Origin of the sequence: Pseudoalteromonas sp. MM17-2 (assembly GCF_022347945.1) — a bacterium.
Classification (GTDB): domain Bacteria; phylum Pseudomonadota; class Gammaproteobacteria; order Enterobacterales; family Alteromonadaceae; genus Pseudoalteromonas; species Pseudoalteromonas ruthenica.
The window spans coordinates 1-57,671 of sequence record NZ_JAKRFV010000023.1; the positions used below are offsets into that span (position 1 = coordinate 1).

Genomic DNA, 57,671 nt, shown 5'->3' on the forward strand with positions numbered 1-57,671 from the left:
AGAGACGCCCACACCTGGCTCTAAAATACAAAACGCCCGATGAAGTACATCAGGCGTTTTAATCAAAATAAGTGTCAACTTATTTCAGGACTAGTCAATCGCCCATAAATTTCATCGCCTGCAACAAGTTACTGTAATCATCGCGCCATACAAAGGGTGTGGTTGTACTTGGCCAAGGAGATTGACTAGAACGCAGCGATGCCAAACGTTCACTGCTGCGGCTAAGCACGACCCAGCGTACATCGTGACCATGGCGCTGTTGCGATTTGCTTTCGTTGTAAACAATGGCTAATTCAAAATGCTCAGCCAAGCCACGCATCAAAGGTGTTAAATCTAAATGGGTATTGGAAATATGCACCGCCAGCAAGCCGTTATCTTTGAGATGACTAAGATACAGGTCGGTGGCCTCTTGTGTTAGCAAATGCATGGGGATGGCATCGCCGCTAAAGGCATCCAGCACCAGTGCATCAAAGCGCTGCGCGGGTTGCTGCGATAAGGTCACGCGACCATCACCTAAGTGATAATGCTGCTGCGCAGCTGAAGCGTTTAAGTAACTAAATTGGCTTTTAGCCGTTGCCATTACATTGGGGTTAAGCTCGTAGAAATGGTAGTGATCGCCTGGCTTGCCATAAGCAGCCAACGTCCCCGCTCCCAAGCCGATAAAACCGACTTTGGCGTTTGCCGAGAGCTGTGAGAGCATTTGCCCGACCAAGGTTTGCTGTCGGTAGTAACTCTGTGGCTCGCCTTGTCCTGGACCGCTCAACACTTCCACACCGTGGGTGGTGGTGCCATCAATCAGGCGTCGTTCAACGCGGTTGTCGATATTAACTTCAGTCACGGTTAACAAGCCGTAAAAGTTGCGCAAACGGGTAATATCATTACTTTTAAACTGACTGTCTAGCCACAGAAATAACAGCGCCGAGATGGCCACGCCAATAACAGCACTGCCAGCTAACCATGGCGATCTTTGGTGCTGCTTATCAAGTAGCACGGCGACAGCAAACAGCATCAAGGCCATGGCAATGGCTAATGGGTATTCGTAATACAAGGTGAATATGAGGGGCGCAACAAAGGTGATGGCCGCCGTGCCCAAGGCCCCGCCTAGGGCCATTAACAAGTAAAACTGGGTGAGATAATCGGTATTAGGTTTGGCTTTAACCAGCTCACCATGGCACACCATGCAAGCGGCAAACAGCACTAAGGAATACAGGACTACTTGGCTGACAATATCGAACTGGCTGCCAATGAAGAACAAAAAGCAGGCGATAAGCGCGCACACCGAAAGGGTCGCCAACCAAAATACCCGATGGTAAAGCTTGGTTGAGTGGAAACATAAAACAAAGGTAAGCAAATACAACGCCAGCGGTAAAAGCCATAAAAACGGCACCGGGGCGACATTTTGCGTAATGGCGTTGGTGCTGGCAGTGAGTATCATCACCCCACAGCCGCTCAGGGCTAACCATAGTAACCATTTGTGATGAAGCCCGCCACGAAACGCACTTTGCTCGGTAGTACCTAAACGCTTCGCCTGATTGTAAAAGCGTGCCATATAACCGTAAAAAACGACGCCAAATGCCACAAATAACCCACTCCAGAGCCACGATTGATGGCCTAAAGCGAACCAAGGCTCAATAGCAAAGGGGTAAGAAAGTAGGGCTAAAAACGAGCCAATATTAGAGTAGCTATAGAGTTTATAGGCATGCTCGTTATTGACCTTTGCCTGCCAGCTTTGCATCAATGGGGCCGTTGCAGCGAGGGCAAAGTAGGGTAAGCCTACAGCAATACTCAGTTGCAATAACACCTGCCAAGCTGGGTGAGCACCTGGGGCGGCTAAGGCTTGGGTGCCAATCGGTAATGCTAGAGCTCCTACGAGCAGCAGCAAGCCGTGGACAATAAACTGATTCTTTAACTTAAAGCGGCTTGAGAGTAGGTGCGCATAGCCGTAACTGGCCAATAAAAAGGCTTGAAAAAACAACAGGCAAGCGGTCCATACTTGAGTGCCGCCGCCAAAGCTTGGTAACAGCATTTTGGCCATGATCGGCTGGACTTGAAACAGTAAAAAAGCACTGAGAAATACAAGAATAATTGCAAGCATAGGGGGTGAATGAGTACGTGAGCGAAAAAACGCCCGCTAATGTACCATGTTTAACCATAATGGGGAAAAGGAGCTGCACAATCGCTCATGTTGCTCTTGCTTTGGCCTATACTCAAGCAGGATGTCTCAATCACAACAGGGAAACGCTATGAAATGTATACTGTTACTCGCTGCATTGATGTTTACTCACAGCGGTTTAGGTGCACAAGCTAAGTTATTGGAGAGTTTATCCAAAGCACGCATTATTGAGCTCAATCATGTGTGGGATCATAACTCCCCGCTTTTGAGTTTTAATCCCCCTTATGCCTTGGCGCTGATGGATAATCATCAAGATACCCAAGGGATGATCCCCGAGCTCTCTTTTGCCGCCGACATTATGTATTTTAGCGGCCAGCATGGCGCGCCCAACCTTGATGCCATTGGCCATATTGGCCACAATGGCCAGGCCTATGGTGGCATCAGCACCGATGATATCGATGGCGCTCGGGGCCTTAAGGAACTTGGCATTGAGCAATATCCTCGCGAGCGCTTACTTAATCGTGCCGCGTTACTTGATGTGGCGCGTTTTAAAGGCGTGTCACACTTACCTGGCGGATACGAAATTACCGTAAAGGATTTGCAGGATACAGCCAAAGCACAACAGGTTCGCATTAAGGCTGGTATGTCGGTGTTGATCCGCACCGGTTTTGGCCAGTTTTTTAATACTGACAATGCAACTTATCTCGGGCCTCGCCCAGGCCCAGGGCAGAGTGCGGCACAGTGGCTAGCACAGCAACACGTATTCTTAGCAGGCGCTGATCAACTGAGTTTCGAGGTGGTGCCTGAGAGTGGAACGCGGTTTCCCGCACACCGCATTTTACTCGCACAACATGGTATTTATATTGTTGAAAACCTTAACTTAGAAGCGCTCAGCGAGGCGCTTGCAAAGGGCAAAAGCAATGAGTTTATGTTGGTGCTAAACCCGCCTCGTGTTCGTGGAGCTACGGGAATGGCGGTGAACGCTTTTGCTATTTTGCCTTAGGTAAACATATTTGTGCTAATGCCCCACCTTGAGAGTGGTTTGTAAGTGTTAACTCACCGCCTTGAGCCCTAATTATCTCTCTGCTCAATACTAATCCAATGCCAGTGCCTTGGGTTTTGGTGGAGTAAAATGGCACAAATAGGTTATCGGGATTATCTATGCCAGGGCCATTATCATACAGCTTGAGTTGCCACTGGTTGTGCTTACTAATCGCTAAGCGTATGCCTTCGGTGCCGCTAAGGGTATTGGCCTGCTCGGCATTACGCACCAAATTAAGCAACGCTTGCTCCAGTTGCTCTGGGTCGATTAATAAACGGCCGGTGTGGCTTTGGCAGTCAATGTCTATGTGCGGCAGCAGCACCTGTAAGCGGCTAACCAGCTCGGTGATTGGTATCGCTTGCAGTTGCGGTTGTGGCAGCTGCGATAGCTTTGAATAACTGGCAACAAAGTTGAGTAGATGTTGCGCGCGTTTTTCTATCACCTCAAGCATTTGCGCTTGCAATGAGTGCGCCTGTTGCTGCTCGCGCAGCGACTGGGTTAACGAATAAATTGGCGTCAGCGAGTTACGCACTTCATGATTCAGTACCTTGACCAACTTTTGCCAGGCCTCTTTTTCGGTGCTTCTTAGGGGCTGTTCAATCGACACATAAACCAAAAGTTGATAATGACGAGCGCCTCGCTTTAGGCTATGACAGTCAATTTTGTAGCGTGTTTGATGCTGCCCTTGATGCAACTGCCATTGATTCTGATAACGATACAAGCCAAGTTCTTTGGTCGCTACTCCTAGCAGTGAGTCTTGATGATAGTGGGCTAATGCCGCTGGGTTAGCATGATACACCTGAGCATGGCCATCAAGCACCACCACCGGCGAGTGCAGCTCGTTTACCAAGTCAAACACAAAGCTTTCGTGGTGCGCGTATTCTGCACGCTTATTACTAATGCGGGTGGCAATGCGGCGCAAATCCTCTTTCAAAGCATAAATGCGCCCATGTCGATACCGGGCAAAATGCCACACCGTAAATTCCTCATTTGCGAGGCTATCTAGCTGCACCGCGACGCTATCAAAAGTGTCGAACACGGTTTGATACAAACTACAGAGTGCCCAAATACAGGGGCCTAAAACCAGCAATAGCAGTGTTACTTGGCTCAGTATATCCAATTGCAGGTAAACACCGACGGCCAATAACAGTGCTAATAGGGTGCCTATCGGGATGGCTGCAAGGATGATAAAGCGTCGCTCTAAAGAGCTTGAGCGCGCCATTATTGGTTGCCCAGCTGATATTTATCTAAGCGTCGGTACATGGCGGATTTGCTCAACCCTAAAAACTCACCGGCGGCGACCACATTACCGTCAAAATGAGCGATGGCATTGCTGATCATGCGTTTTTCGGCTTCCTCTAAGTTCATTAGCGGTAGGCTCGAATCAATATCTTGGTGAGGTTGCAAGGCGATATGCTCAGCGCTGAGGCTATCAGTGTCGCTCATGATCACACTGCGCTCCAACACATGTGAGAGCTCGCGCATGTTTCCTGGCCACTGATAGGCGCTAAGTTTGTCTAGGGCACAGCGGTTTAAGGTTTTTACAGACAGCTGGTAACGCTGGCAGTGGATGCGAATAAAATGCTCGGCAAGGCTGGCGAGCTCGTCACTGCGTTGGCGCAGCGGCGGCAAAGTAAGGACCAAGGTATTGAGTCGGTACAGTAGGTCTTGGCGAAAATCACCGCCAGCAATGGCCGCTTGTAAATCCGCATTAGTGGCAGAGATCACCCGCGCATCGCTGTGCAAGGTGGTGGAGCTGCCGAGCACTTCGTATTCGCCACTTTCTAATACTCGTAATAACTTCGCTTGCAGCGCCAGGGGTAGGGTGCCTATTTCATCTAAAAACAAAGTGCCCGATTGCGCTAGGGTAAAGCGCCCGGTACGCGCTTCTTTGGCATCGGTGAACGCGCCTTTACTGTGGCCGAATAACTCACTTTCGAAGAGGTTCTCCGGGATAGCGGCCATATTGACGCTGACAAAGGGCGCATCAGCTTTATCGCTATGCTGGTGGATGAGCTTGGCCAGCATACTTTTACCGGTACCATTCTCACCGGTAATGAGTACATTGGCGTTGGTTGCAGCAATACGCTTGGCGTTTTCAATCAAGGTTTGCGTCTTTTTGGAAAAGGCTAGAAAGCAGTCATCGGCATCGCTACTGTCATGAGGCAAATGCTTGCGCACAGCATTGACTAAGCGGCGGTTTTGCCAAGGCTTTTCAACAAAATCACAGGCTCCTAATTGCATTGCTTTGACGGCTAATTCGACATTGGCATAGGCGGTGATCACCACCACTGCGATGCGTCGGGAAGATTGCCGTAAGCTATCGAGAAAGGCCAAGCCTTCTTTGCCAGAGGTGGTGTCTTTGGTGAAATTCATATCCAGTAAGACTAAATCAACCTGATGGCGGTTAAGCTGGCTGAGTGCGGCGGTGGGAGAGTCAGCTTCTATGCAGTGGTGATTATCACTTTCAAGCGCAATGCGGGCGCTTAGGCGCACATCGCTCTGATCGTCAATTATAAGTATACGTGCCATGTACAGGGTATTCCTAATAACTAAGGGGCGCAGGGCCCCTGATTCTTTATTGTTGTTTTAATGCCGCCATGGGCTTGTCGTGTATTAGTTGTCGCATGGGCCAAATGACCGAAGCCAGTGCGAAAACGATAATTGCAGCGCTGACGAAAAGCAACCACAGCGGATTGAGAGACAGCCACAGCATCACCGACTGTTGAAATAGGATGTAACCGCCCAAGGATACTCCTAGGGCCAATAAAAATGCAGCAACCAACGGCATAATAGTATCCTTAATAAGTTGACGGTATAACAACTTACGCTTGGCTCCCAGGGCCATGCGCATACCCAGTTCATAACGACGTAATCTGAGGTTGTAACTGAGCACCCCATAAATACCAATACCGGCGAGCAACAGGGTAAATATGCCCAGTGCGGTGCACAGCATTAAGGTCACTTTGTCTAAATGGGTGATGGCTGCGTATTGCTCCTCTAAAGACTTAAAAGTCCATATGCCGGCACGGTTACTGACCTGCTGCATGGCTTGAAATACTGTTTCTCTTTGCAGCTGCTGGCCGGGCTGCATCTCTATCATGATCGCAAAGCCATAAGGCTGAGCAGGCCACCATAAATGCCGTCCTAGGTCCTCATCATAGAACTTGGGGTGGTTAAAGTTTTCGGTGATGCCAACCACTTCTACTGGGTTGTCAGGGTCGAAGCTGTAAAACTTTTCGCCAATCAGTGAGCCTTCCGGCTTAAGCAAATCATTCACCGCTTTGGTGACCAAGAACTCATGCTTTTCGCCGCGAATAGCCGCCTCACTAAAATTACGGCCCTCAATAATTTTCAGCCCGGTAAATTCGAAGTAATCTTGGCCAACCCAAGTTTGCGGGATGAAAATAGAGCCTTTGCCGGACATATCGGTAATGGTGCTGGCGCGTTTGCCTCTATCAACTGGGCTTTGCCCGTGTGCAACCGCTTTGACTCCGGGAATTTGCTCTGCGGCGTGAAGGAATTTTTGTAAATCATCGTAGCGTTTACTGAGCTCATCCCGATTTTTTTCGATAAACACCATCACCTGGTAAATGTTATCAACTCGACTGCCCAGTGGCCGCTGCAATGTTTCTACACTCTTGTGTAGCACCATGGTCGCCGTTATCACTAAACTGGTGGCGAGGAACAGCTGAATAGCAATCATCCATTTTACGGTGCGCATGCTGACTTGGCTGACCGCGCCTTTGCCAGAAGACTGTACCTGTGAGCGTAACTGCTTAAAGTTAATCAAGCGACTGGTGATCCATGCAAAGAGTAGGGCTAATAGGATGCAGAGAATCAGTGCGCTGGAAACCACGGTAATATCAATGCCGACGGTGTGAACCAGTGGCAAATGCCCGCTGCTCACCCACTTAAAGAGCTTCACGCCCCAGGCGGCGATAAATAAGGCGATGGCCACAGCGAAGGCCATAAGCACGAAGGTTTCACTTAAAATACTGGCAAAGAGGGTTTTACGTTTAGCCCCTAACACCGCTTGCAATGCCAGTGTTTTATGTTTGGCCACGGCGCGGGCGATAAATAAATTGCTGACATTTAACAGCGCAATAAGCACTAAACCTGTGACCCCGGCAAGGAGCATAATCGCCAAATCGTCGTTGTCGCCCAATTCGGCTTGGCGAAAGGGAGTAACAATGGGTTTGAGGTCATCCAGTTCATCAAATTCCTCTTTCCACTGCGCTTTAATTTCCTGAATACTTTGGTAAAGCTCGGCTTCAGTTGACGCTTTGGTGGCCCCGGGCTTAAGCACGCCCACTAGTTTCATGCCCCGAAATAGGTTCCACCAAGCGCTTGGGTTGTCTTCGTTAAAGTAGCGCGCATCGGCGCTAAATTTGAACCACAGCTGATTGTCACCCCGGTTGAACATATAGGGATCTTGGTAGTTTTTGGCAACCACACCGACAATGCGATAGTGCTTATCTAGCTTCACCAAGGTTTGGCCAATCACGTTTTCATCGCCGCCGTAATAACGTTGCCAAAAGTCATAAGAGATCAGCACTTCATCCAGCGGCTCCTGCACACGCTGTTGTCGGCTCATATGCTGTCCTAATGCTAAAGGCACACGAAATAGCTCAAAGTAGCCGTCACTGGCATAGGTGATGGCGATACGTGGCTCCCCGGGCAGGTTACTGATGACATCTTCACCGGAATTCACTAAGGCCTGGCGGCTAAAAGAGGTTTGTGTTTCATACCAATGCAGCACCGATTGAAAACTTTGAAACCCCGGGCTGTTGTAATCCGGGTAGATATTGTCTTGCTCAACAATGACTAAACGTGATTCTTGTTCAACATTGAGGGGCGCCACAAAATAGCTACTGAATAGGCTCATCACCACGAAAAAACACGCCAGAGTGATGGCTAAGGTTGCGACCACCGCAGCAACAAAACCGGGCGTTTGGCGCAGCGACAGCAGAGCCATATGTAAATGCATGCGTAAGCGGGTCATCATACGGCCTCCAGCTCGGTATTGGCCTCATTGCGTAGGCCTGCATCACGGTGCATCATTTCGCCATCGAGTAATTTAATTTGCTTTTTGGCGTAACCGGCATAGCGGGGGTCGTGGGTGACCATGCATATGGTGGTGCCTTGTTGGTTTAGCTCGCTCAACAAAGCCATTACCGCATCGCCATTTTTAGAATCGAGGTTGCCGGTTGGCTCATCGACCAGCAAGATACTGGGTGTGCCCGCCAGCGCCCGAGCGATGGCGACACGCTGCTGCTGACCACCACTGAGTTGGTTTGGGCGATGCCCAGCGCGGTGGCTGATCTCCACTTGGGCGAGCGCTTGCTCCACACGTTGGCGTATTTCACCTTTACTTAAGGCCGGCTCGCGGTACTGCAAGGGTAAAGCTACATTGGCAAAGACACTCAGCTCATCGATAAGGTTAAACGATTGAAAAATAAAACCTATATGCAAGTTTCTAAGTTCGGCTTGGGTATCCATATCGAGGCTTTGGGTATCCACGCCCTCAATGTAATAGCGGCCAGCGCTAATATCATCGAGCAGCCCCATTAGGCTCAACAGGGTGGATTTGCCACAGCCAGAAGGGCCGCTGATGGCAACATAATCGCCTTTATAGATTTTAAGGTCGATATTGCGTAGCGCATGGGTTTCGACATCGTCGCTGGTGTATACCTTCGACACTTGTTGTAATTCAATGATTGGCTTGGTTTGCATAATGACATCCTGTTAATGGGAAACGGTTGTTAGTTTTTGTAAGTGTATGTATTCGCCCATATCCGAAATCACAACTTGAGTGCCTGCGGGCAACGCGCTGCGTAGCTCTATGCTGTCTCCTGCGAGTTTACCAAACTCCAGCTCGGCTTGGACTAATTGATTTGCGGCGGGGTCAACGATAAATAACGGACGCGTTTGCTCGGCATCGACATAACTAGGGCGGCGCAAGTGCCGAGCATGTTCTAAGGTATCGGTGATGATCTCGCCTTCGATGGTCAACGCCGGACGGGCGTTGCTAGGTAAATCCGCTGCCAGCTCCAGTTCGATGGCAACGCGACCGTCACGGACAATAGGGTCGATGCGGCTGACCTGTGCAGCTACTGTATCTGTAAAGGTATCGATGATCGCTTGCTGGCCGACCACGATCTGACTGGCATCGCGCTCGTTGACCAGCAAATCGGCTAGCAATTCATGTTCACTGCCAACCACGGCCAACGGTGCGCCCACTTGGACCGATTGACCTTGTTCCACCTGCAGTTGTTGCAGCATGCCATTGATGCCGGCACGCACCTGTAATTTGTCGACATCGGCTTGGGCACTGGCAAAGGCTAAACTAAATTCCTCAACCAATTCACTTTCAACATCTAAGCGCTTTTGATGTAAAGCCTGCATCTGCTGCATTTGTTGTTCGCTCAACGCTACCCGCTCACTCAGCTGCGCAACGCGTAGCTGCGAGCGCTTATGATCAAGCATCGAGACGATGCCCTCGGCTATAAGCAGGCCCTCAGCTTGAGCGCGCAACTTGGCTCCGGCGAGCTCGCTTTTTAGCAAGGTGAGGTTACCTTGGGCAGTGAGTTGCTCGCTTTGCTGGGCAAGCTTTAATGCCTCAAAGTTGGCTCGTTGTCGTGCTAAAGCAAGACGAGCGCGATTTAATTGCTGCTCCAAGCTTGGGTTGCTAAGGCGTAAAATAATATCGTCTTTGGTGACGCGTGCGCCGGGGCGTAATACCACCTGCTCAACTTGGGCTTGATGGTTGGCGGTTAAAAACCGTGTGTATTTAGAGCGCAGTTCGCCATACCCCGACACCTGCATATTGAGAGGGCCTTGCTGCACGGTGGCAAGCGTCAGGGCATTGAGGTCAATGCTTTGGCTGCGCCATGAAAAGCCGATACTCGCCATTACGATGATCAGAACAGCCAAGGCTGCCCCATAGATAAAAGGCCGGCGCGAGGAGGTTTTGTTTTTCGCTAAGCTGTGCTTGATGTCCATAGATGACAACAGGTTAATGAATACGATACCTAGCCTTTAGCGAAAGCCATGCCAGTTTTTAACACTTTGAAATGTATAGGTATTTTATGTGTATGGCACTGGTTTTTCCCACCTGTGGGAGAGCGCAATAGTAAAAGTGGGAATAGAGTGACTCATCAAAGGGAGCGAATGAGCGGCTTTAGCCCCGTGCAGCCGCTGCATCGTATAATACTGGTTATTCAATTAGCTGTGTCGATACATTAGGTTAAAACCAAGGGCACCATGCTCATAATGGTCAGAACGCACAAGGTGGCGTAAAAGGTGCGTGTACGCTTTTCAGTCGTCAGTAGGGCCGCAGCCTTTTTACCGAGCCACACCCAACAAAGATTAGCGAACAGCCCGACGATGATAAATATGGTGATAATACACGCCACTGACAGCCAATAATGAGTGCTTTGGCTAAAGCTTGCAATGACGGTCATACTGGCGGTCCAGGATTTGATATTTACACATTGGAATACCGCCGCCTGGGTTACAGAAAATGGACTGCTATTGCTAGGTGTGTTGCCTATCTTTTGGTGACGCAGCATTGCCAAAGCCAGCCAGAGCATATACCCCAGCCCTAGATATTTTAGTGTGGCAGCCAGTATGGGGCTTGTTGTTAGAATGGAACTGAAACCGCTGGCGCATACTAACAGCATGACACTCAGACCCAAACGAATGCCTAATAAATGTGACAAGGTTTTACGTATCCCAAACTGGGCTCCAGAGCCGGCGAGCAACAGGTTATTGGGCCCTGGCGTGATTGCAACAAAAAGCGTAAATAGGGCTAAAGAAAACATAACGGTTAAGGTCATAGCGGCTCCTGTATGGGTGAACGAGCCTATGCTAAGCAATTTTGCAGGCAAAGGGAGAGTATTGATGCGTCACCATGACATTTAAACTATTCACTTTACCGCAGCCCTCACATATTCTTGTTAGTTAATAAAAGTGTCTGGGTAACATTGGAGGCAGGGTGCTCCCGCAAATGCATGGGCGCAAAGGCCCAAAATATAAAGCGTTGGCTGAAGCCTACGTGGATATGATTGATAACGGTGAAATCAAAGCGGGAACTAAGCTTCCCTCACAGCGTATCCTTTCTTACCAATTAGGGGTTACCGTAGGCACAGTCACGCGCGCTTATCAGGAGCTGTCTTTATTAGGCAAAACGTTGTCAGTAGTGGGCAGCGGCACTTATGTTAAGGAAGCTCTCAGTGCTGACAGCTATTACCATCCCCTTGATTCTCAGCAGGGCATCGATCTGTCGTTGTGTCGACCACTGATCGTCAGCCAACAGCAGCACCTACATAACGCTTTGCAGCAGATGCTGGGACAACCACAAGCACAATCAGCCATCTTGGATTATTTCAGTGCCGATGGTTTGTGCGGCCACAGTGATACCTTGCGACAGTGGCTTAATCAGCGTTGGCATAGCAAGTTAACGCCAGAGCGGGTGCAATGGACATATGGGGGCCAGCATGGTTTAAGCGTTATCCTCCAAGCTTTGACTCGCAGTGGCGATACGGTGCTCACTGAGGGGTTATGCTATGGGGAGTTTATTCATAGTTGTGCGCAACTAGAGCGCCGTATTCAGCCCGTGGCGATAGACGAGCAGGGCTTGGTAGCAGAGGATTTATTACTGCAATGTCAGCGTCATCGGCCACGATTGCTATACCTTACTCCTAATGTTCAAAACCCAACGGCGGTGCAGCTTAGTGCGCAACGTCGTCTGGAAATAATTGATATTTGCCGGCGCTTTGATGTATTGATCATCGAAGATGGCGTGATGTACTGCCCACCAGAACAGCGGCAGCTGCCGCTCGCTAGCATAGCGCCTGATATTACTGTTTATGTTGGCAGCTTCTCTAAATACTTTGCCGGTGGTGTTCGTGTCGGCTATTTAGTGTTGCCAGCTAATTTACGGGTGCCGCTATTAAAGGCACTTCGCTCCACGTGTATGCATGTCAGTCCGATACTTATCGACCTTATTTGCCGCTGGTTATGTAGCGGTGCCATGGCGGAAGTTGATAACCACATTGCTATGGAACTGCGGGCTCGCTACCGGATTCTAGCGCAACATCTAGAGCGCCCTGCAGATCACGTTGTCCAGGGCTTCAATTATTGGTTAACACTACCGCCACAGCATCAAGCCGAGCAGGTTACTAAACAATTATATGAGCTCGGAGTGAGGGTACGCTCGGGACAACAGTTTTGCGTTGGCGGTTATGGCCAGGCTAACGCCATTCGACTTTCGCTGACCGGGCCAAAAACCCGCGATGAGTTGCGTGCAGGGTTAGAAATCGTGCGCTCCTGTGTGCGTTAGTCGCACAATGAGAGTTCGGTAGATATGACGCGCGAAATCCGTACGCTTTAAGGTGGGAGTATGCTGAGAGCGATAAACTGTAAACCCCCTTTCCATTACCCAAGCGCGAAGCAGAGTTATCTATAGATTTTCAACATAGAAATGAAGAGGCTTTTTGGGCGATTTCAGCGCTGAGCGCTCTTGGTGCCTTATAAATTGAAAGCCTTAGCGGCAGTTGTGCTGTTTTAAAGAAGAAAAAGGAGCCAATGCTCCTTTTTTGTGTAATACCTAGTTTAATAACAGCTCATGCAATACTTTGAGCTCATTGGCATTTAATAAAGAGAGCCACAGCTCACTATTGAAGCTCAAGTTATACCATTTCTGGTTCCAACCGCCATGGCACCCGTAAGGAATCAGCTTGATGTTGGTGCGATCAAAGTCCAAGCACTTACTGGTTGAGGCGTTTTTAATAACCCAAGGGTTGGTTGCATTAAATAGCCACTGTTGGGCGGTATTGCTGGTTGAGCATGATGTTAGATTGACACCACTACCCACCTGCTCGGCGCATAGCCAAGGCGTGGCGACTGGATGTAGGCGACCTAAATCATCAAAGACCCATTGCGTGCGTTGGCCTTGATTATCGTCAGTGCGGGCAACTAACTGCACATTGCTTCCTGCGTTACCATCGTGACTAAAAAAGTAGTTATTACCATGTATCTCACTGCCTGATAATGTCAGATCACGGCTATCGCTCAACCCTTCGGCTAACAAGTGCGCTAGCACGCGTTGCTTGAAGGTCGGTGTGTCTAACCCTTGAGCTTGGGCATGGACAATGAGCGCGCGCAGGCCTTGCACCGCTGCTTCCAAGTTATGAATACGTGTTAACTTGGCACGGCTAGACTCACTCAAATTAGGTAATAGCTCCGTTAGTTCATAGCTTGCCACTTTATTGGCAACACTGGCAGGTAAGAAGCTTGAATCCTCGCTTAGCGCCTGTAGCTCGGCCTCGATTTCTTCGAACTCGCGATCTTTCAATTGCTTAAAGCCGTGTTCTTGACCAACCTGGGCAACGACTGGTAACTCAGGAATAAGCCCGTTGAACTGAGTGCGAGTGAGTTCTATATCAGTGCCATCTCTGCGGCAAGTGAGCACCGCTTGGGTGGGCTTAAATTGCGCCTCTATATTAAAGTGCAACTGGTTGATGGAATTACTCGCATGGCGTGTTGCTGATACTTTGATCTGCCGCTGCTCACCGGCCGCATTACTGACACTCACCCAGCATTGATCGTCGCTCGCACTCAAATCGGGCGCTGGTAAATCGTATATATTACCGTAATTGCCATGAAACACTGGGTAGATGAGAGCGTTATTGCCATCAGGGTCGTATCCCCCAAGAATCGTCGCCACCGGGACTCCTACCTGTACAGGCGCTGGATGTGAGGAAATGTGCTGTGTGTAAGTGCCGCTGTCACTATCCCATTTTTTGTAGCCAGACTCGTAGTTAGCATCCGGTACAGGGAAGCCAGCGACATTATTTTGAATAATACGAGCCGTAAATCCGGTGTAATAGGTATACACAGAGAAAGGCGAATTCTCCCACCCGCCAGACATGGCGTCTTTATGAAAGCCAAAGGTATTATCGCTGTTAATAGTCGTGATATTGGCACGCATACGTTTGCGATGAGCTATCCATCCCCAGCCACTGTCACTGTGGTGCACAGCCCAGCGTCCATCGGTGGTCAGTCCTTGCCCAGGGTAGTGGCCTAGGCCATAAGCGTGGCCCCATTCGTGGCTGGCCTCATTGCCCCATGAGGAAACAAGAGTACCAATTCCGTTACCGCCACTTAAGCCGTGTTTGATACGTCCGTTAGTGTATTGTCCCCATGCGTGATGGTTGGTGATTTGCTTGAACACATGGCTGTAGCGTTGGTTCATACTGTTGCTGGTATAGCCATAATCGGCCATATTTATGCCCACACTGACTTGAGATTTTGCAACATCGCCACGCATATCACCGGAGTAAATGCCGCCCTCAACAGCACTCGACACATCACGCTCTTTGTCGTAAATGGTGCCATCGCGAATGATCACTTTATCCAGTTCTTGGCCGTCGTAGCTAGCGAGTACGAGACTGGAGATAGGCAGCGTTTGAAAATAGTCGGTGGCAGCAGAAACAGGATCGCGCAGTGTCCAATGACCATTGCTTTCATCGTAGTATGTCAGCATTCCCAAGCGAATACTTTTAAATACCATATGCGAAGCATCAGCGATATCAATACTGTCCGCGCTCAGAGTACCTGAAGCTTGCCCGGAGGAGAACTCAATAGAGAGTCCATTTCTAACATGCTGCCAAGGTAAAATGGCCCACCAAGCATTAGTGGAATAGGCGACACCGTCACCGCCTTGAAAGTCAGCGCGAGGCAAGGTGTTGGGATGATTCAAATTAAGGTCTAAAACGGCTTGACCATCCAAGGCTATTTTGGCGCTGACACCGTCAATGTTTTCGCCATCATGCGGTAAAAAAAGTATCAAAGCTTCACGCTGAGCAACCACACTCGGCATGTACCGAGACAGTGTTTCATCACTGCTGTTGCGCTGATAATTATTGTTAGGTGCGACTGCATGTGACTGCACAAATTGAATTTCTGCTGCCAGCTCACCACTTAGATCATTCCTAAGCTGGCGAGGCTGGTAACTGTAATCGCGAGCATAGAAATCGATAACATCGCGGCTTAGATAGGTATTGTGGTCTTCAATTGCTATCTCGCCGCTAAACAGCCATTGCTGCTCGTCAGAAGCCACTTTTACTTCGATGTTAAACACCCCAGGGTGGGTTGGTTTGCCCGTCACCGTATGATGTTGTGGGTCATAGCTTAGCCAAGAGGGGATGTTTAGGACTTCATAGCTGTAGTCGCCACTGGGTAGTGCATAGTTTACCTGTGCGTAATACGCCGCTGTCGTAATGCCCGAAGGTAAGTTTAAGGGTTTGTTGATTGTCTCGGCTTTCGCTTTTACCTGCAGCTCACCGCGATACAGATAAACTTTGTCATCACCGGTGACGCGAATCGCGACAGGACTACTCCCTGCACTCAATGGCACGCCAGATAATACCTGCGTTTGCGCATTAAAATTAAGCCATCCCGGAGCGTGCTCAAGCTCATAGCTGTACTGCGCTGATGGCAGTTGAAAATCAACAGTATGACTGTAAGCTTGCCCTTCATCAGCCATGGGTAGAGCAAGCGGTTTGGTAAGCTCTGTGGTTGTTCCAGAGACGTCTACTTCACCGTATAGACGCCATGCCTGTAGGCCATTGCTGGCGAAGATAACCACATCTTGACTGCTACTATTGCTAACAACCCCGGACAGACGCAACGAGGCGGGATCGAACGATGCCCAAGAAGGCAATGTTTTTGCTGTATAAGTGTAGTCACCGTCAGGCAAAGAAGCTGAAATGGTATGCTCATAATTTTCTCCCACCGAGGCAGAGGGCAGAGTCAGTGCCACCGACTGAGCTTCAGTCACTTGAATCACGCCCTTGAAGAAGAAAGTCTGCTCATTTTGATACGCATTAAGGGCAAACTCATAAACGCCCGCAGAGGTCGGCGTGCCGGACAAGCGCAGCTCTGAGGTGTTAAATTGCAACCATTGCGGCTTGCTCGTGACCTGGTAGTCATAGTTTCCAGCAGGTAACGCAAGATCTAAGTGGTGTGAGTAAGGTTCATTTTTGATGCCGTTAGCAAGGGTAATGATGGTGGCTGCGTTATCGCCATGAGGTTGAATCGGGATAACCCCAGAGAGACGCCAAACATGGGCGTGGTCGGTGGCATCGATAACAACGTTATACAGGCCTTTATTGCGCGGAACGCCTTTGAGAATGCGTGTTTGCTCAGAAAAAGATAGCCAATTGGGTAGCGTCTCGGCACTAAATGTATAGTCGCTTTGGGGTAAATCAAAGGTCAGCTGTTGCTCATAAGTCGCGCCGATTAAACCACTGGCAAACGCCATTGGCTTAGCGATTAGAGTGCGCACTGGCAAGGTCGATTCAAATCGCCACGTAGCCTGAGTGCCCTCTGCGACAATCACGAATTGAGCTAGTTCGTTGCTAGAAGCCGTGCCACTGAGTGTAAGTGTTTGCGAATCGAAACTTAACCAGTCAGGCAATTGCTCTGCACTATAAGTGTATTGCCCCTCGGGTAAATCTAAAGTGAGCTGATAGGAATACGGCTCATTAGTCATGGCTCCTGCTAAATTCAAAGTCTCAGTGTTAATAGGCTGAGCAGCTTGCACTTGCAGATAACCACTGAAACGCCAACGGTTGTCATCGGCACTTACATTTATTACTACCTGTTCTTTACCAGCGGCTTGTGGCGTGCCCGAGAGCACCATAGTGGCCTCGTTAAACGTGGCCCAGCTGGGCAGGGATTCCACTTCATATTGATACGCAGCGTCAGGTAATTGGAAGGCGATTTTTTGCGTATATTGAAGCCCGACTTGGGCGTCATTGAGGCGCAATGATTTTTCTATTACTGCCGTATTATTACCACCTTGCTCGGTATTCTCCTCTGGCGGAGGGGTTGGTTCTGCGCTGGCCTCACTATCGCCACCGCCACAGCCCGCAAGTGTTATTAAAGCAAGGACAAAGAATGTTGTTTTAATTGTTATGTTCACAACTTAATCCAATTCAAAGTTCCAAAAAAAGGAAATGTATTGAATAGAGTTATGAATCTATAGTCAAAAGGTTTTACCTTTTTTGCAATAAACCAATACTAAAGTATATGCTTAATAAGCATTTATTTTACAACTGCTTACTACTTTTTGGTTGAAAAAAGGGCAGTGCTGATTCGTTAACAAGTGGTGAGTTGCTGAGCGTTTTATAGTGAAGTGAGTGTGTATAGGTAACAAAGTGTTTACTTTGTCATTAAAGAAAGGCGCTGAATAAAGTAAGTGTCAAAGGCGGGCTGGGTTGCCCGCACTGGGCGTTATTTTAATTTAAAAACACCCACAGCCACGCAGATAGCACCGCCGACCATGCCAATCCATGCCTCTATTGGGGTGTCGCCACTAAAAGTACGGGTTAGCTGAGCCTCTACTGCATCATAGACGTTATAACCCCAGGCAACTAAGGCAACACCGACCACGATTAAAATAATGCCAAGAATTTTGCCATTCATAAATGAACTCCATTGTTATTGATTATTGTTCATTGAAGCGAACAAGCATTCGCTTACTTGATATTCAGTGTATGCAATGCAGATGAATGTGCAATGTATTTAATGTTTTAAATGAACCGTGCTATCTTTTTGTATATTAACACTTTTCAATTCTTGCACCGCTCATGCCTGAGATGGTGTCGTTTTTACGATAAGGGACCATTATTTTCAGCATTAATCTAGACGCTTTGCAGGCTTTCACCCGAGGCTATTTAGCGATATTTTTCACTTGCGTGGCTGTGTTTTACACATTGCGCATCGTGCTTTCAAAGCGCAAACATGGCGAAGAGTTGATTTTTCCTGGGCAAGCCTATTGTGGCGACTGGTGGAATCACATGGCCTTTCGGGTGTTTCGCATCACTATTTGGTTAGTGTGCCTGATCCGCTGGCCTTGGCCGCAAGCGGATAGTTATCTTGGAATTTTGCAACCGCTATATCAAAACAGTGTTGTTGTTATCATCGGCACCGTATTGATGACCGGCGGTTTTGTGAGTGCGGCGCTGATTAACCTAAACCTTAATCGTCACTGGCGCAGTGGTATTGACCGCCAAGGGCCGCAGCTGCTGCAAACCCAAGGGGTTTATAGCATTTCCCGTAACCCTATGTTTGTTGGGGTTGGCATAGCGCAGCTAGGCTTTTTTATGGCTTTGCCTTCGGCGTTTTCACTGTTGTGTCTTATTGTCGGTTGGCTCACTTTGTATCGACAAACCCAGGCTGAAGAGGCGCATTTATGTTCAGTATTCGGTGAGCGTTACCGAACTTATCAACGCCAAGTACGGCGCTGGATATAAAAAGAAAGCGGCGCAAGGCCGCTTTCTTTTTATAAGCGCTGATTAAGGGCAACTGATGGTTGCACCTTTATCGGTTTTTTTCTGCAGCCGAATATCGGCAACGCTGACTATCAACTTGCCTTGCGTCGTAAGCTCAAACGGCACTACGGTGTGGGCAAGTTTAAACCCTTGTTTAGTAAAGCATTGGCTATCAATACTGAGCGCCCGCCACGTATTAGCGGGCAGGGTACGCAGTTGCTCAGTGATATCGACTTCGCTGTGGCATGCGCCCGGTGTGTCGCCTTCGCTCTCACAATTCATGATCACCTTCACCGCAGCACTAGGTGCTTGTTCAACCATGACCTGCATGCTCAATACCGCCTCGCTGCCTAGCTTGGCTTGTAAGTCTTCGCGGAAATAGCTTTCGCTGGCTAGGCGCATGCCCGCGCGAGCGCTGCCATCAAAGCTTAGCTTGCGGGCATCTTCTTGCACTTGTTTATCAATAGTGCGATAGCTCAGTGCGCCCAAGGTGTGAGTATTGGCACTCACAGGGAGCACTTGTTCGCCAGAATAAAGCGCCATCTGCCACGGTTTTTGCACGGTACCAGTAAATAGGGCAACATCGTGTTGTTGTGCGCCCTCGGTGCTAACTTGCTCATTAAGCTCATCGCTTAAGACGTTGTCATCGCCATAGCTGAGGCCAAAACCATAAGGTAGCAAGGGCTGATAATCGCTATCACCGCGATTAACAATCTGTGTGGGGGCTTTTGGCCAGGAGTAGCTCAACCGACCGCTAAAATCGTATTGCACCTGGTCTTGAGCATCGCGAAACAGCACATCGGCCACCGCTTGGCCTTCTGAGCCCGGTAGCCAAGCAGCTACGAAAGCATCAGAGGCATTGAGCTCGGGGTTGACCCACATAGGTCGGCCACTGATAAACACTGAAACGACGGCAATGCCTTGTTGTTTGAGGCGTTTAAGCAGCGCTAGATCGCGCTTATCGCCGCTCTGGTACTCCAGTGTTGCACGGTCGCCATGACCCTCGGCATAGGGGTCTTCGCCAAATACCACAATAGCCACATCAGGCTTTTGTTGGTAGCTACCATCAACGCTGAGTACGGCCTGCCCACCACCTTGTGTAATTTGGGCTTGGATTCCATCCCAAATAGACGAGCCGCCTGGAAAGTCTTTATTCTCGTTGTTTGTGCCCTGCCAAGTGATGGTCCACCCTCCAGACTGCTTACCGATATTGTCGGCAGCGTCGCCAGCAACGAGCACCCGCTGTTGCCTTTTGAGCGGCAGCAACTGGCCTTTGTTCTTTAGTAACACCAGCGATTCCCGTACCGCCTGACGCGCTACTTCGCGGTGCGCCTGCTGACCAATCAAATCGGTGTTATTGGCGAACTGGCGTTGAGCTGGGCTAGGCTTGGAAAATAATCCGGCCCGCAGCTTCACCCGAAGGATGCGACGCACCGCATCATCGATACGGCTGGTGGCAATTTCACCGCTTTTTACCTGCGCTAAGGTGTTGTTGTACAATGCTTTCCAATCACCTGGCACCATAAAGATATCCAGTCCGGCATTGATCGACTGAGCACAGCTGTCGTTACTACAGCCCTTTACTTGGCCGTGACCATTCCAGTCTCCGACAACAAAGCCATCAAAGCCCATCTTTTCTTTTAGTACTTCAGTAAGCAGATATTTGCTGCCATGAATCTTTTCGCCATGCCAACTATTAAAAGAGGCCATCACTGATTGCGCCCCGGCGTTTAAACCGCCAACATAGCCGCCAGCATGAATGTTAAAGAGCTGCTCTTCAGAGCTGATGTTATCACCCTGGTCGTCGCCATTAACGGTGCCGCCATCGCCAACAAAGTGCTTTACTGTGCTGATCACTTGGCCTTCACCCAAAAAGCCCTCGCCCGGTTTGCCTTGTAAGCCAGTGACAATCGCATGGGCGTAGTCACGAATTATTTCTGGGTCTTCCGAGTAACCTTCATAAGTGCGGCCCCAGCGATCATCTCGCACTGCCGCTACCGTTGGCGCAAAGACCCAATCGATACCCGTTGCCAGCACCTCTTTGGCGGTGATACGGGCAATCTTTTCTATGAGTTCAGGGTTATTAGCGGCGCCAAGACCAATGTTATGCGGGAACAAGGTCGCACCAATCACATTATTGTGACCATGCACCGCATCGGTGCCCCACATCGTCGGTATGGTGCTGCCATCAAGCGAGTCATCTACAGAGGCTTGATACATTTTTTCAGCGAGCGCAACCCAATCACTGACCTTGGCGTGCTTGTCGTTATTAGGGAAGGCACCGCCACCATTGAGGTAAGAGCCAAACCCGTAGCGACGCATGTCTTCAACGCTGATGTCACGGATCTCTGGTTGGATCATCTGCGCGATTTTTTGCTCCAGCGTCATACCCGCCAAAATCTTTTCAACTTGCGCTTCCACATCGTGATGTTCAGCCACGGTGCTTTCGCTTTTTGGCCAAATTGCGTCGTTATTGGTTGGTGTAGCGACTGAGCCACTGGTGTGTGGTTGCTCAGAGCAAGCACCAAGTACCAATGCCGCCACGCTGACGGCTAGATATTTTATTTTACCTGTCATTGTTATTTTCCTGATTCGATAACGGCGGGAGTCGCGCCCTTGAGACCATAGTAGGCAATGTACACATAACATAGCGCTGGCAGCAGGAATGACCATTGTAGCCCAATCCCATCAGCAAGCATGCCTTGCAGCAACGGAATAATGGCGCCACCGACAATGGCCAGACACAAAATGCCAGAGCCTTGCGCGGTATGCTTGCCCAGCCCATTCAGGGCCAAACTGAAAATAGTGGGGAACATCACTGAATTGCATAAACCAACGGCAAGAATGGCCCACATTGCCAAGTAGCCATCGAAAAACACTGAAATGAGTACCAAGGCAAAAGCACTGACGGCGTTAAAAGCAAGAACTGTGCGACCGGAGATTTTTTGCATCACTAAGGCGCCGATGAAGCGCCCTACCATGGCACCGCCCCAATAATAGGCAATGTATTTCGCCGCTTGTGCTTCATGCATATTGGCGATGTTTTCCTGGTTAAAGAAGTTCACTAAGGTACTGCCAATGGCCACTTCAGCGCCGACATAAACAAAGATGCCAAGAGCACCTAAGGTCAGGTTACGATGACGCCATGCTGACCCTGATACGGCATCAACTCCCACTGTTTGGCCGCTCAACTTGGGTAGCGTCAATTTGGCGAAAATACCGGCGAGCAGAAGTAATGCGCCGGCGAGCATAAGATAAGGGACCTGCGTTGCTGATGCGTCTCCCTTTATGACTTCAGCGCCTTCTGTAAAGATAAGGATTGAGCCAAAAAATGGCGCCACCGTGGTGCCCAATGAGTTGAACGCTTGGGTCATGGTCAACCTTGCCGGCGCCGTTTCTTGCGGCCCTAACGCGCTGACATAGGGGTTGGCCGCCACCTGTAACACCGTGACACCCGCAGCCAATACGAACAGCGCGATTAAAAATAGGGCATAAGCGCCACTGCTTGCTGCCGGGTAAAACAACAAACAGCCAACGCAGGCAACAGCCAGACCTAAGACAATGCCTTTTTGATAGCCGATGCGCCCCACTAAGTTTCCGGCGGGAAGCGAGACGATAAAATAGGCACTAAAAAAGCAAAACTGCACCAGCATCGCTTGGGTGTAATTAAGCTCGAATGCCCCTTTAAGGTAAGGGATCAAAATGTCGTTGAGGCAGGTAATGAACCCCCACATAAAAAACAGTGAGGTCAGTGCAACCAGCGCAAAACGGTAATTGCCGCCGCTGCTCGATGGCTGCGCCTGCGCAGATTCTTGCTGCATGGATAGGGCCACGGTGTTCTCCTATTGATCTTTTTAAGGAAAGCGCTTACATTTAGTTATGAAAGCGCTTACATTTTTATTTGATAATTACAGAAAGCGCGCATGAATTCAAATAAAAACCCAAAAGGGTTGCAAACGGACTGAGTAACACAGATGCCTAAATTGACCTTGCCTACCGAATCCAAGATGTTGCAACGCGACTTTATTTACGGCGTCGCGACGTCCTCGTTTCAAATAGAGGGGGCAAGAGCAGCGCGCTTACCTTGTATTTGGGATACCTTTTGTCGTCAGCCGGGTGCCATCGTAGACGGCAGTCATGGCGATGTCGCTTGTGAACATATCGCTCGTTGGCAACAAGATGTCGAGCTCATAGCCAATCTTGGTGTCGATGCGTATCGGCTCTCAATTGCTTGGGGTCGAGTAATGGATGAGCACGGGCAGCCCAACCAAGAGGGGATCTGTTTTTATCAGAATTTAGTGGCGGCACTCACGGCGCAGGGCATCAAAGTCTTTGTCACCTTATACCACTGGGATCTGCCACAGTATTTAGAGGACCAAGGTGGGTGGCTCAACCGGCAAACGGCTTATGCCTTTGCTGAGTATGCCGATGTTATTTCTCAAGCACTCGGTGAGCAGGTTTATTCTTATGCAACGTTAAATGAACCGTTTTGCTCTGCGTATCTTGGTTACGAGGTAGGCATTCATGCGCCCGGCAAAAAGGGTCAGCGCTATGGTCGCCAAGCGGCGCACCACCTGCTGCTTGCTCATGGCTTAGCCATGCAGGTACTTAGACGCACGGTCCCAAACAGTGAATGCGGTATTGTGCTGAACTTTTCTACTGCCTACGGCGCAAGTAGCAGCGCTGCCGATACACATGCGGCGCAACTGGCCGACCAATATCATAATTTATGGTACTTACAACCGCTGCTTGAAGGCCGTTACCCTGACGTGCTGGCACTCTTGCCTGAAGATGTGCGCCCTGAAATTGGTGCCGATGACATGGCTATTATCAGCGTTAAAAACGACTTTATTGGTATCAACTACTACACCCGTGCGGTGTTTGCCAGTGATGGTAAAGGTTGGTTCGTTCAGTGTGAACCCACAAAAATGCCATTAACCGCTATGGGCTGGGAAGTGGTTCCAGAGGCATTTGAGAAATTACTGGTTGATTTACACCAACGCTTTTCATTGCCGCCACTGTATATTACCGAAAATGGTGCCGCCTTCGATGACGAGGTTGTTGATGGCGCCATTCATGATAAGCCACGTATCGACTACTTTAATAGCCACCTTAACGCGGTACACAATGCCATTGAACAAGGTGTCAATATTCGTGGTTACTTTGCATGGTCGTTAATGGACAACTTTGAATGGGCGCTTGGTTACAGCAAACGCTTCGGTATTGTTCATGTGGATTACCACACGCAGCAACGCACCTTGAAAGACAGTGCGCTGGCATATAAAGGCTTGCTTGAGAATAGACTCTAAGCGCGCTTTATATTAGCTTTAGGCCTCAAAGGACAATCTAAAAGAATAAACATGGCAACCATTTACGAAGTTTCAAAAGCAGCGGGCGTGTCTTTGGCCACCGTCTCCAGAGTGATGAACGGCAATGTCCGGGTCAGTGAACGCACCCGGGATAAAGTGCTTAAAGCCATGACCGAATTGGGCTACAAACCCAATGCCATTGCCCAGTCGCTGGCTTCTAATTGCAGCAACAGCGTTGGCTTATTGGTGTCAGCGCTGCATGGTTCGTTCTTCGGCGATATGATGAGTACGGTTGAGAATGTGTTGCGAAAAGCAGGCAAGCATGTGGTGATCACCGCCGGCCACAGTGATGAAGAAAAAGAAAAACAGGCCATTGAATTTTTACTCGATCGTCGCTGTGACGCCCTCATTTTACATGCCGAAGCGGTCAGTGATGAGTATTTGCTCGAGCTCGCCAAAGGTGATGCACAAATCATTCTTATTAACCGTAAAATTGATGCTATCAGCGAGCGTTGTTTTTACACCGATAATGAACTGGGTGGTTACCTGGCCACTAAAGCAGCATTGGATGCCGGACATAAGGATATTGCTTATATTAGCGGGCCATTATTCAAAGGCGATGCTAAAGAGCGCTTGGCGGGGCATCAGCGTGCTTTGGCTGAGGCCAATATTACATTTAACGATGCGCTATTAGTTGAGGGCGGCTATCATGAAGCGGAGGGTGCGCAAGGGTTGGAACAGCTCTACAGAGCAAAACACAGATTCAGTGCATTGATTTGCGCCAACGATGAGATGGCCTCAGGGGCGATGACCGCAGCCCGTGAGCTTGGCATCGCGATCCCCGAGCAACTGTCGATTATTGGCTTCGACAACGTGTTGTTTGCTCGTTACTTGTATCCAAAATTAACCACCATAGACAACCCCATTCGGTTGATGGGTGAGGCGGCCGCGCACTGGGTCTTGGCACATGTGTACCAGCAGCGGGGGGTCGCCGAGCCTCGTAATCTGTTTGCGCCTTCGTTGGTTGCCCGCGACTCATTGGTGAGTGCACCATGATCAAAACCCTGCCTCCGGCGTTATTTTATACGCTTGTTGTTTCTTTGGGAGGCTTTATCTTCGGCTTCGACGCGTCGGTGATCTCTGGCGCGGTTGGCTTTATTGTTGACGATTTCCACTTAAGTAGTTGGGAGCAAGGGTTCGTTGTGAGCTCGCCAACGCTTGGTGGGCTATTAGCCACTTGCTTTGCCGGTGCTATTAGCGATGCCATCGGTCGGCGCAAAACCTTGATTGTAATTGCTGCATTGTATTTAGTGTCGGCGCTGGCTTCGGCCTTTGCACAAAGTTACTGGATGCTGATTGCGGCGCGCTTTATTGGCGGCATGGCATTTTGCTCATTGATGGTTGCGCCCATGTATATTGCTGAAATTAGCCTGCCCGAGCATCGCGGTAAGTTGGTGTCGATCAACCAATTGAATATCGTGTTGGGCTTTTCGGTGTCTTATTTTACCAATTACTATTTACTGAACTTAGCTCAATCCGAGGCTGGCTGGGCGCAAAGCCTGGCTATTAATGAGCATTTGTGGCGCTGGATGCTCGGGCTGGAAATCGCCCCAGCACTGTGCTGGTTACTGTTGTTATTTTTTATTCCTCGCAGCCCACGGTGGCTACTGATGCGTCAACAACATGAAGAGGCGCAAAGCGTTGCCGCTCGCCTGTTTAGCGCACAACGTATTGATGAGCAATTACGCAGTATGCGAGCCTCATTGCAGCATAAAGTAGCGCCGCTATCGCAACGTATTCGATTGTTAGCCGGGCGGCGTGTGCGTTTTGTGTTATTGATTGGCCTGCTGGTGGCCGTGGCTCAGCAGATCACCGGCATCAATGTTATTTTCTTTTATGCCCCCACTATTTTTGAGCAAAGTGGTGTAGGCACTAACGCAGCCTTTGCCCAAGCACTGTGGATAGGCTTAGTGAATGTCGTGTTTACGGTGGTCGCCATGCTGTGCATCGACCGTTTTGGCCGACGTCCTCTACTGCTCTTGGGTTTGGGCGGCATTATCGTCAGCATGGCCTTGTGTAGTTGGGGTTTTAAACAAGCCAGCTACCATATTGACGATACCAAGCTGCGCGCGTTGCAACAGCAACTACCGACCACTGTGGTGAGTCAGTTAAGCCCTATGCGGGCTCATATTTTCAGCGATGATGTTACCTTTAAAGCGGCATTGACTCAGCATTTAGGGGTCCAAGATGCGCGCAAACATGAAAGTGCGATCCTCAGTGAAGCGATCACCATGAATGCCACCTTGGTGCTGTTGGGGATCACCCTTTTTGTGGCGTCATTTGCGTTATCTCTTGGGCCGGTGATGTGGGTGATGTTTGCGGAGATTTTCCCGAATACTGTGCGGGCGATTGCCATATCTGCGGTCACTGTAGTGAATAATGCAGTGAGTTTTGCGGTGCAGCTTGTGTTCCCCTGGGAGCTTAGCCAATTCGGGGCAGCGGCGACTTTTGCCATTTACGGTATTTTTGCATTGATTGCATTAGCGCTGGTATGGCGTTATCTGCCAGAAACCAAGGGCAAGTCGTTAGAGCAGTTAGAGCTGAGCTTGCGCAGCTAAGTGTACGACACCACTACCTACACCCGCGCGGCAATGTTCGAAGCCGCGTTAGTGTAGAGCAATTTGAAACAAAAACCCTTATCAAAATTATCGATTAATCTAATCTGTTTTTCTCGCTCCAATAGATTGGAAAACTGGTCTATATTTACCCTCGATTAACAACCCTCCCATTAGGAGCGAAGATTATGCGCAACAAAGCAATTCCTTTGGCGACTGCCATTGCCATGGCAGTGTCATCAGTCGTATCGATGCAGGCTTATGCCAGCGAGCCGAAATCAAACCAGTTTTGGTGGCCTGAGCAGCTTGATTTAAGCCCCCTTCGAGCTCATGGCGTGGAGTCACACCCTTATGGTGAAGAATTTGACTACGCTAAGGGCTTTGAAAGCCTCGACCTTGATGCCGTTAAAGCCGACATTCGTGCGGTACTAACAGACTCGCAAGATTGGTGGCCAGCAGATTATGGTCACTATGGACCTTTCTTCATTCGTATGGCCTGGCACGCAGCTGGAACCTACCGTGTATTTGATGGTCGCGGTGGCGCAGGTGGCGGGCAGCAGCGTTTTGACCCACTCAACAGCTGGCCAGATAACGCCAACTTGGATAAAGCGCGCCGCCTACTGTGGCCAATTAAACAAAAATACGGTCGCAATATCTCTTGGGCTGATTTAATGGCCCTGACCGGAAATGTTGCCCTAGAAGATATGGGCTTTAAAACCTTTGGTTATGCCGGTGGTCGTGAAGATGACTGGGAGCCAGATTTGGTTTACTGGGGCCCAGAGGGCAAAATGCTGACCGACGAGCGTCGTGACAAAAAAGGTAAGCTCAAAGGGCCACTTGCTGCTGTTGAAATGGGGCTGATTTATGTCAACCCTGAAGGTCCGCATGGCAAGCCCGATCCCTTGCTCGCAGCACGCGATATCCGTATGTCTTTTGGTCGTATGGCGATGAACGATGAGGAAATTGTGGCGCTTATTGCCGGTGGCCACACCTTTGGTAAAGCCCACGGTGCGAAAAAGCCTGATTGCGTGGGCGCAGAGCCAGCAGCGGCTGAGTTAGAAGACCAAGGTTTTGGTTGGAAAAACAAATGTGGCAAAGGCAACGCTGAAGATACGATCACCAGTGGTCTTGAAGGTGCATGGACTGTGACCCCAACGCAGTGGAGCATGAACTACCTCGACAACTTATTTAATTTCGAGTGGAAGCAAACCAAGAGCCCGGCCGGTGCCACACAGTGGATCCCGACCAATGAGTCGGCGAAGAACTTAGTGCCAGATGCCCATGTTAAAGGTAAGCGCCATGCGCCGATTATGTTTACTACCGACATCGCGCTGAAAAAAGACCCTGAGTTTCGCAAAATTGCTGAGCGTTTTCGCGCCAATCCAGATCAATACGAGCTGGCATTCGCAAAAGCATGGTTTAAGCTAAATCACCGCGATTTAGGTCCGCGTGCTCGTTACCTTGGCGACGAAGTTCCTGAGGAAATCTTAATCTGGCAAGACTACATTCCAGAGGTTGACCATGAACTGGTCACTGAGCAAGACATCAGTGCACTTAAAGAACAAATCCTAGATTCAGGATTAACCGTGCCAGAGCTTGTTCGTGTGGCATGGGCATCAGCGTCTAGCTTCCGTGGCAGCGATATGCGTGGCGGAGCCAATGGTGCGCGCCTACGTTTAGCGCCGCAGAAAGATTGGCCGGTGAACAACCCTGAGGAAGTGGCCAAAGTATTAAAGGTACTGGGCGACATTCAGCAAGACTTTAACCGCCAAGGCGGCGACAAACAGATTTCATTAGCGGACCTTATCGTCTTAGGAGGCGCTGCTGCCATTGAAAAAGCAGCCAAAGACGCGGGCCATGAAATTACGGTGCCGTTTAAACCAGGACGTATGGATGCATCGCCAGAGTACACAGACGTTGAGTCGTTTGCGGTACTTGAGCCAACCGCTGATGCGTTCCGTAACTACTACGACAGTGGTTGGAAATCGCCTACCGGTATGCTGGTTGAGCGTGCCAACCTGTTGAACCTAAGTGTGCCGGAAATGACGGCGCTACTGGGCGGCATGCGTACCTTGGATGCCAACTATAAAGGCATGGATCATGGCGTGTTTACTGACCAACCAGGCACATTAAGCAATGACTTCTTTGTCAACTTGCTGGATATGTCAACGAAATGGAGCAAGTCAGATAAACAGCAAGGTATCTATCAAGGCCACGACCGCCAGAGCGGCGAGTTAAAGTGGACGGCGACACCGGTTGATTTGATTTTCGGCTCTAACTCAGAGCTACGTGCCATCGCTGAAGTGTATGCGTCTCAAGATGCCGAGAAAAAGTTTGTTGAAGACTTTGTGGCTGCTTGGACCAAGGTGATGACAGCGGATCGCTTTGACCTAAAATAAAATTGTGATGTTACCCACCAAGGCCACTGTTGAGTGGCCTTTTTTATGTTTCCCTATATTATGTCGAAAGCACACCAGCCAATTAAGTGTTGAGCACGGTGCAGCAAGAAAAGAAAGAAGTTTACCTCTCGAATATTCAAGGTGTTTTTGAACAGCAACCAAGGAGATGGAGTTTTGAACAGTTTAGCGAATAAATACCTTTTTACGCTGACTTTATTGTTCAGCCAAGTGAGTTGTGCTGCGAGCTCAGCGGAGACGGTACAAAATTGCGTACAGCAAACTCTGGGCTTAGAGGTTGTTAGAACTGATCCAATCAATCATCGTTTTTTTGTTGTGCCTAATACCCAATTTACAGTCGAGTCATTGTTGAACTTAGCCCTAGATCAGTGCTTCGATGAAATGAGTTGGCGAGACGATTGGAGCATTAGTGTGTTCTCCAATGCTAAATACGCAGGCTACAAAGACGAAAAAGACATCATTCCTTTGCATGCAGATAACAAGTGGATAAACGCATATTTGGCAGAAATAGACAGTAGCGGTGTTACCCTAACCCCTGCAAAGCCTTAACGTTCCCCATTAACGAGCTGCTTTAACGATGAAGCAGCTTGTCTTGTCAGCAACTCACCTACTCAAGAACGCAATCATTAACGGTTAGCTACTGCAAAAAGTTATTCCTTCTTTGTTACAGCTGCTAACACCTCACAGCGCCACTCGCGCCGCAAAGCTAGCCTCATAGTAATGACACAGTAGCATCATGGCGAAAGCCATAGGGCACACGCCATGGTGGCTACCTCACCCTAACCAAAGGAGTGTTTATTATCAGTACGATTAATCTTGCCGCCTATTGCAGTGGTGATTTTGGTCCCGGGATCACCAACGAATGCATTGGCGACGCGCAGCAAAGTGGTTTTACCACGCTTATTCTCTGGGCCATGCATATTGGCCGCGCGGGTGATTTAAATAACAGTAACTGCCAAGCCGTGCCCGGCCAATCTTGGGGGGGAGTTGGTGTTCAATGATGGCAATATCCGCATCACCGATGGCGACACCTTTAACCCCAATAATGACGCCGACATAGCCGCTTGGCCTAGTAAGTTGGCGCAGCTAAAACAATATGGCTCCAAGGTAGAAAAAATCTTTATTTCTATTGGTGGTTGGGGAGTATGCGATTTTCAAGCTATTGAGTATATGTTGGAAAGTGGCATGCGCGAGCAAATTAAAGCCAACTTTAAAACGTTGCGAGAGGCCTTTACGGTCGATGGCGAGTGCCTAATTGATGGCGTTGATTTCGATAATGAAGAGGTGGTGAAAGCAAGCACGATTACTGAGTTTGCCAAAATCCTGTTTGATCTGGGTTATCAGGTCACCTTTTGCCCTTACCAACAGCCCTCGTTGTGGCAGGGGTATATGCAAACCTTGTGGGATAAGGGCTACCGCGTTAGTTGGTGGAATCTACAATGTTATTCCGGTGGTCGCGGTAATCTTGAGCGCTTACAACCTTGGTTAGATGCGCTTTCGGCCGTTGTTGGTGAAGGGCAGGGCGGCGCTTATCTGGTCGCAGGCTTAGCGGTAAAAGGGGCCTGCGACTCCAACCCAGAGCTGTGCCCTAGCGCGTTCTGCCAATCCTTCGCTGCAGTGAGTGAGCAGGGTCTTGCCGGTGGCTTTATATGGAAGTATGACGCTGTATTCAGCAATAAAACCGCCTGTGATGATGCCATTCCCACGGCTGCCAGTTATAGCAAAGCCATTACGCAAGGCCTGAACAATGACTGTGATTAGCAGTGTCTAATGATCTAGAGGAATAAAGTGTATACCGACACACTGGCTGGCCTGACGGTCAGCTTGGTGCCAATTCGGTCGTTCAACCACCTCATTTCTGGACAGAAACGTGTTTGAGTAACCCTGAGATCCGATATTCAAAATAGGAAAATTTATCTCTTCATTTGACACTTGTTAAAACAGCCAATATACTACATACCAACCGGTCGGTTTTGGTAATTAAATGAGTAGAAAGCAAAGAGTGATTGAAGCAGCAACTCAGCTGTTTGCTGAACAAGGATTTGAGAAGGCACCTATCTCTCTTATCTGTGAAGTAGCGGAAGTTTCAAAGGGTACGGTATTTCATCATTTTAAGAATAAAGATGAAATTCTACGGGCTGTATTTATACATATCACTGAGCTTATTGAAGAAGCTGATAAGAAAGATGAACACATTGAAAGTGAAGAGCTTTTGCTACCCTCGTTGATTGAGTCCATCTTTGACGGAATGACGATTCCAGAACATAGGCAGATGTACCAGTTCAACTTTAATGTGATGGTTCACCCTGTAACACGAGCTATCGTTGCTGATTTAATCAAAGAACGATATCAAGGGTTGCAAAGCACTACAGAAGAGGTGTTTCGTACTTTAGGACACGACAACCCTTCGATAATTACAAAGATGTTTATTGCTGAGATTGACGGTATAGCTATGAACTACTTATTAAATGACGACTTTCCTATTGAATCAATAAAGTTCGAGTTCATTAAAAAATACTGTCGTTAAGCATCTAGAAATCACGTCTGACTGCGTGATTTTTTTAACAAAAACTAACATACCAACTGGTCGGTACCTGAACTAAGAGGCGGAAAAAAATGAAAACACCATATCAAATTCAATACGAGGCATTTGCTAAAGCAGGTGGTCTATACGATGAAAGACATGCAAAGTTATATGCAGAGTTTGCTGATAACCTTATTGCAGACGGTAGTTACTCGATTGTGTATGAGGGAGTAGCTCACGCCTGCTATACACCAATCACGATTGATAAGGCACCGCATCTTAAATGCTACGTACTAGCACCACTTGCAGTATTGCCTGACTACCAAGGGAAAGGCTACGCAACACGATTGATGGAAGAAGCAGAAAAGGAATTGGACGCTGACGTGATCTTTGTTATGGGTGAACCGTTCCATTATGGAAACCGTTACAACACGCCTCACAATGTGTTGCCACCAGTAAAAACTCAAGCACCTTTAGAGTGTTGGTTTGCAAGAGAACTAACACAAGGCGCACTAGATGGTATTGGCGAATCGACTTCAACTCTGAAAGGTCCTTACGCTGAACCAGTGATGTGGGGACATCCAAGTGAGCAAGTGTAATTAATATGGAACCCCCTCATACCTAAAGCCTATTGATTTAGGTATGAGATATAGCTTATGCCACAAAAGATCTTTATGCGATTAGATATCGCAACGACCGAGTTGTGGTTATGAAATAAAATAAATAACAAGGCCATTTTTGAATAAAACACAATTTAGCATTGTATAAACTCGTGTTTGGCGCAAAGTTCGACAGGCACAAATCCAAACTAACCATAAGGAACAATTTTTAAATATAAGTGGAGAGATCCTTTGAACATATCGAAACAAGAACAACGCGTGCTTCATACGTTAGCATTGGGCGGAGAAATTCGTTGCTATCGAAATGAGAATAACAAATTAGTTGAGATCACTTGCTTCACCCGTGAGGGTTATGGGTTAACTAATTGCAATATGGAAGTCTTTAAAAAGCTGAAAAGTAAAAGATTGATCAGCTCAAAAGGTGGCAAGCCTTATCGTATTACGATGTTAGGAGCAACTTCTGTTCAGGCTCAAATGAATCAGCGTTAATAGTTAAAGGCTAACAATAGTAATTTCAAAGCATAGATGCTGAATCGATACCTTAGATGAGATAGTAGTAGATTTAGCATCTGTATAATAATTTTTTGAATGGGTTCAGATGAACGGTGTCTAAAAAACACATTACAATATTGTAATTCTATTTCCAGAGGCGAAGTTTTTAATACGTTTATGGGTTAAGCTCTGACGTAACGGTGACAGTTTTTGAAGCTGCAAGAGGCCTTGTTGGAGACTGTAAGATCTTCTGTGTAAGTGGCTGTTAATCATAGTGATACGCGGTCACTGTACATAATCATAAACTGACTCATTGCCGCTTTCCAATCTCTAATTGGCATTGTCCATTTCTTCGATATCTGGTGAAGCGCCAGATACAGTATTTTCATCACTGAGTCGTCAGTCAGGAACGACCGTCTGGTCTTGGTTATTTTCCGCAGGCTGGCGTTTAGAGACTCGATGGCATTAGTGGTGTAAATGACCTTACAGATTTCAGGTGGATAGTCGAAGAAGACGCTCAGTCGTTCCCAGTTATTGCGCCAAGACAAGCTAATTGTTGGATGTTGGTCATCCCATTTATCAGCGAACTCTGCCAGAGCCAGTTCCGCTTCGGCCAGTGTGGTTGCACCGTAAATACGTTTCAGGTCAGCGGCAATGACCTTGCGTTGTTTCCAGTTTACATAGCGCAGCGAGTGGCGAATTTGATGTACGATACACAGTTGCACCTGTGTTTTCGGGTAAACCGCCTCGATGGCTTCAGGGAAGCCTTTCAGACCATCGCAGCAAGCAATGAAGATGTCCTGCACGCCACGGTTTTTAAGTTCGTTCATCACAGACAACCAGAACTTAGCGCCTTCGGTTTGAGCCATCCACAAGCCTAACAGCTCTTTTTCACCATCGGTGTTGATGCCGAGCGCTAGGTAAACCGATTTGTTCTGTACCGCACCGGAATCGCGGCTACGTACCACTAGGCAATCCAGATAAACGACAGGATATAACGCATCCAGCGGACGTTGCTGCCACTGCTTTACTTCATCCAGCACTTCATTAGTCACTTGAGAGATAAAGGTTGGTGAGACTTCCACACCATAAGATTCCTCGAAATGGGCCTGGATATCACGGGTTGTCATGCCTCGCGCATACAACGAGATAATCCGGTCATCAAAGCCGTTGAGCTGCTTCTCGCCCTTTTTAATGAGCTTGGGTTCGAAACTACCGCTGCGGTCACGAGGGACATCCAGATCGATTTCGCCGTGAACTGAACGTACTTTTTTGTTGGTTTTACCGTTTCTGGAGTTGCCGGAATTCCTGCCTTCCGGTGCATGTTTAGTGTAACCAAGATGTTGTTCCATCTCGGCGTTTAACGCTCGCTCAGCAACCTTCTTGGTGAGCTGTTTTAGTAATCCGGCTTCGCCGAGGATGTCTTCGGGGGAATCACAGCCTTCTAGAAGCTGATCGATAAGTTTGTCTGATATTGGCATTCTGCATTTCCTTTCAACAGGTTAAGAATGCCACTTACACAGATATTTTTACACTCTCGACTTCGAATATGGCATACGAATTATTATGTTTTTCTTCGCAGTTCGGAGCAGCAATAGTAAGTACTCTTTTGGTACAAACACTTCAAATTGCCCACCTTTATTAAATCCATACTCTGCATTTAATTCATATTGGCTTGAAAGTAGCTCAAACTTCATATGATAATAGTTTGAATACTTTCCAGCGTTTACTTTGATCTCCGTCGCATAGCTTTGCAATGAAATAAATAAAAGTACCGTAATTAGAATTTGCTTCATACTTCCCTGTACACATAACGCCTTGTTAGGCATTCTCAGCTATACCCATGACAACTTTCATTGAACCATCCGAACCTTCCAATGAAAATGGTACTGATGTTGAATATTTTGAGAATCCCGCTTGCTCCAGTGCTAATTCTATCAATTCCTCTGAAAAACCAATTCCCGGTTCTTCACGTTCTTTTAGCCAGTCCCATTGAACTAAGAAACCGCCCTTTCTTAGCAACAGCTTTAATAGCTTGAGTGTTTCTTGATAATCTGAAACAAAGGCCAATGCAGATGAAGCGACAATGATATCGAAACCACTGCGGAGAACTTGATCATTATCTATCAGCTCTTGGGTAAGCTCACTGTTTATTGCATGTACATTATTGAGGTGTTTACCTTTAAGAACTGAAATCATTTTTTTAGAAGGATCAATAGCCACGACTGAACTAGCTTGATTGGATATTCTCTCAGTTAGAAGACCTGTACCACAGCCGAAGTCCAGTACTTTGCGGCCCTCTAAATCAACATTATTCAATAAAGACTCATGGGCCTTCTGGCAGTATAAGATCACTGCCTCATTGCTGTCCCAGCCGTCAGCATAATCGTCCCAGCTTTCGCTCATTATCTCGATTTCCTCAGATTATCTCTTTGATGCCTAACATGTTTATAGCGAGCGAATCGCGCGTTTTTCTACTACACTACCGCTCACTTTTCCTGAATGGTGTATTTTTAACAGACTAGTTAACTCATTGCCAGAATTATTAAAAATAGCTATTGGTCGTTCTTATCTTGCGACAAAAGCACGCGATTGGGTCGTTTTCTCGACTATATGAGCGATTACGCCATAACTGTTTTAATACACAGTGATTACATGTTTTCAAAGATAAGTTAAGCGGCGACCCAAAAACGGGGGAAATTCGTCGACATCATTTTCATCCAACTTGTGTCAGGAAGGCGGTGAAGGCTGCTTTAACACAGTTGGGGATTACAAAGTTAATTACACCACATTCGTTCGCGCCTCATCTTTTGCAATCAGGAGCCGACATTCGCACAGTCCAAAGTCAATTGGGTCATTCAGACGTTAAAACCACTCAGATTTATACTCATGTTTTACAGCAAGGCGCAAACGGTGTTGTTAGTCCTTTGAGCAAAATTTTCTAGCTTGTTTTGGGGCAGAAACGTGTCAGCGGAGCATTCGCTTTGTGGGATAGAACCAAAGCTATAATAAGTGACAGGGACTTCCTTTTTAACCCTCTTAACCGCCTAAACACAGTGTGTTTATTTTGATATAAAAATGCGCTTTAACATTCGCCTGGATGATCAATCAGCTATCAAGAGTTTGCGCCTGCTTTGGTATACATCGCTGTGTCGGTGTTGTTTGGGTTTACTGCTATATTGCGTTTGCTTAAAAGTTCCGGCTCTGGCAGTGTAAGTTAAGATCTTAATTTAAAGGGAATTATTATTTTGAAGACGTTACTTTGGGTACTGTTATGGGTATTTTCTTTCTCTAGTTATGCACAAACACGGTCTGAACAGAGCCACACTCTCAGTGCTAAGCCCGAAATCACCGTGATCCTTCCCGCCTCCTATAGCAGCGAACAGACAAAAGACTATCCTGTTATTTACGTATTAGATGGCAAGCTCAACGCGCAGCTTGTGGCAAGTATGCTGGCGCGGTTGGCGGTATCTCAAGGGGCGTTTGAGCATATTGTGGTGGGCATTGAGCCTGCTGATCGGCTGCATGACTTTGCCCCGACAGTCAACACCGATCCGCGAGGGCCCGTCGGCGTGGGTGGCGGTGCATCGGCCTTTATTGATTATCTTGAGAGTGAGTTAATACCTGAGGTGAATAGTCAGTACCGAACCAATGGCTACAACACCCTTGCCGGTCACTCCATTGCAGGGCTGTTTGTGATTCATGCGTTTTATTCACGGCCAACGTTGTTTCAAGCTCATCTCGCTTTTAGTCCGGCGCTGTGGTGGTCAACGAGAGCCACGGCTCAGCGAGCCGAACACTATGTGATTTCTGGAATAACCACCCCGAGCTTCTTATACCTCAACATAGGCAATGAGGCGGGGGAAATGAAAAGCGTGTATAGCGGCTTTACCAACACCATTGCTCGCAATCGTTCTGTTGATTTAATTTTGCAATTAGAAGAGTTTACAGACACCCCCCATGACCTAACCATGACGGCGGGTTTGTATAATGCGCTCACCGGGCTCTATCAATACCAACAAGGGCAGAAAGTACACTAGTGCTTGCTCATCGGCGCTCCCCCCTTGCGGTGGTGGCTCGCTCACTGAGCTGATGTCGAGGTATACATTAAGCTGTGGCATAATGCCCCACCTTATTTTATCCAAGGGCGCTGTGGTTGTTTTTTGTTGTTAAGTACCTTGCTTTTCTATCGGGCTGTTTAAGCTGCTTTATGTTACATAGCCATTGGGCTGTGCCGCTTGTTCCCGCTGCCGCTGCAACTGGGTTAATAGGCTCCGTTACTCCCTTTCCAAAACGCTTTGCAGGCCACCCCAATGCCGCTGTGTATGCCGGGAGCTTTGCGGGTATGTGTTCAGCTGAGCTCATTTCGGGTTACTGGCAACTAGCCGTTATCGCCTTTATTGGCACAACGCTGTACGCATTGACGATGAACCTTTTTACTGGCTTCGGCGGTAAACTTGGAAGCGTGGCCTTTGTCAGTGTAGCGCTATTTATGTTGGTGCAAGGAGGGATAGGTTAATGGTGCTCACTATTGTTATTGCGGTGACTGCTGCGTTTGCCACCTATTTCCTTTCCAAGCTGCGTTACTTCAACGCGCTACGTGCCTCTAGTTTGTTGTCTCTTATTGCGTATGCGCTGTTTTCATTGATGAGCACCCATGCAGAGCTGTATTCAGTGGTTTTCTTTGGCGGCACCTTTGTGGGGATGAGTACCCCAGCGCGCTTTGGCTACTACACCTTAACCAGTGCGGCCGTGTTGTTTGCATTGCTATTTCATTACTTGGTGCCGCATTTACACGGTTATGGCGGCGCCCTCGGGGTCAGCGCGTTTCTCAGTGTGTGCTTATGTCAGCTGGCTATTGTGCTCGGCGCACCGCGCAGCCGTAAAAGTGGGTAGGCTACACGCTATGGTTTGCGTGAAGTTGTCCGCGAATATTATTAGTATTTAGAGCGGGCTGATAATATAAAAAGCGCCCAGATGGACGCTTTTGGGGGTTCCTTTGAGCAGGAAAAACACACTATGAGAAGGGTCTTACGGCGCTACTTGGCCTTGCAATTGCTTGAGGCTTGATTGCGCCGTTTTTAGATTTGCACGGGTAATGGTATTGCGCTTTGTTTTATATGCGGCGCTGAAATCGGCCAGCGCGGCCTGGTATTCGTTTTTCAATGAGTGGGCGATGCCACGGTTGCCATAGGCGTAAGCAGTAAGCTCGCGACGCTTATTGGCATTTACATCTATATCACTGATCAGTTCAATCGCGAGGCTACACATTGAAAGTGCTTCGTCTGCCTTACCTACTTGGATGTGCGCAGCACACTGGTTCACCGACTTCTCGAATGCAGCTTGCTGATCTAACTCAGTGACATTGCCTAAGTTAATTACCTGGTCGTATTGCCCTGCAAGTACTGCTTTTGATGTGTCGTTGTCATCGATGACTGCTAATTTGTAGTCAGCGGCGTAACTACTCGTTAAAAATGTGGCTGTGGTAATGGCTAGAGCTAATTTGAGCGTTTTCACGGTGCTATCCTCGGGTTGTGTGTTTGCTTCGGTATTAACTGTAGGTTTAAAGCTTTTACTCTACAAACGATATAAATCGCACCGTTAAATGAAAAAAATTTATCTATAGATGAATCAGCGAGTTCATCGTGCAGCTGGCCTTCTATGTGAAACTGATAATGTAAAGACAATCAATTAATTAGCCCCAACTTAGGTTATCGCCGTTGGCTAGATGGTCGCGTCTAGGCTTTATCGCCTGCTAAAAATGTTGAAAATAGCAATTATCAGCATGGTGGTTTTTACCTAAATTAAGGACTATGCTTTGACCCTAGCTTGACGCGGTATCTGTTAAGCGCTGACTTTTTGCAATTGAGGCAGATACAACCGTGAAAACTTTAAGCTGGTGGGCGTTGTTACTTTGTTCATTAGGTGTAGCTGGTTATGCGTTATACGCTTACAGCTTTTTGCCTCTCGGCTCGTTGGTGCACCCCGATATGCAAGTGGTGTTTAGTCAACATCAACTGGCTATTTATGTGCATGTGTTTGGCTCGCTAACGGCTTTAGCGCTGGGACCGTGGCAATTTTTGTCTACTCTGCGTTCGCGTTATCCGCAGCTGCACCGTTGGTTTGGCCGTGTTTATCTACTAGTCGGTGTGCTGCTAGGTGGGCTAGCGGGCTTGGCATTGGCACAAACTGCGTTTGGTGGTTTAGTGTCTATCGTTGGCTTTACTGGTTCAGCTTTGGTGTGGTTAATCACTGGGTTTATGGCCTTTTACTGTGTTATGAAAAAGGATTTTGATGCTCATCGGCGTTGGATGATACGCAATTTCTCTGTCACTTTCTCTGCTGTCACCTTGCGCATTTATCTGGGGGCGTTTATGGCGTCAGGCATACCTTTTGCTGACTTTTATCCGCTACTTGCCTGGTTAAGCTGGGTACCTAATCTTCTCATAGCGGATTGGCTATTCAATCGCCATCCTGCGCCCAGATAAAACCAAACAATCCTCAACCCTAATTGACCTATCCAAGGCATCAATCTCATCTTGTGTACAGCACAGACACACTTACAAAGTTTGTAACAACTCTGTCGTTGGAAGCATCACTCAGGTTTGGTAAAAGTAATAATATCAAGGACAAAGCGAAAGGTTGTTGCTTTTGATGTAAGAGCCGCTTTGAGATAACAACAATAATAAGGAAGGTGTAAACGATGAGTTATGCGCTATCAATGCCAGGATTTCAATCAAAATACAAAGTAGTGAATGCCTCGCAAGCCGGGTTTTTATCTGGGCTGTGGCATGGTTTATTAATGCCTGTGTTTTTCATTGTCAGTTTATTTAAAGACGGTGTCAGCATCTACGAAACGAATAACAATGGCAATATGTATCACTTCGGCTACCTGTTGGGCGTGTGGGCCTTTGCTGGAAATACCATTAATATCACCATAGGCCATGCTGTTGTTTAATCTTATAAAGATAAATTGATGTTTTAGGCGAGCTTGCTGACACAATATGCACCCGTTTTTTTAAGCGATGGCTTAGCTGTGTTAGCAGCTCACTTATTGATATAACACGCTACTTTGGTTGTCGATACCAGAGAACTTATCGCGTTACTGTTTATAGGTATTGATCACCCACTGGGTAAAATCAGCCAGGGGCGAGTCAGGTTCAGCCACTTCATGCTCAACTAAATAGTATTTATCTTTGGTCCATAAGGGCTTGTTGACCAATGGCCATAGTAATCCTTCATTAAACCAAGTGCGGCTAATCGGCATGGGGATTAACGCCACCCCCATCCCTTGCTGCGCTGCGCGGGCCACACCAAACATACTATCAAGTTGAATGATCTGCTTGGGCGCGAAATCCCCTGCATAATGGTATTCAGCCCATTGATGCCAAGACCAAGGTCGCGACTGATGGACAATTAGTGGCAGTTCACTTAATGCTTGTTCGCTATTATGTTGCCACTGCTCGTAGGTAGTGCGGTTACAAGCGGGAATATATTCCAACGCAAATAATTCAGTGGCAATGCCACTGACCGGAGTGTCATGCGAGAGAACAATTGATAAATCGGTGCTGCGCACTTTTTGTGTACGGGTGCGCAAAGTGTCGACTTCCAAATTGACATCGGGATGCTGTGAAGTCCATTCACTGAGCACTGGCATCAATAGCTCGCTGGCGAAAAACTCTGGCAAGGCAATGCTAATGGTGACGTTATTATCTTTGTGACTAAAGGTGCGAATGGTCTGCTCAAGATCAGTGATAATAGGCTCTATGGCATCGAAGAAGTTTTTACCTTCGTTGGTCAGTATTATTGCCCGGGTACGGCGCTGGAAAAGTGCGAAGCCAAGCTGCTGCTCGAGCTGTTTAATTTGGTGACTGACAGCCGAAGGGGTGAGGTAGAGTTGCTCAGCCGCTTGTTTGAAACTCAAGCAGCGAGCTGCGAAACAGAATGCGCGAAGTCCTCTAATGGGTGTCTGCATAAGTACTTTTTTGAGTAAAATAGAGAAAAAGCAATTTATAAACCAACTATACACTGGTGTTTAAACTAGGGTATAGCGCACGCAGCCTTTGCTATTGCTTAATTAAAATGTGCTTGCTGCACTAACTCGGTGCAGCGCGAATCGTTATTGTGCACCTACTATTCAAGCAGCCGTCATCCATAACGGCTGCCATTGAAGCACTACATATTACCTAGTGTCACCATCATGGCGGTGTACATTTTGAGGTTGAGACGCAGCTGCTCAGGGGTCATAAATTCATGCTCGGAGTGACCAGTATAGGCTTTGCCAGGCATGGAAGGGCCGAAAGACACGGCGTTATCAAACAATTTGGCATTGGTGCCACCGCCAATGGAGACAAACTTCGCCTGCTCATCGCCGGTATAGTGTTTAAAAATATTTAGTAGGGCGTCGGCGTGCGGGGCATCATCCAATAGCATAGGGGTGCCAATTTCGATATCAACCGCTGCCAGCTCAACTTGGTGGCGACGCTGCCAGTTGTTCAAAGCGCTGTTAATTTCTGTACGCAGTTGCGACTCTGGCTTGCCCTCTGGCCGACGTAAGTTCACCGAGAGGGTGAGCGTGTCGTTTTGGCGCTCAATTAAGGTCGGTGCTACCGTCATTGGGCCCATAAAGTCATGGCTATAGGCAATGTCGCCAAAGTGCTTGCCATAGAGATCTAAGCCAATAAGCTCATTAATAAATAGCAAGGCTTGGCCATCGGCATTGGTTGCCAGCTCCAGATCATTAAACACCGCGCCTAAATGGGCAATGGCATTGACTCCAGATTCGGGCTCCGACGAATGCGCTGAAGTGCCTTTGACGCGAACTAACACTTCATTATCGGCCAGCTCTTCAACTTGAACCTCAACGTCACTGAGCTTTGCCGCGTTGGCACGCAGCATAGCTATAGCTTCGGCACTGGCATTGTGCACCCGCACGCTGGCATCTTCAGGAATTTGGCTTACAAACGCGCCTCCTGTTAACTCACTGACATACATCTGTGAGCCTTGATAAGTACCGCTAAAAGTAGGGGCCACGAGGCTCCAGCCTTTTTCGGCTACCACCACAGGGTAACTGGCATCAATGGTCACCGCATATTTGGGCTGCTGATAGCTTTGCATAAAGGTGCGTAGCGGTTGCCAGTCGGATTCCTCGGCCAAATAAATCATCAGTTCAATGCGGTTATCTAATTGTATGCCCTGGTCTTTAATGGCTTTCATGGCATACAAAGCGGTGGCGATTGCGCCTTTGTCGTCTTCGGTACCCCGGGCGATTAGTTTGCCCGGCTCGGTTGTGCTATCGAGCACAAACGGGCTTTTGGCCCACTTTGATGCATCGGCTGGTTGCACATCGCCATGGGTCACTATAGTCACCTTGTCCTGCTGCTCACCCATGCCGATAAGCACGGTGTAGCCCAAATCTTGATAATCCAAGCCGAGCTGTGCAGCCTTCATTTTCAAAAGGTGTTTGAAGCCAATGAACTCAGGGTTATCAGGTGTTTTAAATGCACTGGTATTAACCGTAGCGAACGACACCATATTCGCGAGGGTGTGAATTTGTGCGTCTTGGTATTCATCGACAGCGTACTGAGCCAGTGCGTCGTGGTAAGTGGGGGTGGCGTGACTTAACCCCGTGTAGCTTAGCAATGCCAATGCGGCAGCGATAAGTGATGACTTCAAAGCAGATCCCGTTAAGATAAGGTTTTGAAGTATATGGTAACCTTTAGTGAAAATATGAACCAGTAATATACTGAATTGAAGATAAAAAACAAAAGGCGCAAAAGCAAGTACACTTAAACACTTAACACCTGTATCGTGGGTATATCTCACACACTCTTATTTAACTAGTTATAAGTAACATTTCAATTTATGGCACCACTAAGAAAGACCAGTTTGTCCATGCAATTAGCCGATGAACTGGGAAAAGCAATAATATCTGGACACTACAATAGCGCCCACGCTTTGCCTACTGAAGCTAAATTATGTGAGCAATACAATATTAGTCGTACAGCCGTACGTGAAGCAGTAAAAATGCTGGCGGCAAAAGGAATAATCTCTTCTCGTCCACGCCAAGGAATACGCATAGAAGACGCTGATAACTGGAATCTTTACGACCCGCAGGTTCTTACTTGGATGCTAGACAGCAACCCTTCGTTATCGATACTCAAGGAGTTCTTGGAAATGAGGCTCGCTATTGAGCCACAAGCCGCAGCTTTAGCGGCTCAGCGTGCTGATAGTGAGTCTATCGCTAAAATAGAACACGCTTGGAAAAACATGGCAGCCTCTGTGGATTGCGACAGTAACTTTCATCGCTACGATATAGATTTTCACCTAGAGTTACTTAACGCAAGTGGCAACCGCTTTCTTCGTCAGCTCAGAGACTTTACCAGTACCGCACTTAATGTCAGTGTTCGTTACACTACACCGATTAAGGGCGACACGCATATGGTTGTTGAGGCGCACAAAAACCTCTTCCTTGCCGTTGCAAATGGCGAAGTCGACAAGGCAAGGGCTTTATCGGTGAGTATGATTGAAGAGGCGATTGCATTAATTGAACAAGTTAACAGGTAACGTTTACAGGCGTCGAGTCGCATATTGTTGGTAATCTACAGGTGCCGCAGCTTTGCGTCGCAGTAACACCACGCTCAGCGCCCACATCACCAAGCCACCGGCAAACAAACTCGCACTGACATAGCCCGTTTCGTTCATCTGTAGACCATAAGTAAGGGCCATGCCCCCAGCCCACGGACCGATTGCATTGGCAGTATTAAAGGCACATTGCACCAGCGCCCCAATCATGGCATGGCCTTGCGGCGAGACCTGCATAAGCAGCGACTGGATCACGGTGCCTAAACCAACACTAAAGCCAATAAAGAAGATCACCCCACACAGCAGATAAATATTTGTGGCTACATTAACATACAGCAACGCAAACAAGGTCGCGCCAAGCAGCGCTGCACCTGTGGTGATAAGCGCAGAGTGATCGGCGGCTTTACCCAGTACATAATTGCCTAAGGTACAGCCTATACCGAACATTACCATGGCGATGGAAATGGTGACGGCAGCGCTTTGCGTAACCTGTAAAATGGTGTCGGCGATATAGGTATAAATACAAAAGACACCACCAAAACCTATGATAATAATTCCGAGAATAGACCAAACAAGTGGATTCTTAAGCACTTCTAACTGATCGCCTAAATGAGTGTGCTCTTTGTTGGCTTGGTTTGGCACCAGCCATAACACCAGCACAAAAGCGATTAAGGCCAGTAGGGCCACCAGAGCTAAACAATAGCGCCATGAGAGTGATTGGCCTATTAAGGTAACGAGCGGCACACCGACAATAGTGGCGATGGTCAGCCCCATAAATACCTTAGCCATAAAGCTTGCGCGGCGATGAGCGGGGGCCAGCTGAGCCGCCAGCAACAGCGCAGTACCAAAATATGCGCCATGAGGGAGGCCGCTTAACAAACGAAATAGCACGAGCTGCTCCAGCGTTTGTGCCATTGCGCTGAGGCCATTGGCAACAAACATAATGGCAACGAATATGGCCAGCGCGTTTCGCTTATTCATGTTTGCGCACACGAGCATAAACACCGGTGCGCCAATCACGACGCCGATGGCATAGGCGCTAATGGCATAGCCACTTTGCCCGGGGGTTACCGCAAAGGTCTCACTGATCAAAGGTAACATGGGCATCATCGAAAATTCGGTCAGACCTAAAATAAAGGTCCCCAAGGCTAACACGAGTAAAATAACGCCAATAGGTTGGCGGCCCTGACTATCAAGGTGGTGCATAAGAACCCTTTTGTAGTAATTGGTTGTGATTATCGGCGTCAATGGAGACAGAAAAACAGGAGAGAGATTGAGTCTGAGACTGTACGACGCCTATTTGTATGATAATTTAAAGTGGCACCCTCAAGCAAGGGTTGAGCTTAGGTTTGTACCCTGAATTCGAATGCAGCGCCAGCCTCACACCGACGCTATAAGGGGTCGTTGTTAGTAGTCGAATTTATGTTGGCTAAACAGGCTTTGTACCTGTTGCCATACCGGGCCGGGTTGGCCGCTGCCAATGACTTGATCGGCGACTTTAACCACCGGACCGACTTCTTTGGTTGCCGAGGTGATCCATACTTCATCGGCGTTAAGTAATTCCGCTTTGCTGATCACTCGTTGTTGCACAGCAAAGTCGCTGTGCTCGGCTAAAATAGTGAGGATCAGCCAGCGGGTGATCCCGGGCAGAATCTGATGATCTAACGGCGGGGTGCTGATCACGCCATCTTTGACGATAAACACATTGCTGGAGCTTGCTTCGGTAATCTGCTCATCACTATTGAATAAGATGGTTTCTTTGTTACCTGCCGCCGCGCCGCTTTGATAATGCATCACATTGCCAAGCAATGCGGTGGACTTAATGTTACAGCGTTGCCAGCGTTTATCTTGCTCGAGGGAAACATGGTAGCTGGTGGCTAATTCCGGATCGCAAACCGGCTCGCCGGGCAGTTCAAAGCAAAAGGCGAAAACCGTGGGCGTGATACCTTGCGGGTAGGCGTGGTTGCGTTTGCTATCGGCCCCACGGCTAACATGCAGATAGATACCTTGGTTTGGGCCCGGGTTCTTGGCAATCAAGGTGTCACAGATTTGCCGCCATTGCTGCGCCGTGTAGTCAAGCTCAATATCAATGGCCGCTAACCCCGATTGCATGCGTTGGATATGGGCATCAAACCCGAGCATCTTGCCGTGGTAGGCGGGCACCACCTCATAAATGCCGTCACCAAATAAAAAACCGCGATCCATCGGTGAGATTTTAGCCTGCTCTGGTGGCATGTAATCGCCATTTAAATACACAAGGCTCATGGGGTTTCCTCATTCTCTTGGGGCAAAAAGCCCGTTAACTGTCGTAATTGGTTGATGATACCTTGGCCATGGCTGGCATCGAGACTGTCTTCGGTCAGCTCATTGCGTAAAGTGACGCCATCGACACTGCCCAGCTCGCTGCAGTAGCGCAATAACGCCGGGCTATCAATATCACCTAACAGGTCTTGTTGCCGCCACAACCCCAGAAAAGCAATTAAGCCATATGCGCCCCAGTTCGATACGTCGGCCACAACCAACTCATCACAACTGGTGACACTGGGGGTAATTGCGAGTTGTTCAAGGGCTTCGCTTACCTTACCCATGCCAATTTCATTGCCGCCATCGCCAATGGCCAAGGTTGGACACGGGGCCAGCGTCATATAGGGGTCAAAGCTGGCGCAGCCGGAGCTAATATCTTCACCGCGCATATTGGTGTAGCGTCCTTGCGCGTTGAGCCCAGGACGCTCAATGGCGAGCACACAGCTGACGCGGTGATGGTGGTAGTAGGCCTGGGCTTGTTGATGAGCGCCTACGACATCATTTAAAGGCAGCGGCATACAGTTATAATCCTCGGCGATCTTCCTGTATAGCGGATCTGCGCAGATTAATTTAACTTCTTTGCCGAGTGTGGTTAGCGCCTGATATAGCGCCATTGCGCCGACCGGGCCATCGGTTTCAAAGGTCCCCGCTACGGGGAAGCCCGTAGCAATTAAAATTTGCTCTTGGGCCGCAAATAACTGTTTTGCGGCGCGATAGACATAGCCGGGTTGCAGCGCCTTTTGTATCTGCGCCATGCCACGTAAATTCTGCGCCACCAGGCAGTCTTCAATGTGTCGACTGAGCTGTAGTTGCGGTGTTAGCGGGCACACAGTGCACGGATCTCTTTGATGGCATTGACGGCTTCGAGATTATCGCCATGAACACACAAGGTATCGGCATTGAGCGCGAGGCTTTGGCCACTGTCGGTGATGACTTTGGCCTCGGCCACCAATAATTGAACTTGCTCAAGCATAGCTTGCTTATCCAACACACTGCCTGATTGTGAGCGCGGGGTAAGGGTGCCTTGATCGGTGTAGCGGCGGTCGGCAAAGGCTTCAAATAACAATGACAGGCCGTGCTGCTGTGCCATTAATTCATGTTGCTGACGCTGCCCGGTGGCCAGCACCATCAGTTGCAACTCGCTTGGGTAGCTGGCGATGGCCTGCATCACGGTGGCGAGAATAGCGTTATCACGCATCATGTCGTTGTATAAGGCGCCATGCGGCTTCACATAGCGCAGCGTTAACCCTTGCACCCTGGCCATGCCCTCTAAAGCGGCGATTTGATAATGTAAATCGCTACACAGTTCGTCGGCACTGAGCGCCATGGAGCGTCGTCCAAAGCCTTGGCGGTCAGGATAGCTGGGGTGTGCGCCAATACTTACCTGATGGTGTTTGGCCAGTGCTAAGGTGCGGGCCATTACCTGAGGATCGCCGCCATGAAAGCCGCACGCGATATTGGCTAAATCAATGTGAGGCATGGCTAAGGCATCCTCACCCATACGCCAGTTGCCAAAGCTTTCACCTAAGTCGCAATTCAATAGCATAAACACTCCTAAAAGCTCGATAGTGCGGTGTTTTTAATATCTAAAATCAGCATATGTCCGGGGCTGTGGGTGATGCAAAAATCGGGGCGAGCAGTGGCAATGGCCACCTGAGGCGTCACCCCACATGGCCAGAAAACCGGCACCTCCCCTGGCTTTATACTCACCGCATCACCAAAGTTGGGCCGCTTAATATCGTTAATGCCAATGGCCTGAGGATCGCCAAAATGCACCGGTGCGCCGTGCACGCTAGGAAAGCGGCTGCATATTTGAATGGCGCGAATGGCGTCTTTAGGGGTCATGGGCCGCATACTCACCACCATGTTGCCGCCAAACACGCCGCTGCGGTGACAGGCTTGATTGGTCACATACATGGGAACATTGCAGTTTTCGGTGATATTGCGCACTTCAATGCCATCGGCTAATAACGCCTCTTCAAAAGAAAATGAGCAGCCGATCAGAAAGGTCACTAAGTCCTTGCGCCACAGCGCGGTGATTTCGGTTTGCTCACTGACCTTTTGTCCTAGCTCATATACCCGGTATTTGGGAATGTCGGTGCGAATGTCCAGATCCTGCGCTAAACGCGGTAGCTCGGTGGCGCCGGCTTCAGTGTGACCGAGTAACGGACAGGCCCGTGGGTTATTTTGACAAAAGCCCAAAAAATCATAGGCATATTTTTTAGGCAAGATCACCACATTTGCTTGCACATAACCGGGGGCAAACCCAGAGGTATGCCCTGAATAATGACCATCGCGTATCAACCGGCGGATGTCCGCAGGTGTTTTTAAAGAGGCGTTTGCGTCCATAACAGTATCTTATATCGTGTTTATCCCCACCCTAGCGCAGAACCTTGGTCGGCGCTATAGTAACCGGCAGTTCTCCAGGGGCCTGCCGCAATCCCAAGAGTACCTTGGCCAATGCAGTAAAGGCGGGGCCTTGTACGGTTTCGCCATCATCAACATCAATATTATACGCATAGGTTGCCAACACGGCCTGCGCGTAGGCGCCAAATTGAGTAATGTCATAAGGGGCTCGTAAGCTGACGAATATCACCGGGGTGTCGCTTTGCTGCGCGTACTGTAATAACGATTCCAGCGCATCGGGTTGCTGCTGACGGTTCAGCGCAAACTGCGCTAACGCTGAAACATCGTCCATGCCGCCTATTTCGACGGCACTTTGTGGTGGGCTGGCATTCGCAGCGAGAACCACATCGGCGTCATTGATATCCAGGTATGCTTGCTCAGGGTCGTGGCCTTGCAAACTAATGCAGTGAAACACTCGGTGCTGCTCGCTGAGGTGATCCAGAGCTTGCTGCAACGCCATACACTTACGGGTATCGGGCATAATGAGCGCCACTTTGCGCGCTTGCTTAATTAGGGTGGTGGCTCGCTGTCCAGCTTTGATATCGGTGATAGCGGCGCTGGCCAGCTCGGCTTCAATGGCCCGGTGACTGGCGTTGCCTAAGGTCATCGCCGCTAGCTCGGTTTGTAGCAGATGATTGTCAAAGTGCGCTGGCAGCAATTGATAGTCGGCTTTCAAAGCCATGACTCGCTGCGCTGATTGCGCAAATTCGCCGCGCTCTAACTCGCCGCGCTCAATGGCATGGGCTACGGCATCAATGAGCTTATTAAGCTCGGCAATATCTTGTTCATTGCGAATAGCAATGGGCATAAGCGCAATATCGACACCGGCCTTGAAGGTATTAATGAGCGCGTCCTCGGGGGTGAAAAAGTCACTGATACCCGCCATATCTAACGCATCGGTGATGGTGACACCCTGATAACCCAGCTCCTCACGCAGCAGTGAGGTCATAATGGCCCGCGACATGGTCGCCGGTTTAACCATTGTTTGTCCCTGTTTACTGACAAAGGTGCTGCTGTCGAGCGCCGGGTATTGAATGTGTGCGGTCATAATCATGCCCGGGGCATGGCCGGCCTCAATCACCGCCCTAAATGGGGCAATATCTTGGGCCATGACCTGCTCTTTGCTATGCATGACCTTGGGCAAACCCGTGTGGCTATCGACATTGGTATCGCCATGACCCGGAAAGTGCTTTAACGCGGCAATGACCTGTTGGCGTTGATAGGCGTCAACCTGAGCGCCACCAAGCTCAGCGACTCGGGCCGGGTCTTCACCAAAGGAGCGCACATTGATCACCGGGTTGTTAGGATTCATATTGACATCTAAGGTGGGCGCGTAATTAACGTTAAAACCAACGGCCCGTAGCTCTTTAGCAATTACTTTGGCACTGGCGCTGGCATATTCACTGCCATGCTTTGCATAGGTCGCACCGATGGACATATTGCCAGTCATCGCCGTACCAAGATGACGGGGAATCCGAGCGACACGCCCCCCTTCTTGGTCCACACTAATAAACAAAGGGGCCGCTAATGAGGAGGCCAGCGCCGCTTGTTGTAAGTCGCGGTTCAGCGCGACAATTTGCTCGGTGTTGTCTATGTTCTCGGCAAATAGGATCACGCCACCAATGTGGTGTGTGCTAATGGCATCGGCAAGAGCCTGTGGCAGCTTGGTCATCGGGGTGCGACAGCGGTCACTGGCAGTGCCATCACCGCAGTAATAGCGAAAGTCTAACATTAGCTTTTGGCCAATTTGCTGCTTTAAGGTGAGCTGGGTAGCGGCAAAACTTGGGGCACTCATAACGGCATATCCTACTATGGCAAGGCTTAGCGCCTTGGCTATCTGGCGAAAAAACACGGCTCGCTCCGAGACTGATTTTTGGAATAAACTATTCACGATTCTATAGTGTGTAGTGGTAAAAAAACAACCACTTTAGACGAGCTGGCCTTAACATGTACTGATCTCAGTTGCTTAGGTGTAAAACTATCTACCTTAAGGGATTTAATAATATTTTATTCCAAGCTATGCTAAGGCACATCGCCCGCTATTAGTGACCGTCATTATGTCAGAGTACCGCGCCGCCATGGAAGCCTTCATTGAGGCTGCCCGTGAAACCTTATCCTGCGAGCAGGTGATCACTGATTATGCTTTGCGTTATGCCCTGGGTACCGACGCCAGTTTTTATCGCCTCACCCCCGAGTGTGTGGTGCGTGTGCACCATCGCGCGCAGGTGCAACAGTTAATTACCCTAGCCCAGCGCTTTGAGGTTGCGTTAACCTTTCGTGCTGCTGGCACCAGCCTCTCGGGACAGGCGATTAGCGACAGTGTATTGGTGGTGCTCAGTGACCAATGGCAGGATTATGAAATCGGTAGCAACGGCGATTGGATAACGCTATCACCAGCGCTTATCGGTGCCAAGGTCAACCAGCTGCTGGCACCATTTGGGCGTAAAATAGGCCCTGATCCGGCTTCGATCAACAGCTGCAAGGTGGGCGGTATTGCCGCAAATAATGCCTCAGGCATGTGCTGTGGTGTTAAGCATAACAGCTACCACACGCTTAAGGACATGCACATTATTTTGGCCGACGGTACTGAGCTAAACACTGCAGATGCACACTCTTGTGAGCAATTTCGTCGCAGTCACGGCGAGTTCGTACAGGCCCTCGAGCACCTCGGCGAGCAAGTGCGGGCAAACCAGGCGCTGCGCACGCGCATTGAACATAAATACCGACTGAAAAACACCACAGGATATGGCCTGAATGCGCTCGTCGATTACCAAGATGGTATCGATATTATAAAGCATTTGCTGATCGGCTCCGAAGGCACCCTTGGATTCATTGCCAATATTACCTACCACACCGTGCCCCACAGTGCGCATAAACACACCGGGCTGTTTACCTTTGCGACAATAGACAGTGCCTGCGATTTTATCGAGCAGCTTAGTCGCTACCCCGTAGAGGCGGTGGAAATGCTCGATAAACGCGCGCTGATGTCGGTGCGAGAACAGGCCATTATGCCCAACGAGGTTGTTGATTTTCCGGCGCAGGCCACTGCGCTGTTGATTGAAATTGCCGGCGCTGACGAGTCTGAATTACAGACCACCAGCGCCGCTGTCAGTGCCTTACTCGAGCGTTATCAAAGCGATATTATTCATCAATATGCTCTGAGCAGTGATAGCGAGCGGGCACAGGCGCTGTGGAATGTGCGTAAGGGCACCTTCCCAGCGGTGGGGGCGGTGCGGGAGATAGGCACCACAGTGATTATTGAAGATGTCGCCTTTGCGCTCAGCGATTTGGCACGCGGCATTAAGGCGTTGCATGCCTTGTTTGCCAAGCACGGCTACCAGGAAGCCATTATCTTTGGTCATGCTTTAGCCGGTAACCTTCATTTTGTATTTACCCAGCGCTTTGATAACGATGAGCAGGTGGCGCGCTACGAGCAATTTATGGCCGAGGTGGCGCAGTTGGTGGCCGTTGAACTCAATGGTTCGCTGAAAGCCGAGCATGGGACGGGACGAAACATGGCCCCCTTTGTGGCCCTAGAGTGGGGAGATGATGGCTATGGAGTCATGAAACAGATCAAACATCTGTTTGATCCCAAGGGGATTTTTAACCCTGGAGTGATCATCAACAGCGACCCGCGTGCACACCTGCAGCATGTTAAAGCTCTGCCAGCGACCGATGACACTATTGATAGCTGTATCGAGTGCGGCTTTTGCGAACCTGTTTGTCCATCGCAAGGTTACACATTAACGCCGCGCCAACGTATTAGTTTGAGTCGTCATCAACGCGAGCTTAAGGCGCAATTAGCCAGTAGCACCAGTCCAAGCCCTCGTTTACGGCAGCGTTTAGGGGCCGTTCAAAGCCGCTTTCAGCACTTAGTCGATAGCAGCTGCGCCGCAACCGGATTATGTGCAACGCGCTGCCCTGTTGGCATAGACACCGGTGCCTATGTGAAATCGTTACGCCAACAAGAGTTTGCGCAATCGCGTTTGGCTAATCGCATTGCCCAATTCAGCGCGCAGCATTTTCAGGGCAGTACTCAGCTTGCCCGTTTTGGCCTCAGTAGCATGAAAAAGCTGGCCCATGTGGTGGGCGAGACGCAGCTGCACAACAGTACCCAGTGGTTGCATCAGCGTTTTGGCACCCCTCTCTATTTCAGCGCCTGGCCGCAAGGGCAGGGGCAGCCAACACCCACATCGAACCACAGTAAGTCGGGGGAGCGTAACGTGGTGTACATTCCTAGCTGTGCAAATCGGGTTTTTGCTAACGATGGCGAGCACAGTGTGCAGCAAACACTGCAACAATTATGTGCCAAAGCAGGCTTTACGGTTATTGTGCCCAAACAACTAGGGCAATTGTGTTGTGGTATGGCGTTTCACAGTCGAGGCGCGCAGCACCAAGCCCAGTATAAGCAGCAACAGCTTCAGCAGGTTATGGCCGAACTCAGTGACAACGGGCGTTGGCCGGTGGTCATGGATGCCAGCCCCTGTGCCTTGCACAGCTCCAGTGGTGGAGACATCGCGCCGCTAGATAGTATTACCTTTGCGCAGCAGTACCTGCTGCCTCATCTGCACATTATCCCCAGTGCCGAGCCTATCTGGTTACATGTCACCTGTAGCTCGCAACACCTCGACGGAGGCAAGGCCATGTTGGCGTTGGCACATGCATTAAGTGAGAAAGTCAGTACCACCGATATCAGTTGTTGTGGTTTTGCCGGTGATAAAGGGTTTACGCATCCTGAGCTCAACAGCCATGCTTTGCGTCATCTTACAGACTCGCAGCCCCCTGGCTGCAAAAGCGGTTACAGCAACAGTCGCACCTGTGAAATTGGCCTCAAAGCGCACAGTGGTGTGATGTTTACATCGCTTTTGCTGCGCTTAAATGAGCAAGCGCAAGCACGCAGTTAACGCTTGCCCTTGGGGACATAGACCATGGCCTGTGCTTTGCGTTTGGCTAGGCTTTTCACGCGCGCATCAATGCATGATGAAAACGTCATGATCGCCGCGCCCATAAAGGTGCCGTCGTCGGCGTAACCAAAACTTGTGGCCAAGTCATGGATTAAATCATAGGGAAAAAGCAGATACGCTAATGCGGCGATTAACGCTAATTTATACGTAGCCGTGCATTTCGGTGAATGCCATGCGAAATACAGGGTTAGAAGCTTTGCGAGCAAGGCGCGAATGCAGATGAGTAGCCAGCGTGGATAGACTCTTTGGTGATTTAAATTGGGTTTGCTGTGCATAAGTCACTCCTGTTGTTACTGACAGCATAATGCCTGCGCGCAATAAAACTATTACACGGCGTTACCCTATGCTTTTTTACAGGCTCATTGACTCTTTTAGTTCGCTCGGAGTGAGGCCGGTCCAGCGCTTAAATGCGCGACGAAAGTTTGGGGTGTCGTAAAAAGCTAAGCGATTGGCCACATAATCGTTGCCTTTATCACGAATGCTAAGTAAATAAACCGCTCTAAGCGTTTGCTGTTGTTGTTGTAATTGGGAAAAGCGCCAGCCATGCTCCTTGAGTTTGCGCTTAAAAGTGGCAGGGCTCATGGCCATATGCTGGGCGAGAGCGGCTAAGCTAAGATGCGGTTGGCGCGATAACAACTGGCACAGCGCAGCGATGAAATACGGCGGCGACTCACAATGAGGTTGGCTTTGCAGACGCTGCCAGCGCAACAGACTGGCATTGTCGTTAGTGCATCTGAGCATCGTGGCAGCAAAGGACCATTTATATACAGGCTGGGCAAAGCGTAAACGCGTGCCAAGGTTGTGCTCAAACTCATACATATGGCGTGGGCGCTTACAGGCAAAATCAAAGTGACAGTGTGGATAGCCTTGGCTTAGGCGCTTTAACAGCGCATAGAAAGCGCTGCTATAGGCCTGCATAAGTAATTCGGTTGCCTTACTCTCTGGGGCCAGGGTTGGCGTAATAAACACATGCACTTGGCGCTGATAAAGGTGGTAACGAACATGGACCAGTGGCGCAATGTGTTGGTAGAGGCGTTGCAACATACGTAGGCTATCGCCAACAGTGGGCGCGCATAGCAAGGTTTGCCCGACAGTGCCCAGTTCATTAAGTAGTTGCTGACCTAATAAAAATCCCGCATCGGGGTGAGGAAATTGGCCTTGGTATTGTGCCAGCAAGCGCATTAGCTGATGATGACTAAAACGGCTGTGTGGGTCGAGTAAGTCGTCACTAAAAATCCCTGTGCCTCGCAGTAGCTTGTGCAAATCAGCACCACGAGCCAGAGCCAGCTCGGCGATGGCACTGATCAGCCCCTCACTGCTAATGACTTTTTTATCTTGAAGCGCAAAGCGTGGCATCACCCTGGCCTGGTCGGTTTTTTTGTTGTTGTAATTGCTGTTGCAGCTGCCTCAACAGCTGCGGCAACGGCTCATCTTTTGCGGTTTCAATAACGGCGCTGTAAGTGTTTATGTAGTGGGCTTGCCCTTGGGGGCCAAGGCGAAAGGCGCAGTGGCGAATGGCGCTTTGTAACTGCGCGATAAGCTGCTGTGCTTGGCGACTCGTGGTGGCGGGCAAAAGCAGAATGAAGCTGTCGCTGGCATAACGACTGAGTACATCACCCATACGAATATTCATCACCATTAAATCGCTGAGCTCACGCAGTAATCGATCGCCGGTGGCAAGGCCGAAGCGGGCGTTGACGGTGGCAAAGTTCTCTACATCAATCATGGCAATACAACATTTAGTCTCGCTCTCGCGGCTGCTATCGAAGACTTTTTGCACATACTGAATACGATATAATCCGGTGACCGGGCACACTTTTTGGTGGTCGCGCATGTGTGCCTCACGGCGAGCCAGTTGGCGGTTCAGCACAAACTGCTCTTGATGCCACCAATACAGCCCAGCACTGGTAAATAACATGCCTATGGGGGCAGGCAGAGACTCAATCCAACTTAACCAATAGCGACTGGGCTGGTGTAACCACTCATCAAGCAAGTCCAATGATGCAGAAAACATAAATAGCCCCAGCCCTAGCACCAACAAGGTTGTGACTTTACCCGGTGGCCGAGACACCAGCAGCGCGACAATCCAGCTTAATGTCATGAGCACAATGCCGCCTTCGCCAAGGATATCGAGCCAGGCAATATCACCACTGTATTTGAGCTCCCCCAACTGATAGCTGAGTAGCGCGGCAAGTACCAACCAAGCGATGCTTATATGAGCCAGTAAGGGATGAGTGCGAAATGGGTTAAAGCGCATGAAAGACCTTGAGTTAATGAGTGTGTGGTTATGCTAGCGGGCCAACTTCACTATGGGCAGGGTCATATTGGCTCAATGATATGACAGCATCATGACCACGCCATGCGATAACACCGTGCAAGCGCCCGTTCTTTGCTCTGCGAGTAGGGTTTTTACAGCTCAAAAGCCGCCATAACGCGGCCCATTTAGCTCGCTTGGGCAGCGCGATAGTAGCGACTGTCACAGTGCTGTCATCTGCGGTTTTTAGCTTAGCGCCATACCAAGGACACGCAGGAGAAAATAGCAATGACAAGCTTTAAACTAAAAGCGCTGGTGGCGGCATTAGCGCTTACCAATATCAGCGCCTATGGCGCTCAAGAAAACGCCAACAAACCGGTGAAAGTATCTGAGGAGCTGGTGGTGTATGGCGACATCGGTTATCGCAACCGCTCGCAGCAGCTAGCGCCCACTTTGGAATATGATCAAGATTACTTTCAGCGCTTTGAACCACTCACCGCTGGCGATGCCCTTAAACGGGTGCCGAGTGTGACTTTTTTATCTGATGTGCTGGAATCCGACGGCGCGCGTATGCGCGGTTTGAGTCCTGCCTATACGAAGGTGCTGATCAATGGCGAAGAAGTACCCGGTGCTGGCGCCGACCGCTCATTCTTTGTTGATCGCATTCCCGCTGAGCTCATCGAACGAGTGGAGATCATCCGCTCGCCCAGTGCTAACCGCTCCGCCGATGCCATTGCCGGTACGCTGAATATCGTTTTGCGTGATGGCTATAGCCTAGACGGTGGCTACTTGCGCGCCGGCGGCCTGCGCTACGATGATGGTGAATTTAAAGAAAGCCTAGGCGGTGTCTATGGCACTGAACTTGGCGGCGGGCGCTTGTTACTGGGAGCCAATTTACAAGGGCGCTACAACCCCAAGAAAAAGACCAGTTTTCGCTACGGTGATAGCCCGGAAAACAACCCCGACTACCGTGAACAAACCTTCGATAATCGCGAACGTCAAGACGATACCCGTGATGGCGATGACACCTCACTGAACGCCAGTTATGAATACACCTTCAACGATGGCGCCTATTTCGACATCAGCGGTATTTGGGTCGACACCGAGCGCAGCGAGGATGAACGCTCATATGAGTATAACCACCCCAGTACGGCCAGTGGTGATGCGGCCAACGGCGGTAGTTTACTGACCGATAATGCCAATATTGCCGATATTGAGCAGACCAATTACAGCCTGAGCTCCAGCTATAACCAGCCACTTTTTGGCGGTAACAGTAAATTTAAGGTGGCTGTGGCGCGCTTTGAAGAGTCGGTATTTGAACAAGAGGTTGAACTCGATACCGCTGAATTGCCCATGGTATTGGAGCAGGAGCAAGAGCGCAGCGACATTGATGATAAAGAGTGGACGCTACAGTGGCAGCACAGTCAGCCCTACAGCGATAGCAAACAATGGCAAATCGGCGCGTTTTGGCAACAAAAAGAGCGGGACACCGATATTTACGCCTCTGAAAGTGAATTAGAAACCATGCAAAGCAGCTGGGATCAATTCGCGCAATCGCCGCTGTCGCTGGCCACTTTTGATGCGCCATTTGAGGCCGTTAGCGGCGGTGTGAACACAGTGCAAGAGCAGCGTTTTGATGTCTTTGCGTTACTTAAACACGAAAGTCAGGAGTTTGCTTGGGAGCTGGGTGTACGTTGGGAGAGCACCGATTCGCAAGTAGACAACCATGTTGATGCGGTGCGCACCGACAACGATTACGACTTTATTTTGCCTTCCGCTCATATACGCGTGCAAGTGGCAGAAAACGGCCGTATCAACGCGTCGTTAGCGCGCAGCTTACGTCGTCCGGACTTTGACTATATTACCCCCGCGCTGCGTGAGGAAGAGTTAGCCGACAACGACTTACTGGGTAACCCGGGACTTGAGCCGGAGTCGGCGTGGGGCGTCGACCTAGGTTATGAGTATCGTCTCGGTAAGACTGGGGTGATGGGCGTGAATCTGTTTTATCGTGATGTCAGTGATTTAATTGAAATCGCCAATACCGGTATGCAAGGGGCCGAAGGTGAGGGCACCTTTGTGCTGCAACCCCGTAATACCGGCGATGGCACGGTGTATGGCGTTGAGCTCGACTTATCGACACCTTTAGGCGCGTTGGGGCTACCCAATACCGGGGTGTTTGTGAATTACTCTTGGCTTGATAGTGAAGTCGAGGACTTTTTCGGTGAGCGTAAATTTAACGACCAATCAGATTACGTCTATAACCTCGGGTTTATTCATGACTTTCCTCAGCTAGGCGCGTCTTTCGGGGCCACCTATCGCAAGCAAGGCGATGCCCTCGGGCGCTTTGTCGGTGAAGAGGTAAGCACGCACTATGGCGCTGATCTTGAGCTGTTTATAGAAAAACGTTGGCAAAAGCTGACGCTACGGATGGTGGGCTCCAACTTACTGGATGCCAGCAAAGAGGAAGTATTCAACAAGTTCGATACCTTGGAGCAGCAAATTGAGCGGGACTTTGATGAATACGAATTGGAGTCGGAGCAGGCCGGGCCCGTGGTGCAATTGATGTTGCGCTACGCCTTTTAAATTTAGGCGTGGTGAGTTATGCACCACGCTAATGAGGAAAGAACATGATTAAGCAGTTAATAACTCTCTTTGCCTTGCTCGTAGCGCCGCCATTATTGGC

Annotated in this window: 47 protein-coding genes and 1 pseudogene (1 of these 48 running past the window's edge); 23 read left to right on the top strand and 25 right to left on the bottom strand. The window is 49.1% G+C overall.

What is annotated here, in order from left to right; all coding sequences use genetic code 11:
* Positions 1–94 precede the first annotated feature (94 nt).
* Positions 95–2,095, bottom strand: coding sequence for a fused MFS/spermidine synthase (locus tag MHM93_RS16300; RefSeq protein ID WP_239449841.1), 2,001 nt, complete (start codon positions 2,093–2,095; stop codon positions 95–97).
* Positions 2,096–2,243: 148 nt separating this feature from the next.
* Between MHM93_RS16300 and MHM93_RS16305 the strand changes: the two genes are divergently transcribed.
* The gene (locus MHM93_RS16305; protein WP_239449842.1) at positions 2,244–3,116 is read left to right on the top strand and encodes a cyclase family protein; all 873 of its coding nucleotides are present in this window, start codon (positions 2,244–2,246) and stop codon (positions 3,114–3,116) included.
* Here MHM93_RS16305 and MHM93_RS16310 read toward each other — a convergent pair.
* The 6 genes from MHM93_RS16310 to MHM93_RS16335 form a co-directional block, all read right to left on the bottom strand.
* Positions 3,103–4,377, bottom strand: coding sequence for an ATP-binding protein (locus MHM93_RS16310; protein ID WP_239449843.1), 1,275 nt, complete (start codon positions 4,375–4,377; stop codon positions 3,103–3,105). The two genes, MHM93_RS16305 and MHM93_RS16310, sit on opposite strands and share 14 nt — an antisense overlap.
* Positions 4,377–5,687 carry a sigma-54 dependent transcriptional regulator gene (locus MHM93_RS16315; protein ID WP_239449845.1) on the bottom strand — a complete coding sequence of 437 codons (1,311 nt, stop codon included), beginning with the start codon at positions 5,685–5,687 and terminating at the stop codon, positions 4,377–4,379. Before MHM93_RS16315 ends, MHM93_RS16310 begins: the two co-directional genes overlap by 1 nt.
* Before the next feature lie 46 nt (positions 5,688–5,733).
* Positions 5,734–8,163 (bottom strand): ABC transporter permease, encoded by a 2,430-nt coding sequence (locus MHM93_RS16320; protein WP_239449846.1) that lies wholly within the window; start codon positions 8,161–8,163, stop codon positions 5,734–5,736.
* Entirely contained in the window at positions 8,160–8,891 is a 732-nt protein-coding gene (locus tag MHM93_RS16325; RefSeq protein ID WP_239449848.1) for an ABC transporter ATP-binding protein, read from the bottom strand. Before MHM93_RS16325 ends, MHM93_RS16320 begins: the two co-directional genes overlap by 4 nt.
* A gap of 12 nt (positions 8,892–8,903) precedes the next feature.
* A complete protein-coding gene (locus MHM93_RS16330; RefSeq protein ID WP_239449849.1) occupies positions 8,904–10,160 on the bottom strand; it encodes an HlyD family efflux transporter periplasmic adaptor subunit in 1,257 nt (418 codons plus the stop codon).
* Positions 10,161–10,399: 239 nt separating this feature from the next.
* Positions 10,400–10,996, bottom strand: a complete 597-nt coding sequence (locus tag MHM93_RS16335; RefSeq protein WP_239449850.1) for a LysE family translocator — start codon at positions 10,994–10,996, stop codon at positions 10,400–10,402.
* A 158-nt stretch (positions 10,997–11,154) separates the two neighbouring features.
* Between MHM93_RS16335 and MHM93_RS16340 the strand changes: the two genes are divergently transcribed.
* Positions 11,155–12,501, top strand: a complete 1,347-nt coding sequence (locus MHM93_RS16340) for a PLP-dependent aminotransferase family protein (protein ID WP_239449851.1) — start codon at positions 11,155–11,157, stop codon at positions 12,499–12,501.
* 267 nt (positions 12,502–12,768) lie between these two features.
* Here MHM93_RS16340 and MHM93_RS16345 read toward each other — a convergent pair whose 3' ends face one another.
* Together MHM93_RS16345 and MHM93_RS16350 are read right to left on the bottom strand one after the other, a co-directional pair.
* Positions 12,769–17,148: a putative Ig domain-containing protein gene (locus MHM93_RS16345; protein ID WP_239449852.1), complete on the bottom strand. Its 4,380-nt coding sequence runs from the start codon at positions 17,146–17,148 to the stop codon at positions 12,769–12,771.
* A gap of 311 nt (positions 17,149–17,459) precedes the next feature.
* Positions 17,460–17,651, bottom strand: coding sequence for a DUF3185 family protein (locus MHM93_RS16350; RefSeq protein WP_022944803.1), 192 nt, complete (start codon positions 17,649–17,651; stop codon positions 17,460–17,462).
* Between the two features lie 278 nt (positions 17,652–17,929).
* Between MHM93_RS16350 and MHM93_RS16355 the strand changes: the two genes are divergently transcribed.
* Positions 17,930–18,481: an isoprenylcysteine carboxylmethyltransferase family protein gene (locus tag MHM93_RS16355; RefSeq protein WP_239449853.1), complete on the top strand. Its 552-nt coding sequence runs from the start codon at positions 17,930–17,932 to the stop codon at positions 18,479–18,481.
* Between the two features lie 42 nt (positions 18,482–18,523).
* On the opposite strand, the gene MHM93_RS16360 is transcribed toward MHM93_RS16355, so the two are convergent.
* Complete coding sequence (locus tag MHM93_RS16360; protein ID WP_239449854.1) at positions 18,524–21,076, bottom strand: exo 1,3/1,4-beta-D-glucan glucohydrolase; 2,553 nt, start codon at positions 21,074–21,076, stop codon at positions 18,524–18,526.
* A 2-nt stretch (positions 21,077–21,078) separates the two neighbouring features.
* Entirely contained in the window at positions 21,079–22,320 is a 1,242-nt protein-coding gene (locus MHM93_RS16365) for a sugar MFS transporter (protein ID WP_239449896.1), read from the bottom strand.
* Positions 22,321–22,473: 153 nt separating this feature from the next.
* On the opposite strand from MHM93_RS16365, the gene MHM93_RS16370 reads away from it, so the two are divergent.
* The 10 genes from MHM93_RS16370 to MHM93_RS16415 all read left to right on the top strand — a co-directional run bounded on the left by MHM93_RS16370 (position 22,474) and on the right by MHM93_RS16415 (position 32,473).
* Entirely contained in the window at positions 22,474–23,808 is a 1,335-nt protein-coding gene (locus MHM93_RS16370; RefSeq protein WP_239449855.1) for a GH1 family beta-glucosidase, read from the top strand.
* A gap of 51 nt (positions 23,809–23,859) precedes the next feature.
* Positions 23,860–24,864: a LacI family DNA-binding transcriptional regulator gene (locus MHM93_RS16375; RefSeq protein ID WP_239449856.1), complete on the top strand. Its 1,005-nt coding sequence runs from the start codon at positions 23,860–23,862 to the stop codon at positions 24,862–24,864.
* Positions 24,861–26,426 carry a sugar porter family MFS transporter gene (locus MHM93_RS16380; protein ID WP_239449857.1) on the top strand — a complete coding sequence of 522 codons (1,566 nt, stop codon included), beginning with the start codon at positions 24,861–24,863 and terminating at the stop codon, positions 26,424–26,426. The genes MHM93_RS16375 and MHM93_RS16380 overlap by 4 nt, the downstream gene beginning before the upstream one ends.
* A gap of 185 nt (positions 26,427–26,611) precedes the next feature.
* Entirely contained in the window at positions 26,612–28,822 is a 2,211-nt protein-coding gene (katG, locus tag MHM93_RS16385; protein WP_239449858.1) for a catalase/peroxidase HPI, read from the top strand.
* Between the two features lie 174 nt (positions 28,823–28,996).
* Positions 28,997–29,389, top strand: a complete 393-nt coding sequence (locus MHM93_RS16390; protein WP_239449859.1) for a hypothetical protein — start codon at positions 28,997–28,999, stop codon at positions 29,387–29,389.
* A 242-nt stretch (positions 29,390–29,631) separates the two neighbouring features.
* Positions 29,632–29,841, top strand: coding sequence for a hypothetical protein (locus tag MHM93_RS16395; protein ID WP_239449861.1), 210 nt, complete (start codon positions 29,632–29,634; stop codon positions 29,839–29,841).
* Positions 29,831–30,601, top strand: coding sequence for a hypothetical protein (locus MHM93_RS16400; protein ID WP_239449863.1), 771 nt, complete (start codon positions 29,831–29,833; stop codon positions 30,599–30,601). Before MHM93_RS16395 ends, MHM93_RS16400 begins: the two co-directional genes overlap by 11 nt.
* 223 nt (positions 30,602–30,824) lie before the next feature.
* A complete protein-coding gene (locus MHM93_RS16405) occupies positions 30,825–31,367 on the top strand; it encodes a TetR/AcrR family transcriptional regulator (protein ID WP_239449864.1) in 543 nt (180 codons plus the stop codon).
* An 89-nt stretch (positions 31,368–31,456) separates the two neighbouring features.
* Entirely contained in the window at positions 31,457–31,963 is a 507-nt protein-coding gene (locus MHM93_RS16410; RefSeq protein ID WP_239449865.1) for a GNAT family N-acetyltransferase, read from the top strand.
* Positions 31,964–32,215: 252 nt separating this feature from the next.
* Positions 32,216–32,473 carry a YjhX family toxin gene (locus tag MHM93_RS16415; RefSeq protein WP_239449866.1) on the top strand — a complete coding sequence of 86 codons (258 nt, stop codon included), beginning with the start codon at positions 32,216–32,218 and terminating at the stop codon, positions 32,471–32,473.
* Between the two features lie 272 nt (positions 32,474–32,745).
* Here MHM93_RS16415 and MHM93_RS16420 read toward each other — a convergent pair whose 3' ends face one another.
* Entirely contained in the window at positions 32,746–33,957 is a 1,212-nt protein-coding gene (locus tag MHM93_RS16420; RefSeq protein ID WP_239449867.1) for an IS256 family transposase, read from the bottom strand.
* Positions 33,958–34,297: 340 nt separating this feature from the next.
* Positions 34,298–34,882: a class I SAM-dependent methyltransferase gene (locus tag MHM93_RS16425; protein ID WP_239449868.1), complete on the bottom strand. Its 585-nt coding sequence runs from the start codon at positions 34,880–34,882 to the stop codon at positions 34,298–34,300.
* A 248-nt stretch (positions 34,883–35,130) separates the two neighbouring features.
* Between MHM93_RS16425 and MHM93_RS16430 the strand changes: the two are divergent.
* From MHM93_RS16430 to MHM93_RS16445, 4 genes and pseudogenes are all read left to right on the top strand, one after another.
* A pseudogene (locus tag MHM93_RS16430) lies at positions 35,131–35,421 on the top strand (tyrosine-type recombinase/integrase); the annotation flags it as partial.
* A 303-nt stretch (positions 35,422–35,724) separates the two neighbouring features.
* A complete protein-coding gene (locus MHM93_RS16435; protein ID WP_239449869.1) occupies positions 35,725–36,516 on the top strand; it encodes an alpha/beta hydrolase-fold protein in 792 nt (263 codons plus the stop codon).
* Positions 36,517–36,686: 170 nt separating this feature from the next.
* Positions 36,687–36,995: a hypothetical protein gene (locus tag MHM93_RS16440; protein WP_239449870.1), complete on the top strand. Its 309-nt coding sequence runs from the start codon at positions 36,687–36,689 to the stop codon at positions 36,993–36,995.
* Positions 36,995–37,372 carry a hypothetical protein gene (locus tag MHM93_RS16445; RefSeq protein ID WP_152441809.1) on the top strand — a complete coding sequence of 126 codons (378 nt, stop codon included), beginning with the start codon at positions 36,995–36,997 and terminating at the stop codon, positions 37,370–37,372. The genes MHM93_RS16440 and MHM93_RS16445 overlap by 1 nt, the downstream gene beginning before the upstream one ends.
* A gap of 135 nt (positions 37,373–37,507) precedes the next feature.
* Here the strand turns inward: MHM93_RS16445 and MHM93_RS16450 are convergent, their stop codons facing one another.
* Positions 37,508–37,993, bottom strand: a complete 486-nt coding sequence (locus tag MHM93_RS16450) for a hypothetical protein (protein ID WP_239449871.1) — start codon at positions 37,991–37,993, stop codon at positions 37,508–37,510.
* A gap of 365 nt (positions 37,994–38,358) precedes the next feature.
* On the opposite strand from MHM93_RS16450, the gene MHM93_RS16455 reads away from it, so the two are divergent.
* Both MHM93_RS16455 and MHM93_RS16460 read left to right on the top strand, forming a co-directional pair.
* The gene (locus MHM93_RS16455; protein WP_239449872.1) at positions 38,359–38,964 is read left to right on the top strand and encodes a DUF2306 domain-containing protein; all 606 of its coding nucleotides are present in this window, start codon (positions 38,359–38,361) and stop codon (positions 38,962–38,964) included.
* A 215-nt stretch (positions 38,965–39,179) separates the two neighbouring features.
* Complete coding sequence (locus MHM93_RS16460) at positions 39,180–39,434, top strand: hypothetical protein (RefSeq protein ID WP_239449873.1); 255 nt, start codon at positions 39,180–39,182, stop codon at positions 39,432–39,434.
* Positions 39,435–39,578: 144 nt separating this feature from the next.
* Here MHM93_RS16460 and MHM93_RS16465 read toward each other — a convergent pair whose 3' ends face one another.
* Both MHM93_RS16465 and MHM93_RS16470 read right to left on the bottom strand, forming a co-directional pair.
* Positions 39,579–40,451, bottom strand: coding sequence for a LysR family transcriptional regulator (locus tag MHM93_RS16465; RefSeq protein WP_022945468.1), 873 nt, complete (start codon positions 40,449–40,451; stop codon positions 39,579–39,581).
* A 200-nt stretch (positions 40,452–40,651) separates the two neighbouring features.
* Positions 40,652–42,151 carry a dipeptidase gene (locus tag MHM93_RS16470; RefSeq protein ID WP_239449874.1) on the bottom strand — a complete coding sequence of 500 codons (1,500 nt, stop codon included), beginning with the start codon at positions 42,149–42,151 and terminating at the stop codon, positions 40,652–40,654.
* A 189-nt stretch (positions 42,152–42,340) separates the two neighbouring features.
* Here MHM93_RS16470 and MHM93_RS16475 point away from each other — a divergent pair, with 189 nt between their 5' ends.
* A complete protein-coding gene (locus MHM93_RS16475; protein WP_130146181.1) occupies positions 42,341–43,042 on the top strand; it encodes a FadR/GntR family transcriptional regulator in 702 nt (233 codons plus the stop codon).
* 3 nt (positions 43,043–43,045) lie between these two features.
* On the opposite strand, the gene MHM93_RS16480 is transcribed toward MHM93_RS16475, so the two are convergent.
* The 6 genes from MHM93_RS16480 to MHM93_RS16505 form a co-directional block, all read right to left on the bottom strand.
* Positions 43,046–44,266: an MFS transporter gene (locus tag MHM93_RS16480; RefSeq protein WP_138509146.1), complete on the bottom strand. Its 1,221-nt coding sequence runs from the start codon at positions 44,264–44,266 to the stop codon at positions 43,046–43,048.
* 201 nt (positions 44,267–44,467) lie between these two features.
* Positions 44,468–45,325, bottom strand: a complete 858-nt coding sequence (locus MHM93_RS16485) for a D-amino acid aminotransferase (protein ID WP_045980096.1) — start codon at positions 45,323–45,325, stop codon at positions 44,468–44,470.
* Positions 45,322–46,140: a glutamate cyclase domain-containing protein gene (locus MHM93_RS16490; protein ID WP_239449875.1), complete on the bottom strand. Its 819-nt coding sequence runs from the start codon at positions 46,138–46,140 to the stop codon at positions 45,322–45,324. The genes MHM93_RS16485 and MHM93_RS16490 overlap by 4 nt, the downstream gene beginning before the upstream one ends.
* Positions 46,141–46,181: 41 nt before the next feature.
* Positions 46,182–46,910 carry a 5-oxoprolinase subunit PxpA gene (locus MHM93_RS16495; protein WP_239449876.1) on the bottom strand — a complete coding sequence of 243 codons (729 nt, stop codon included), beginning with the start codon at positions 46,908–46,910 and terminating at the stop codon, positions 46,182–46,184.
* 8 nt (positions 46,911–46,918) lie between these two features.
* On the bottom strand, positions 46,919–47,713 hold the full coding sequence (locus tag MHM93_RS16500; protein WP_239449877.1) for a putative hydro-lyase: 795 nt from the start codon (positions 47,711–47,713) through the stop codon (positions 46,919–46,921).
* A 31-nt stretch (positions 47,714–47,744) separates the two neighbouring features.
* The gene (locus MHM93_RS16505; RefSeq protein ID WP_239449879.1) at positions 47,745–49,565 is read right to left on the bottom strand and encodes a glycoside hydrolase family 3 protein; all 1,821 of its coding nucleotides are present in this window, start codon (positions 49,563–49,565) and stop codon (positions 47,745–47,747) included.
* Between the two features lie 262 nt (positions 49,566–49,827).
* Between MHM93_RS16505 and MHM93_RS16510 the strand changes: the two genes are divergently transcribed.
* Positions 49,828–52,674, top strand: a complete 2,847-nt coding sequence (locus MHM93_RS16510; protein ID WP_239449880.1) for an FAD-binding and (Fe-S)-binding domain-containing protein — start codon at positions 49,828–49,830, stop codon at positions 52,672–52,674.
* Here the strand turns inward: MHM93_RS16510 and MHM93_RS16515 are convergent.
* The 3 genes from MHM93_RS16515 to MHM93_RS16525 all read right to left on the bottom strand — a co-directional run bounded on the left by MHM93_RS16515 (position 52,671) and on the right by MHM93_RS16525 (position 54,991).
* Positions 52,671–53,009 (bottom strand): DUF1232 domain-containing protein, encoded by a 339-nt coding sequence (locus tag MHM93_RS16515; RefSeq protein ID WP_239449881.1) that lies wholly within the window; start codon positions 53,007–53,009, stop codon positions 52,671–52,673. The two genes, MHM93_RS16510 and MHM93_RS16515, sit on opposite strands and share 4 nt — an antisense overlap.
* A 76-nt stretch (positions 53,010–53,085) precedes the next feature.
* The gene (locus MHM93_RS16520) at positions 53,086–54,090 is read right to left on the bottom strand and encodes an AraC family transcriptional regulator (protein WP_239449882.1); all 1,005 of its coding nucleotides are present in this window, start codon (positions 54,088–54,090) and stop codon (positions 53,086–53,088) included.
* The gene (locus MHM93_RS16525; protein ID WP_239449883.1) at positions 54,065–54,991 is read right to left on the bottom strand and encodes a diguanylate cyclase; all 927 of its coding nucleotides are present in this window, start codon (positions 54,989–54,991) and stop codon (positions 54,065–54,067) included. Before MHM93_RS16525 ends, MHM93_RS16520 begins: the two co-directional genes overlap by 26 nt.
* Positions 54,992–55,276: 285 nt before the next feature.
* Between MHM93_RS16525 and MHM93_RS16530 the strand changes: the two genes are divergently transcribed.
* Together MHM93_RS16530 and MHM93_RS16535 are read left to right on the top strand one after the other, a co-directional pair.
* The gene (locus MHM93_RS16530) at positions 55,277–57,571 is read left to right on the top strand and encodes a TonB-dependent receptor (protein WP_239449884.1); all 2,295 of its coding nucleotides are present in this window, start codon (positions 55,277–55,279) and stop codon (positions 57,569–57,571) included.
* A 44-nt stretch (positions 57,572–57,615) separates the two neighbouring features.
* Positions 57,616–57,671: the beginning of a metallophosphoesterase gene (locus MHM93_RS16535; RefSeq protein WP_239449885.1), read on the top strand. 940 nt of this gene lie beyond the right edge of the window; 56 of the gene's 996 nt are visible here — the first part of the coding sequence; its start codon is at positions 57,616–57,618; the stop codon falls past the right edge of the window.

Excerpts from the sequence above, each read along its gene's own strand:
- MHM93_RS16300 (WP_239449841.1), bottom strand. The coding sequence starts at position 2,095 with ATGCTTGCAATTATTCTTGTATTTCTCAGTGCTTTTTTACTGTTTCAA.
- MHM93_RS16305 (WP_239449842.1), top strand. The coding sequence starts at position 2,244 with ATGAAATGTATACTGTTACTCGCTGCATTGATGTTTACTCACAGCGGT.
- MHM93_RS16310 (WP_239449843.1), bottom strand. The coding sequence starts at position 4,377 with ATGGCGCGCTCAAGCTCTTTAGAGCGACGCTTTATCATCCTTGCAGCC.
- MHM93_RS16315 (WP_239449845.1), bottom strand. The coding sequence starts at position 5,687 with ATGGCACGTATACTTATAATTGACGATCAGAGCGATGTGCGCCTAAGC.
- MHM93_RS16320 (WP_239449846.1), bottom strand. The coding sequence starts at position 8,163 with ATGATGACCCGCTTACGCATGCATTTACATATGGCTCTGCTGTCGCTG.
- MHM93_RS16325 (WP_239449848.1), bottom strand. The coding sequence starts at position 8,891 with ATGCAAACCAAGCCAATCATTGAATTACAACAAGTGTCGAAGGTATAC.
- MHM93_RS16330 (WP_239449849.1), bottom strand. The coding sequence starts at position 10,160 with ATGGACATCAAGCACAGCTTAGCGAAAAACAAAACCTCCTCGCGCCGG.
- MHM93_RS16335 (WP_239449850.1), bottom strand. The coding sequence starts at position 10,996 with ATGACCTTAACCGTTATGTTTTCTTTAGCCCTATTTACGCTTTTTGTT.
- MHM93_RS16350 (WP_022944803.1), bottom strand. The coding sequence starts at position 17,651 with ATGAATGGCAAAATTCTTGGCATTATTTTAATCGTGGTCGGTGTTGCC.
- MHM93_RS16360 (WP_239449854.1), bottom strand. The coding sequence starts at position 21,076 with ATGACAGGTAAAATAAAATATCTAGCCGTCAGCGTGGCGGCATTGGTA.
- MHM93_RS16365 (WP_239449896.1), bottom strand. The coding sequence starts at position 22,320 with ATGCAGCAAGAATCTGCGCAGGCGCAGCCATCGAGCAGCGGCGGCAAT.
- MHM93_RS16370 (WP_239449855.1), top strand. The coding sequence starts at position 22,474 with ATGCCTAAATTGACCTTGCCTACCGAATCCAAGATGTTGCAACGCGAC.
- MHM93_RS16375 (WP_239449856.1), top strand. The coding sequence starts at position 23,860 with ATGGCAACCATTTACGAAGTTTCAAAAGCAGCGGGCGTGTCTTTGGCC.
- MHM93_RS16380 (WP_239449857.1), top strand. The coding sequence starts at position 24,861 with ATGATCAAAACCCTGCCTCCGGCGTTATTTTATACGCTTGTTGTTTCT.
- katG (WP_239449858.1), top strand. The coding sequence starts at position 26,612 with ATGCGCAACAAAGCAATTCCTTTGGCGACTGCCATTGCCATGGCAGTG.
- MHM93_RS16405 (WP_239449864.1), top strand. The coding sequence starts at position 30,825 with ATGAGTAGAAAGCAAAGAGTGATTGAAGCAGCAACTCAGCTGTTTGCT.
- MHM93_RS16410 (WP_239449865.1), top strand. The coding sequence starts at position 31,457 with ATGAAAACACCATATCAAATTCAATACGAGGCATTTGCTAAAGCAGGT.
- MHM93_RS16420 (WP_239449867.1), bottom strand. The coding sequence starts at position 33,957 with ATGCCAATATCAGACAAACTTATCGATCAGCTTCTAGAAGGCTGTGAT.
- MHM93_RS16425 (WP_239449868.1), bottom strand. The coding sequence starts at position 34,882 with ATGAGCGAAAGCTGGGACGATTATGCTGACGGCTGGGACAGCAATGAG.
- MHM93_RS16440 (WP_239449870.1), top strand. The coding sequence starts at position 36,687 with ATGTTACATAGCCATTGGGCTGTGCCGCTTGTTCCCGCTGCCGCTGCA.
- MHM93_RS16445 (WP_152441809.1), top strand. The coding sequence starts at position 36,995 with ATGGTGCTCACTATTGTTATTGCGGTGACTGCTGCGTTTGCCACCTAT.
- MHM93_RS16460 (WP_239449873.1), top strand. The coding sequence starts at position 39,180 with ATGAGTTATGCGCTATCAATGCCAGGATTTCAATCAAAATACAAAGTA.
- MHM93_RS16465 (WP_022945468.1), bottom strand. The coding sequence starts at position 40,451 with ATGCAGACACCCATTAGAGGACTTCGCGCATTCTGTTTCGCAGCTCGC.
- MHM93_RS16475 (WP_130146181.1), top strand. The coding sequence starts at position 42,341 with ATGGCACCACTAAGAAAGACCAGTTTGTCCATGCAATTAGCCGATGAA.
- MHM93_RS16480 (WP_138509146.1), bottom strand. The coding sequence starts at position 44,266 with ATGCACCACCTTGATAGTCAGGGCCGCCAACCTATTGGCGTTATTTTA.
- MHM93_RS16485 (WP_045980096.1), bottom strand. The coding sequence starts at position 45,325 with ATGAGCCTTGTGTATTTAAATGGCGATTACATGCCACCAGAGCAGGCT.
- MHM93_RS16495 (WP_239449876.1), bottom strand. The coding sequence starts at position 46,910 with ATGCTATTGAATTGCGACTTAGGTGAAAGCTTTGGCAACTGGCGTATG.
- MHM93_RS16500 (WP_239449877.1), bottom strand. The coding sequence starts at position 47,713 with ATGGACGCAAACGCCTCTTTAAAAACACCTGCGGACATCCGCCGGTTG.
- MHM93_RS16505 (WP_239449879.1), bottom strand. The coding sequence starts at position 49,565 with ATGAGTGCCCCAAGTTTTGCCGCTACCCAGCTCACCTTAAAGCAGCAA.
- MHM93_RS16510 (WP_239449880.1), top strand. The coding sequence starts at position 49,828 with ATGTCAGAGTACCGCGCCGCCATGGAAGCCTTCATTGAGGCTGCCCGT.
- MHM93_RS16515 (WP_239449881.1), bottom strand. The coding sequence starts at position 53,009 with ATGCACAGCAAACCCAATTTAAATCACCAAAGAGTCTATCCACGCTGG.
- MHM93_RS16520 (WP_239449882.1), bottom strand. The coding sequence starts at position 54,090 with ATGCCACGCTTTGCGCTTCAAGATAAAAAAGTCATTAGCAGTGAGGGG.
- MHM93_RS16525 (WP_239449883.1), bottom strand. The coding sequence starts at position 54,991 with ATGCGCTTTAACCCATTTCGCACTCATCCCTTACTGGCTCATATAAGC.
- MHM93_RS16530 (WP_239449884.1), top strand. The coding sequence starts at position 55,277 with ATGACAAGCTTTAAACTAAAAGCGCTGGTGGCGGCATTAGCGCTTACC.